The organism is Cyclobacterium sp. 1_MG-2023 (assembly GCF_030546805.1).
Taxonomy (GTDB): Bacteria; Bacteroidota; Bacteroidia; order Cytophagales; family Cyclobacteriaceae; genus Cyclobacterium.
This window is the reverse complement of the sequence record NZ_JAUOPC010000007.1, coordinates 115,344-170,120: the sequence shown is the minus strand read 5'-3', so window position 1 is coordinate 170,120 and position 54,777 is coordinate 115,344. Positions and strand designations below refer to the sequence as shown.

Genomic DNA, 54,777 nt, shown 5'->3' with positions numbered 1-54,777 from the left:
GACTTAAGCGTGAGTTTAAAGTTGAGATCAACCAAGGTGCTCCTCAGGTGGCTTACAAAGAAGCTCTTTTTGCAAGTGTTGAACACAAAGAAGTGTACAAGAAGCAGACGGGTGGTAAAGGTAAATTTGCAGACATTGTGTTTGAACTCGGACCAAAAGAAGCAGATGAAGAAACCGGAGAGATCAAGCCTGGATTGGATTTTGTGAATGGTATCGTTGGGGGGGTAATTCCTAGAGAATTTATTCCTTCTATTCAGAAGGGCTTTGCGGAGTCTATGAAAAATGGACCATTGGCAGGATATCCTGTTGAAGCGATGAAAGTAAGGTTGTTTCATGGTTCTTTCCATGATGTGGATTCAGATGCAGTGTCATTTGAAATGGCAGCAAGATTAGGTTTCAAAGAAGCAGCCAAAAAATGTAAGCCTCAATTATTGGAGCCGATCATGGCTGTAGAAGTAGTTACTCCTGAAGAGTATACAGGACCTGTTACAGGTGACTTAAACCGTAGAAGAGGTTTGATGAAAGGAATGGATACTAAGGGTGTTTCTTCTGTGATCAAGTCATCCGTTCCATTGTCAGAATTGTTTGGCTATGTAACAGATTTGAGAACCATTTCATCCGGTAGGGCATCTGCCTCACTTACTTTCTCACATTATGACCCTGTTCCTAACAATATTGCCGAGGCTATTATTGCTAAAGTAAAAGGGGAGAAGGCTTAAAATAATCGAACATGAATCAAAAAATCAGAATAAAATTAAAGTCATACGATCATAGCCTGGTGGACAAGTCATCAGAGAAAATCGTGAAAGCTGTAAAATCTACAGGTGCAGTGGTTGTGGGTCCAATTCCACTTCCAACGAAGAAAGAGAAATTTACTGTTTTGAAATCTCCACACGTTAATAAAAAGGCGAGAGAGCAATTTCAGTTGTGTACTTATAAGAGATTGGTTGATATCTACTCTAATAGTTCTAAAACAGTAGATGCATTGATGAAAATTGAACTTCCTAGTGGAGTTGATGTTGAAATCAAGGTGTGATCTTCCTAATTCAAACGAGTAAAAACCTATACCGGAAACGGTATAGGTTTTTTTTTGAGCAAATTTTTTGTTTTGTTTTTTTCAGGACTTGAAATTTTCAACTGTTCAAAGCGCTTTACTAAGCTAATTGTTTGAAAATATTCATGTTGCAGTTTGATACCTGAAATTAAATTGCTAACTTTGCAATCCTTTAAAGGGGACAGGTGTGTATACACTTGTGAATCATTGTATATCATATATCCAAAGATGTCTGGAATAATAGGTAAGAAAATCGGAATGACTAGTATTTTTAGTGCCGATGGACGAAATGTCGCATGCACGTTAATAGAAGCTGGTCCTTGCGTAGTTACGCAAGTAAAAAATGTAGAAACAGACGGGTACAACGCTGTACAGTTGTCTTATGGTGAGCGTAAGGAAAAAAATACGCCCAAGCCATTAATCGGCCATTTTAAAAAGGCCGGTACGACTCCAAAGCAGAAAGTTGTTGAGTTTAGGGATTTCAGAGTGGAATTCGAAGGTCAGGTTGACATGGGTAAAACTGTGGTATCTGACAAGATCTTTGTTGAGGGCGATTTTATTGATGCCATAGGAACATCTAAAGGAAAAGGTTTCCAGGGTGTTGTTAAGCGTCATGGTTTTGCTGGTGTTGGTGGGGCTACTCACGGTCAGCATAACAGACAACGTCATCCAGGTTCTATCGGTGCTTGCTCTTGGCCCTCAAGGGTTTTTAAAGGCATGAGAATGGCAGGAAGAACCGGTGGTAACAGGGTCAAAGTACTTAACTTAAAAGTACTTAAAATATATCCTGAAAAGAACTTGCTATTAGTTAGTGGTTCTATACCGGGAGCCAAAAATTCTTTTGTGATTCTAGAGAAGTAATAAGATGGAATTAGCAATATTAAAACAAACCGGTGAAGATACCGGAAGGAAGATCACGCTCTCTGAAGATATTTTCGCTGTAGAGCCGAATGATCATGCCATATACTTGGATGTTAAACAGTATTTGGCCAATAGAAGACAAGGAACGCATAAATCTAAGGAAAGAGCTGAAATTGCAGGTTCTACCAAAAAGATTAAAAAGCAAAAAGGTACGGGTAGTGCTCGAGCAGGGTCTATCAAATCTCCAATTTTCAGAGGAGGAGGAAGAGTTTTTGGGCCAAAGCCAAGAGACTATTCTTTTAAGTTAAATAAAAAATTGAAGCAGGTTGCCAGAAAATCTGCCTTGACTTACAAAGCCAAAGAAAACGGCTTGGTAATTTTAGAAGATTTGGTTTTTGATGCACCTAAGACCAAAGATTATATCAATCTATTGGCTAAGTTATCTTTATCTGATAAAAAGACTTTGTTAGTAGTTGGTGAAAATAATCCAAATGTTTATTTGTCTTCGAGGAATGTACAAAAAGCTAAAGTAAGGATATTCAGTGAGTTGAACACTTACGAACTTCTTGATGCTGATAGTTTAGTTCTTTGCGAAGGTGCAGTAAGTAAGTTAGAAACCCTTTTATCGAAGTAAAATCATGGATATATTAAAAAGACCTTTAATTACAGAAAAGATCTCAGCCATGAACGAACGTGGGGTATATGGTTTTGTGGTTGAAAAAACTGCAAAAAAGCCTCAAATAAAAGATGCTGTAGAGAAAATGTACGGTGTCAAGGTGGTTGAAGTACGCACCATGCGCTATGCTGCAAAGAAAAAGACGAGGTACACCAAAGCAAAGATTGTTTCTGGTTATACCAACACTTTCAAAAAGGCAATGGTACAGGTAGCAGAAGGAGAAATCATTGATTTTTACGGAGAAATTTAATTGAATCAGAGCAATGGCAGTTAAAAAATTAAAACCTGTAACTCCTGGTACCCGTTTTAGAGTGGCGCCTTCATTTGATGAAATCACCACATCTAAGCCGGAGAAAAGCCTTTTGGCACCTTTGAAGAAAAGCGGTGGCAGGAATCATAGTGGTAAAATGACCTCCAGATATTTGGGAGGTGGACATAAAAAAAGACTTAGGATTGTCGATTTCAAAAGAAATAAAGAAGGCATTCCTGCAGTAGTGAAGACAATAGAATACGATCCAAACAGAACGGCAAGGATAGCTTTGTTGTTTTACAAGGATGGTTCTAAAGCCTATATGATTGCTCCTGAGGGGCTTGAAGTTGGGCAGACAGTAATCACTGGAGAAGGTGCAAGTCCTGAAGTAGGCAATACATTGTATTTGAAAGATATTCCTTTAGGTACTATCATTCATAACATTGAGCTTAAACCTGGTAAAGGTGGAGCCATGGCTAGAAGTGCCGGCGGATATGCCCAACTTTTGGCTAGGGAAGGAAAATACGTTACCCTAAAATTGCCTTCTGGCGAAATGAGAGTGGTTTTGGGTTCATGTAAAGCTACAATTGGTACTGTTTCCAATGGTGACCATATGAACGTAGTACTAGGAAAAGCCGGTCGTAAGAGATGGCTAGGAAGAAGACCTCGCACTAGAGGTGTGGCGATGAACCCTGTCGATCACCCAATGGGTGGTGGTGAAGGCCGTTCTTCAGGTGGTCACCCACGATCTAGAACAGGCTTATTGTCTAAAGGCAAGAAGACTCGTTCGCCTAAAAAGTACTCCAATAAATTTATCATTAGCAGAAGAACTAAGTAAACATGGCACGTTCGTTAAAAAAAGGCCCATATATAGAGCACCATTTGTTAAAAAAAGTGGATGTCATGAACGAATCTGGGAAGAAATCTGTGATCAAGACCTGGTCCAGGAGGTCAATGATTTCTCCGGATTTTGTAGGACTAACCTTTGCAGTGCATAATGGAAACAAGTTTATCCCTGTATTTGTGACTGACAATATGGTTGGACATAAACTAGGTGAATTTGCACCTACTAGGAATTTCCGTGGACACATTGCCAAAAAAGATAAAGGAAAGAGATAATCATGGAAGCTATAGCAAAATTAAACAATGTTCCTACCTCTCCCAGAAAGATGCGTCTGGTTGCGGATCTAGTAAGGGGAAAAAAAGTTGGTCAGGCATTAAGCATCTTGAAATTTACGCCTAATCACGGATCTATCAGGCTTGAAAAATTATTGTTATCCGCTATTGCCAACTGGCAAGCGAAAAACCCTGATGAAAAGCTTGAAGATGCCGATTTGTATATAAAGACCATCTCTGTAGATGGAGGTAGGATGTTAAAAAGGCTTAGACCTGCACCTCAGGGTAGAGCTCATAGAATCCGTAAAAGATCAAATCATGTAACGCTAGTAGTAGACTCCGTAGAAGGAGATGTTACCGCTGATATTGTTGAATCAAATGAAAAAGTAAACTAAAATATGGGACAAAAAGTTAACCCAATTGGTTTAAGGCTTGGTATCATTAAGGGGTGGGACTCTAATTGGTATGGAGGACGCGATTTCGCTGATAAGCTTTATGAAGACCAGAATATCAGAAAGTACGTCTTTGCCAGAATACCCAAAGGAGGTATTTCCAAGGTAATTATTGAAAGGACTCTAAAGAGGATTACCCTAACCATACAAACTGCCCGTCCAGGTGTAGTAATTGGTAAAGGAGGATCTGAGGTAGACAAGCTTAAGGAAGAACTTAAGAAAATTACAGATAAAGATATTCAAATCAACATATTTGAAATCAAACGTCCTGAATTAGATGCTAAGTTAGTAGGTGAGTCGATTGCCCAGCAATTGGAAGCCAGGATTTCTTTTAGGAGAGCGATGAAGCAATCCATTGCTGCTACCATGAGAGTAGGAGCTGAAGGAATCAAAGTAAAACTTTCCGGAAGATTAGGTGGTGCTGAAATGGCCAGATCTGAAATGTACAAAGAAGGTAGAATTCCTTTGCACACTATTCGTGCAGATGTGGATTATGCGCTTTCTGAAGCACAAACTGTCTATGGTAAAATAGGTATCAAAGTTTGGATTTTCAAAGGTGAAGTATACGGTAAAAGAGACTTGTCTCCAAACGCCGGGCTAAGCAATGATTCCAAAGGAAATGCTCCTTCTGGCAACAGAAGAAGAAGAGAAGGTGGGCCTAAGAGAAGAAAAAGAAACAACTAAAAATCCTTAACTGAGCAATCATGTTACAGCCAAGAAGAACGAAATTTAGAAAAATGCATAAAGGGAGGATCAAAGGAATTGCCCAAAGAGGTCATACTTTGGCCTTTGGTAATTTTGGCATCAAATCCCTTGAGCCTGGATGGATCACTTCGAGACAAATAGAAGCTGCCCGTATTGCAATGACAAGAGCAATGAAAAGGGAAGGACAAGTTTGGATCCGAATATTTCCAGATAAACCGATCACTAAAAAGCCTGCAGAGGTAAGGATGGGTAAAGGTAAAGGAGCTCCTGAGTACTGGGTAGCAGTTATCAAGCCGGGAACAATCCTTTTTGAAGCTACTGGTGTTTCTGTGGAAGTTGCACAGGAAGCCCTTAGATTAGCACAACAAAAGCTTCCTGTAAGTACAAAATTTATCGTACGTAGAGATTACGTTGGATCATAAGCTGATGAAAAATTCTGAAATCAACGCTCTAAATGAGAGCGAAATAAAATCCCGCATTGAAGCGGAGAGGGAGAACTTGACAAAATTACGTTTTGCTCATGCCATATCCCCTATAGAGAATCCAAATAGAATAAGAGAATCAAGGCGTTTGGTTGCTAGGTTGAATACATTTTTACGAGCCAAACAACTAGCTAAATAAGAAACAAAATGGCTACTACAGATAGAAACCTTCGTAAAGAAAGAATAGGAAAGGTAGTTAGCAACAAAATGGATAAGTCCATAACCGTAGCGGTAGAGCGTAGAGTAAAACACCCTATTTACGGTAAATTTGTTGGTAAAACTACCAAATTCATGGCTCATGACGAAAACAATGATTGTAAGCAAGGAGACTTGGTGAAAATCAGTGAGACTCGTCCGCTGAGTAAGAGCAAACGTTGGAGATTGGTTGAAATAATAGAAAGGGCATTATAAATCATGATACAGCAAGAATCCAGATTAAGTGTAGCGGATAATTCAGGTGCGAAAGAAGTACTTGTAATCCGTGTTTTGGGAGGTACCAAAAGAAGGTATGCCTCTATTGGAGATAAGGTTGTAGTCACTGTGAAATCAGCCCTATCATCCAGTAATATGAAAAAAGGTACCGTTTCTAAAGCGGTAATTGTAAGGACTAAAAAAGAAGTCCGCAGAAAAGATGGTTCGTATATTCGATTTGAAGACAATGCGGCTGTGCTTTTAAATAACAATGACGAACCTAGAGGAACCCGTATTTTCGGCCCAGTTGCCAGGGAACTTAGGGAAAAGCAGTTTATGAAAATTGTATCGTTAGCCCCTGAAGTATTGTAATCATGGAAAGAAAATTTAATAAACAACCCAAATTGCATATCAAAACCGGAGATACCGTATTGGTAATCGCAGGAGATGATAAAGGCAACAAAGGTAAGATCCTTTCTGTTGACCGAGCCAAAAGAAGAGCAATCGTAGAAGGTTTGAATATGGTAACCAAACATATCAAACCAACCACAAACTCTCCTCAAGGCGGTATAGAAAAGAAAGAGGCGCCCATCCATATCAGTAACCTTAAGTTAGTAGATCCTAAAAGTGGAGAAGCTACTAGAATAGGTAGAAAAAAGGATGAGGACGGAAAATTAGTAAGGTACTCTAAGAAAACCGGGGAGGTGATCAATGGCTAAACCTAGATTAAAAGAAAAATTCGATAGCGAAATCAAGTCTGAATTGAAAGATAAATTTCAATTTCAGAGTGTGATGGAAGTTCCTAAGTTGACCAAAATTGTATTGAACAAAGGTATTGGTGCAGCTGTAGCAGACAAAAAACTCGTAGATCAAGGTGTTGAAGAACTTACTTTGATTACCGGTCAGAGAGCTGTTGCAACCAAAGCAAAAAATTCTATCTCTAACTTTAAGTTGAGAGATGGAATGCCTATCGGTGCAAAAGTGACACTTAGAGGATATAAAATGTATGAATTCCTTGATCGTTTGGTAAGTATCGCACTTCCAAGGGTTAGGGACTTTAAAGGCATTTCTGACAAAGGTTTTGATGGAAGAGGAAATTATACTTTGGGCGTAACAGAACAAATTATTTTCCCTGAAATCAGTATTGAGAAAGTCAACAGGATTTCTGGTATGGACATCACTTTGGTGACTACCGCAAAAACTGATGAAGAGGCACATGCATTGTTGAAGTCTCTGGGAATGCCATTCGTAAATAACAATAAAGAAGCATAATCATGGCAAGAGAATCGATAAAAGCCCGCGAAAGAAAAAGAGAACGCATGGTGGCCAAGTATGCCCAAAAGCGCGCGGAACTTAAAGCAGCAGGTGACTACGAAGCATTGGATAAACTTCCAAAAAATGCTTCACCAGTAAGACTTCACAATCGTTGCAAACTTACCGGCCGTCCGAAAGGATATATGAGAAAATTTGGAATCAATCGGGTTACTTTTAGAGAAATGGCTTCTGCTGGTAAAATTCCGGGTGTAACCAAGTCTAGCTGGTAAAAATTATATAATAGTTTTTATTCTTAATTTCATTGTGTAACTTTGCAGGCCCGTTAGGGTTTTGTAGTTAGACTAATACAAATATGACTGATCCAATAGCTGATTATCTAACCAGGTTGAGGAATGCCATTAAGGCAACTCACCGGATAGTAGAAATACCTGCTTCTAACATGAAAAAAGAACTTACTAAAGTTCTTCATGACAAAGGGTACATTCAGAATTATAAATTTGTTGAAGATGGACCACAGGGAACTATCAAAATAGCCCTGAAGTACAATCCTCAAACAAAAGTTAATTCCATTGTAAACCTTACAAGAGTAAGTAAGCCAGGTTTAAGAAAATATGTAGATAAAGAATCTCTTCCTAGAGTAATCAATGGTTTGGGAATTGCAATTCTTTCTACCTCAAAAGGAGTGATGACTGACAAAGAAGCCCGAGTTGAAGGAATTGGTGGCGAAGTGCTTTGTTACGTTTATTAATAAATTGATATGTCTAGAATAGGTAAAAAACCGATAAATCTACCTGCGGGTGTGACTGTAGACGTTGCTGATCATAATCAGGTAACTGTTAAAGGTCCCAAAGGTACGCTGACTCAGGATGTTCATCCTGATTTTGCAGTAGGAAATGAAGAAGGTAACTTGGTCATTAAAAGACCAACGGACTCTAAACGCCATAAATCATTGCATGGACTTTATCGTTCATTGCTAAACAATATGGTGATAGGTGTAAGCGAAGGTTACAAAAAAGAATTGGAACTGGTAGGTGTGGGTTATAAAGCCACAAATCAAGGTCAAGTTCTTGAGCTTTCTCTGGGATATTCACATAACATCTTTTTGATGGTCCCTGAAGAAGTTGCTGTCAAAACAGAAACCCCTAAAGGTAAAAACCCTTTGGTTACTTTAGAGAGTATCGACAAAGAATTAATTGGTCAGGTAGCTGCTAAAATAAGATCACTACGTAAAGTTGAACCTTTCAAAGGTAAAGGTGTAAGGTTTGTAGGAGAAATTATTAGACGTAAAGCTGGTAAAACTGCCGCTAAAAAATAATTAGAAGATGGCTTTCAAGAAAAAAACTAGAAGACTGAGAATTAAGAGAGGTATCCGAAGAAAAATTTCAGGTACTGATGCCAGGCCAAGACTTTCTGTGTTCAAAAGTAACACAGGAATATACGCACAATTGATTGACGATTTGAAAGGTCAAACTCTTGCAGCAGCTTCATCCAAAGAATTGGGTGCTAAAAAGAATGTAAATGTATCTGTTTCTAAAGAAGTTGGTAAAAAATTAGCTGAGAAAGCTGTTTCCAATGGGTTGAACGAAGTTGTTTTTGACAGAAGTGGATATCTTTATCATGGAAATGTAAAAGCTTTGGCAGAAGGTGCCAGAGAAGGAGGCCTTAAATTTTAATCATTATGTCCCAAGTAAGTAAAAGACCCATCAGGGCTACAGATACAGAATTAACCGAAAAAGTTGTTGCCATCAATCGTGTAGCAAAGGTTGTGAAAGGTGGACGTAGATTCTCCTTTTCTGCAATCGTTGTTGTTGGTGATGGTAATGGAGTCGTTGGTTATGGCTTAGGTAAAGCCAATGAGGTAACAGATGCCATAACCAAAGGTATAGAAGATGCTAAGAAGAATTTGATTAAAGTTCCATTGCTTAAAGGTACTATCCCACACGAACAGTTGGGTAAGTATGGTGGCGGATTGGTTTTGATTAAACCTGCTGCCCCTGGTACTGGAGTATTGGCCGGTGGTTCTATGCGTGCCGTATTGGAAAGTGCTGGATATACAGACATTCTTGCCAAATCTAAAGGTTCTTCCAACCCACACAATGTGGTAAAAGCGACAATTGAAGCGCTTATGAAATTGAGAGATGCTATTGCTGTTTCTCAACAGAGAAGGGTAAAAATTTCTAAAGTTTTTAACGGTTAGGAAAATGGCAAAACTACAAATCACTCAAATACGGAGTACAATCAATAGACCAAAATCTCAAAAAGCTACCATTACTGCTTTGGGATTAGGCAAGATCAACAAAACTGTAGAGAAAGAAAATACTCCACAGTTACAAGGTATGATCCAAAAAATTAGCCATCTAGTTAAGGTACAAGAAGTTTAAAATTGACCGGCTTTGAAGTTGTTCAATTTTTAAACCAATCGAAAATCTAAGTAAAATGAAATTACATACATTAAAACCAGCGGAAGGCTCCACAAAAACCAGAAAAAGGATCGGTAGAGGTCAAGGATCTGGAAGAGGAGGTACGTCCACTAAAGGTCATAAAGGTGCGAAATCCAGATCTGGTTACAAAACCAAACTAGGTTTTGAAGGTGGTCAAATGCCTCTTCAACGTAGGGTGCCAAAATTTGGATTTACCAATCACAATAGGGTTGCCTATCAAGCCGTAAATCTTGATACTATCGAAGAATTAGCTGCTAAGCTTAATATTGATAGTATAGATTTTGATGTTTTACATGAAAATGGCTTAGTTTCCAAAAAAGATCTTGTAAAAGTCCTAGGAAGAGGCGAACTTACTTCGAAATTAAATGTAAGTGCCCACAGTTTCTCTGCTAGTGCCATAGCGGCGATTGAAAAAGTTGGAGGATCTGTAAATAAGATTTAATACATGAAAAAGTTTATTACAACAGTAAAGAACATCTTTTCGATTGAGGATTTAAGAATCAGAATCTTAAATACAATTGGTTTGCTAATTGTTTTTAGAATTGGATCCTTTGTCGTCTTACCAGGTGTTGATCCAAGTCGCCTTGGAGAGGCTGCCTCTGGTATATTCGGATTGATTGATACCTTTTTAGGTGGTTCTTTCAGTAGGGCGTCCATTTTTGGCTTGGGTATCATGCCCTATATATCTGCTTCAATTGTTTTGCAATTGTTGACTGTTGGCGTACCTTATTTTCAAAAATTACAAAAAGAAGGTGAATCCGGTAGGAAGCGAATCAATCAAATCACCAGAGTGCTAACCATTTTAATAACCTTGGCTCAAGGCGTTGGCTATATTACTGCTACGATTCCTGACGAAGCCATTGTTATTAACAAGACCCTTTTCATGACATCTGCCCTTGTCTTATTGACTGCCGGAACCATGTTCTGTATGTGGATAGGTGAGAAGATTACTGAAAAAGGAATTGGTAATGGGATTTCCATGTTGATCATGATTGGTATTATTTCTGCGCTGCCTGGAGCTATTATTTCTGAGAGTTTATCTAAAGGTGGCGGAGGTATTTTATTATTGCTTCTTGAAGCTGTCATTCTATTCTTTGTTGTTGTAGGTGTTGTAGCGCTTACGGAAGCAGTAAGAAGAATTCCAGTGCAATATGCCAAGCAAGTAGTTGGGGGTAAAGTTTATGGTGGACAACGTCAGTACATACCTATTAAGGTAAATGCTTCTGGTGTAATGCCAATTATTTTCGCCCAATCATTGATGTTCTTGCCTGCTTTGATTGCTCAAATATGGGCTGAAGACAGTGATATTGCATCTTACATTGGTACTACCTTTAGTGATTTCACCTCTTGGCAATACAATCTTGTCTTTGCTGTAATGATTGTTCTTTTCACGTTTTTCTATACTGCCATTACCGTTAACCCGGAACAAATTGCAGAAGATATGAAAAGAAACGGCGGCTTTGTTCCCGGAATCAAACCTGGTGGACCAACAGCCGATTTCATTGACAATATAATTTCTAGGATTACTTTACCAGGATCTATATTGCTAGCCCTTGTAGCCATTATGCCGGCTTTCGCCATCATAGCAGGAGTTAGTAGTGAGTTTGCTCAATTTTATGGAGGTACCTCATTGTTGATTATGGTAGGAGTTATCTTGGATACACTTCGACAGATAGAAAGTTACTTGTTGATGAGACATTACGAAGGCATGATGAAAAGTGGAAACATGAAAAATGATCCTTCAAGTTATGCAGTGGCTTAAATATGATACAGTTTAAGTCTGAAGAAGAAATTGAAATAATAAAAGAAAGTGCGCTGATTTTAGGAAAAGCGCACGGTGAAGTAGCCAAACATGTGAAAGAAGGGGTAAAGACCTCTTTTTTAGATAAAATTGCTGAAGAATATATCCGGGACAATAAGGCCATTCCTTCCTTTAAAGGATACAATGGTTTCCCGGCTTCACTTTGTATTTCTGTGAACGAAGTTGTTGTTCACGGATTTCCAAGTCAATATCAATTGAAAGATGGCGATATAATCTCAATAGATTGTGGAGTCTTTCACCAAGGTTTTCATAGCGATTCCGCTTATACTTACCCTGTTGGTGAAGTTTCTCCCAAAACGATTGCACTTTTAAAAGCTACAAAGGAATCCCTTTATTTAGGGATAGAAAAAGCGGTTTTTGGTAACCGTGTTGGTGATATCGGTAATGCAATACAAAAATTTGTAGAAGCAAAAGGATATACTGTTGTTAGAGAATTAGTAGGTCATGGAGTTGGTAAGCAGCTGCACGAATCTCCTGAAGTTCCCAATTGGGGGAAAAGAGGGAGTGGGGCCAAGCTTAAAGGAGGGATGGTTATAGCAATAGAGCCAATGGTTAACCTGGGTACTCGTAATGTGGTTCAAGAAAGAGATGGCTGGACCATCAGGACTGCTGATAGAAAGCCTTCTGCGCATTATGAACACACCGTTGCGATACTAGAGGATAGAACTGAAATCTTGACAACACATCGTTTTATAGAAGAGAATTATAAATTTTAATTATGGCTAAACAAGCATCTATTGAACAGGACGGTACCATCGTTGAAGCATTGTCTAATGCAATGTTTAAGGTGGAACTTGAGAATGGTCACCAATTGATTGCACATATTTCCGGAAAGATGCGGATGAATTACATCAAAATTTTACCCGGGGATAAGGTTAAGTTAGAAATGTCCCCTTATGATCTTACCAAAGGTAGAATTGTCTATCGATACAAGTAAGGTAGTAGGGAGCGATTAATGAGTATCAAATAGGAAAATTAGTATTGATATGAAAGTTAAAGCATCTATTAAGAAAAGAAGTGCTGACTGCAAAGTGATCCGAAGAAAAGGAAAGCTTTATGTCATCAACAAAAAAAATCCGAAGTTTAAACAAAGACAAGGTTAAATACTATGGCTAGAATTGCAGGTGTCGATATACCGGACAATAAACGTGGTGTAATAGGCCTTACCTATATTTTTGGTATCGGCAGAAGTACGGCTAAAGCCATACTAGATAAAGCAGGTATTTCTTTAGACAAGAAAGCCGGAGAGTGGACAGATGATGAATCTACTGCTATCAGGAACATCATTTCTGAAGAATTCAAGACTGAAGGTGTACTTAAATCTGAAGTACAGTTGAGTATCAAGAGGTTGATGGATATTGGTTGTTACAGAGGTTTGCGACATAGAAAGGGGCTTCCCGTTCGTGGTCAAAAAACCAAAAACAACGCCAGAACCAGAAAAGGTAAGAGAAAAACTGTTGCCAACAAGAAGAAAGCGACTAAATAAATCCTGACATAGATTATGGCTCAGAAAAGAAACGAAAAGACAAAGGCTAAGAAGCGGGTTGTTAAAGTTGAAGCTGTGGGACAGGCCCATATCAAAGCTTCTTTCAACAATATCATTATTTCCATCACCAACAACTCAGGACAAGTGATTTCTTGGGCTTCTGCTGGTAAGATGGGATTCAGGGGTTCTAAAAAGAACACTCCTTATGCTGCTCAAATGGCTGCTCAAAACTGTGGGCAGGTTGCGTATGACCTCGGTCTGAGAAAGATCGAAGTATTTGTTAAAGGTCCTGGAGCAGGTAGAGAATCTGCGATCAGAACCCTACAAAATGTAGGATTGGATGTAACTACCATCACTGATGTTACCCCACTACCTCATAACGGTTGTCGTCCTCCAAAACGCAGAAGAGTTTAATTTAAAGAAAATATAGCATGGCTAGATATAGAGGTCCAAAAGCAAAAATTGCCAGAAAATTTGGCGAGCCCATTGAAGGGCAAAGCAAAGTGCTTCAAAAGAAAAATTATCCTCCGGGAATGCATGGCAGAGGAAGACGTAAGAAACAGTCTGAATTCGCCATTCAATTGATGGAGAAACAAAAGGCCAAATACATCTACGGTGTATTGGAAAGACAATTTGCTAAAATGTTTGATACCGCTTCCAGGAAAAAGGGAGTTACCGGTGAAAACTTATTGCAATTGTTGGAAGGTCGTTTGGATAACTCGGTTTATAGACTTGGAATTGCTCCTACCAGAAGAGGAGCACGTCAGTTGGTATCACACAAGCATATTCTTGTAAATGGTACTGTTGTAAATATTCCTTCATTCCAACTGAAGCCAGGTGATGTTGTTGCAGTTAGAGAGAAATCTAAATCTTTGGAAGCAATAACAGAAAGTTTAAGAGGCAAAGGAACAACCAGATTCAGTTGGTTGGAATGGGATAATGCATCCCTAAGTGGTAAGTTTGTAAGTGTTCCCTTAAGAGAAGATATTCCTGAGAACATCAAAGAACAACTTATCGTTGAATTGTACTCTAAGTAATCATTTACATTCCTATAAAAAGAATAAAAGATATGTCCATATTAGCATTTCAAATGCCAGAGAAAGTGGTAATGGAAAAAGCAGACGATTTTCACGGACTGTTTACCTTTAAGCCACTTGAAAAAGGGTACGGGGTTACCATCGGAAATGCCCTCAGAAGGATTCTTTTGTCTTCACTGGAAGGATATGCTATTACAGCCGTTAAATTACCCGGTGTAGTACATGAATTCTCCAGTATTGAGGGAGTGGTTGAAGACGTTACAGATATTATCCTTAACCTTAAGCAGGTTAGATTTAAAAAGATCCATGATGCCATTGATAATAAAATTACAGTGGAAGTAAAAAATCAGGATGTTTTTACAGCAGGTGATATTGCCAAATACACAACCTCTTTTGAAGTTTTGAATCCTGATTTGGTCATATGTCACTTGGATAAATCAAAAAACCTTGAAATAGAACTTACCATCGATAAAGGTAGAGGATACCTTCCAGCAGAAGAATCCAAGCCTAAAGAACAGATTTATGGTACTATTTCTGTAGATGCTGTTTTTACACCTATTAAGAATGTAAAATACAGGATCGAAAATACCAGGGTGGAGCAAAAGACTGACTATGAGCAATTGATCATGGAAGTTAGCACTGACGGATCTATACATCCTGAAAAAGCCCTACAAGAATCTGCCAAGATATTGATTCAACACTTCATGTTGTTTTCTGATCAAACAATGGTTATTGATGCTCCTGGAAGTGGTGCAATTGAACCTATTGATGAAGAATACCTTCACATGAGGAAACTGCTTAAAACTTCTTTGAGCGATTTGGATCTTTCTGTCAGAGCTTACAACTGTTTGAAAGCTGCTGATGTGAAGAGTCTGGGAGATCTGGCCAAACTTGAAATTTCTGACATGATGAAATTCAGGAACTTTGGTAAGAAATCTTTGGCAGAATTGGAACAACTAATCCAGGAAAAAGGCTTGACCTTCGGTATGGATCTGTCTAAGTATAAACTTGATGAAGAATAATTAAAAATGAGACACGGTAAGAAATTTAACCATTTGGGTAGAACCGCCTCACATAGAAAGGCCATGCTTTCGAATATGGCCAAGTCTCTTTTGGAACACAAGCGTATCAGTACCACCCTTGCCAAAGCCAAAGAGTTGAGGAAATATATCGAACCTTTGATCACTAAGGCCAAAGAAGATACTACTCACAATAGAAGGATAACATTTAGTTATCTTAGAAATAAGGAAGCCATCAAACTTCTTTTCGGAGAAGTAGTAGAAAAAGTGGGTAACCGTCCCGGTGGATACACAAGGATTATCAAAACTGGTTTTAGATTAGGTGATAACGCTGAAATGTGTATCATTGAATTGGTGGATTTCAACGAATTAATGTTGAAAGAAGACAAACCTGTTAAGAAAGCAAGTAGAAGAAGTAGAAGAGGTTCCGGAAAAGGAACTACAGAAGCTGCGACGACTACTGAAGCTAATGAAAGCCCTGAAGTTGAAAAAGCACCTGAAGCAGATGCTTCAGCGGATGTTTCGGACGAAACGACTGAAAGTAAGGATGAAGATAAAAAAGCAGAGTAATTTAATCTATGCTATTCTTTCTTTAATATTTAATAGGGATTGGACTTTTTGTTCAGTCCCTTTTTTTATATCCTTTTCGCAGAAAGCTTTCTACAAATTAGAAAATTCTTAAATTTGCATAGCAAAATTTGATATGAAAAAGAAAAAAGCAATACTTCTTTTAGCTGATGGTACTGTATTTACTGGAAGCCTTGTTGGTAGCCATGGCACCAACGGAGGTGAAATCTGTTTCAATACAGGAATGACCGGCTATCAAGAGATTTATACTGACCCATCCTATACCGGGCAAATTATTGTCAATACCACACCTCATATTGGAAATTATGGTGTGATTGATGAAGAAACAGAATCTGAAGCGCCTTTGATCGCAGGAATTGTGGTCAATGACTTCTCTAATGTTTACAGTAGGTTAGATGCTAAATCCTCTCTTCAAGAATACCTTGAAAGTCACAATATTACAGGTATTGCTGATGTAGATACACGGAAGTTGGTTAGACATATTCGATCTAAAGGAGCAATGAATGCCATCATTAGTTCTGAATATGAAGATGTTGAAAGCCTAAAAGCCGAATTGGCCAAAGTGCCGGATATGAATGGGCTTGAACTTTCTTCTACCGTCTCTACCAAAAGCCCTTACTTTATAGGGGATCCTGATTCGTCCATTAAAGTCGCTTGTGTAGATTATGGTATCAAACGTAATATTTTGCGTTGCCTTGTAGATAGAGGTGTCTATTGTCAGGTTTATCCTGCCAAAACCAGTTTGCAGGAAATGGAAAAATGGAATCCGGATGCTTACTTCCTTTCCAATGGACCTGGAGATCCTGCTGTAATGGAATATGCTGTAGATACTACCAAAGAAATCTTAACTTTGGGCAAACCTCTCTTTGGCATTTGTCTTGGACATCAGATTCTGGCAAGGGCTTGTGGAGTAGGAACTTACAAAATGCATCATGGCCACCGTGGCCTTAACCATCCAATCAAAAATATTTTGACAGGTAAAAGCGAAATTACCTCTCAGAATCATGGTTTTGTGGTGAATAAAGATGATATTGATAACAATAAAGAATTGGAAATAACCCATTACCACCTAAATGATGGTACGGTTGCCGGTATTAAACTTACCAATAAACCAGCTTTTTCTGTTCAATATCACCCGGAGAGTTCTCCTGGACCACATGATTCAAGGTATTTATTTGATCAATTTATTTCACAAATTCAGAAATAATTCATTAACCTTTATATTGATATGACATTAATTCAATCGATCCACGCAAGACAAATTTTAGACTCCCGTGGTAACCCTACTGTAGAAGTAGATGTTTTTACTGAAAACGGTGCTTTTGGAAGAGCAGCTGTACCTAGTGGCGCTTCAACAGGTGTTCACGAAGCTGTAGAGCTTAGAGACAATGACAAGGATGTTTATATGGGCAAAGGTGTGCTAAAAGCCGTTGCTAATGTAAATGACGTTATTGCTCCAGAACTTATCGGATTTGATATTTTTGAGCAAAATCAAATTGACGACATTATGTTGAGCCTGGATGGGACCAACAACAAGTCAAAGCTTGGCGCTAACGCTATCTTGGGTGTTTCCCTAGCTGTTGCTAAGGCTGCAGCCATGGAGTCCGGACAGCCTCTTTACAGATACATTGGTGGAGTGAATGCAAATACACTTCCTGTGCCAATGATGAACATCCTTAATGGAGGTTCTCATGCTGATAACGCCATCGATTTTCAAGAATTTATGGTAATGCCAGCCGGTGCCTCTTCTTTCTCTGAATCTTTGAGAATGGGAACCCAGATTTTCCATAATCTTAAAGCTGTATTGAAAGCCAAAGGTTTGAGTACAAACGTTGGTGATGAGGGTGGATTTGCCCCTAACTTACGCTCAAATGTGGAAGCTGTAGAAGTGGTACTTCAAGCCATTGAAAAAGCAGGTTTTAGACCAGGTGAAGATGTTTTTATTGCCATGGATGCTGCTTCTTCTGAATTTTACGATGAAGAAAAAGGACTTTATGTATTCAAGAAATCTACCGGTGATGAGTTGACCTCTTCTCAAATGGCGGATTACTGGAAGGATTGGGTAAGCAAATACCCTATCAAGTCTATTGAAGATGGAATGCAAGAAGATGATTGGGAAGGTTGGAAATTAATGACTGATTATGTCGGTGACAAAATTCAGATCGTTGGTGATGACTTGTTTGTAACCAATGTGGAAAGATTGCAAAAAGGAATTGATGAAAACATTGCCAATGCACTGTTGGTGAAAGTAAATCAAATCGGCTCTTTGACAGAAACCATCAATGCAGTGGATCTTTGTCATAGAAATAAATACAAATCTGTGATGTCTCACCGTTCCGGTGAAACTGAAGATTCTACCATTGCAGACCTTGCTGTGGCATTGAATACCGGACAAATCAAAACCGGTTCTGCTTCTAGGTCTGATAGAATGGCCAAGTACAATCAATTGTTAAGAATTGAGGAGCAGTTAGGGGAATCAGCTTACTTCCCTGGGTTGAAGTTTTAAATCTTTGCCAGAAATAAATAATTAACCTTTTCAGGAATTCCTGAAAAGGTTTTTTTTTGCTCTAATTTTAATTCAATTGAAAGCGCCAAATAAACATTAATCAAGAAATCTTAGTCTCCTGCTGCATTCTTAGGGAAAGGCATCAGGAAGGGTATTGGCAGATCTAAGTATGGATTCTCCGTTATTTTCGAGTACCTTGAAGACAGGATTGTATTTCTTTTGATATATTTGTACAAACATTGAAGCAGATTATGGCCAAATATTTAAAGTATACCAAAAACTTCTACTTCGTTTTTACCGTTTTATTCATTACTTGGATGGTTTTTATTGATAGCAATGATATCATCAGCCATTTCAAACTTCGTTCAAAATTAAATGAACTTGAGAAGCAAAAGGAATTTTATCAAGAACGGAAGGAGAAAATCCAAATTGAACGAGAGGAATTGCTAAGCAATTTTGACTTGCTTGAGAAATTTGCTCGTGAACGCTATTTGATGAAAAGAAAAACGGAAGACTTGTATGTCATTATGGAAGAATAAATTGGTGCTATCCGCTTTTTTAGCGGTATTTTTTGCTTGTTGCCTTAATAGTGAGGTTCATGCGCAGCGTGTTATCTACGAAGAAGATAACCCACCTTTGTCAGAAAGACTGTATTTTGGAGGAAACTTTAGCCTGCAGCTTGGTAGAATTACCTATATAGACATTTCCCCTTTGGCCGGAGCCATGATTACTGAAAAGTATTCTGCAGGTATAGGTGCCACCTATCAGTATTACAACAACAAAAACTACATAGATGGTGTTTCCCATGTTTATGGTGGACGGGTGTTTAACCGTTACAATATCTTTCGACAGGTATTTCTACATGCTGAATACGAATCATTGAATTTGGAAGTGCCTTATATAGGCGAAAACAATGATGTAACTTATTATAGAGAGTGGGTACCTGCTTTATTTGGAGGGGCAGGTTATTTTGTTCCTTTCGGAGATAGAGGTGGAATGAATATCATGGCCTTGTATAATTTCAGTTATGATAACAAAAGGTCAAATTATAATGAACCATATGTTTTCCGTGTCGGTTTTGTATTCTAAAGTAGAAATGTAGTATGGACCCATTCTTAAGCCGATTACAAAAGGCACACAGCCTATGTCCGGGTTGTCCTTCTCCCAAGGTCATCAATCGTTTTTTTGGTGAAGTTTTAGGACTCATGTTTCCTGAACATGCAAATGAGGTATTAAAAGATAAGGATAGCTTGCAGGCAAAATTCTCTGAGTTAAGATTGCAGCTTGGAAATATCCTTAAAAAGAACGTGGCACTTCATCAGTCTGATGGAGAAGCTTTGGCTATTGAATTTTTCGATAAACTTGAGAATGAGGTTTATGATAAATTACACGAAGACCTGGATGCCATGTTTAAAGGAGACCCGGCAGCTAAGTCAAAAACTGAAATTATTCGCTGTTATCCGGGGTTTTATGCGATTTCCGCCTATAGGGTAGCGCATTTACTGCATCGTTTGGGGGTTGGCTTAATACCTCGTATGATAACGGAACATGCGCATAGCAAGACAGGCGTGGATATACATCCCGGCGCAAGTATTGGAAGGTTTTTCTGCATTGACCACGCCACAGGGATAGTAATAGGCGAAACAACAATTGTCGGGGACAGGGTTAAAATTTATCAAGGTGTTACGCTTGGGGCCTTGAGTGTGAAAAAAGAAGATGCGGATAAGAAAAGACATCCTACCATTGAGAATGATGTGGTGATCTATGCCGGAGCTACCATTTTGGGAGGTGATACCGTAATTGGTAAAGGCAGTGTGGTTGGTGGAAATGTTTGGCTGACGAAAAGCATCCCTGCAAAAAGTAAAATTTATTATCAAACCAAAATACTTGATGACGCCTCCAATCTCACAGATTTTTATGTGTTGAAAAGTGAAGCCTGATAATCACAACTATGAAGCTATTTGAATTAATAGGGAATACCCCTTTAATTGAACTTGAAAATATCCCTGTAAATCCTAAGGTTAAAATTTATTGCAAGCTGGAAGGGCAAAACCCCGGAGGTTCAGTAAAAGACCGTGCAGCCTATCATATGATTCGGTCAGCACTGGACCGAGGTGAGATCGCAAAGGGAGACAAATTGGTTGAAGCAACCTCAGGGAATACGGGAATTGCTTTGGCTATGGTTGCCAACTTATTGGGTGTTGAGATGACATTGATAATGCCCGACAATGCTACCAGGGAACGGGTGTTGTCCATGGAAGCTTATGGCGCAAAAGTCATTTTAACCCCTGCGGAAAAGTCCATTGAGTACTCCAGAACCTTGGCCGAAGAAATGGCTAAGGACCAAGGCTATTTTATGCTCAATCAATTCGCTAACCCTGATAATTATTTGGCGCATTACCATACCACCGGGCCGGAGATCTATGAGGCAACTAATGGAGAAATAACTCATTTTGTTTCAGCAATGGGAACCACAGGTACCATTATGGGAGTGTCCAGGTATTTGAAAGAACAAAATTCAGCCATCCAAATAGTGGGCACCCAGCCTACTGAAGGTTCTAGTATTCCCGGAATTAGAAGGTGGTCTCCTGAGTTTTTACCCAAAATATTTGAACCCGAAAGGGTAGATCACGTCATTGATGTGAGCCAAGAACAAGCCACGCAAATGACAAGAAGAATGGCCAAAGAAGAAGGTATCTTAGGTGGTATGAGTAGTGGTGGTGCTTTACATGCCGCTATTGAGCTTGCCAAGACTTTAACCTCCGGAACTATAGTTTGCATAACATGCGACCGTGGTGATAGGTACTTAAGTACTGACTTGTTTGGGTAGGGGAGCCTTATTTATCGGTTAGGCCTATCAATCTTTCGTCCCGTAAACTTATGTTTCCGGGATTTTTTTATTTTAGTAAGCTGTAAAACACAGATAAAGACCAGCCTTTAAGAAAGGAATGCCATTGATAAGCAGATTCTTTGTCTACCGGAATAAAATCATTTGATGAAAAGTTAATTTCCTCTTATCTTTTAGCCATGGAAGATTTTCTTAAGATAAAGAAGGCTTGTGAACAAAATACAGCCTTAAGCGTAGCCATTTTGGACAGATTTCTTTTGTCCTATGCTACAGAAAAAGATAAGCTAGGAAAAGAGGCAGATCAAAAGCTACAGGCCTATCGGCACATCACGGATAAATTTGGCAGACAATGGTATGATATGCTTAAATCCCAATACATTATCCATCGGTTGATGAAAAACGGGGGGCTCATTACCAAATACCTCAAACATTCTGCCATTAGTAATCTTGAGAAAGAACAGTTTGATTGGATGGTTTTTCAATCTGCCAATCCTTGGAGATTTAGCTTTGCTGAAATTAAAGAGCAGCCTGAAAAACATTTTTACCGAATGGAAGATGTCTTTACAGGTGAAAATTATTTATTGTATTCACCTTCTATAAAAGATATTATAGACAGGGATGGAGAAAAAGAATTATGGTTTAACCTGATAGGCTTCAATGGTTCTTGCTGGCAAACTTATGGCCCCCTATCAGGCTATGCAAGCTTTAGTCCTGATGATATTTATTTTTACGCAACCGAGGTCAATCCAATGATTGAGGATGAAGGTGCACTTATGGAGGATGTACAAAAAAATCCGGTGCCTTATATGATGTTGTTTGCAGGGTCTACCCAACCGGCTGTAGTGCATGAGGGAGAGTCTTTGGTGATGGTGATTACCGAAGAAAAGGCTTCCATCCCACAGGTACAAGAAATGGAAGGGGACTTTAATATTTCTTATACCGGTGGCGTTTATAGACTTGGCTTGCAGGATTGGGAAATGTCACCCCATTTTGCAGTAGCTTATTATAATGAGAAAGAAGAGACCATACAGGCGACGGCTTTAACTGAGAAAGGATTTGAGGCAATCATTGACGCTTTAAATAAATTTGGATTAGCCATGGATAAAATAGCAGATATTTATTTGCGACCCTCCATGCAAAATACAGCCCAGGAAATTTTAAGGAAGGAAATAGAATTAATGCCCCTTGAACTTCTATTTGAACCTGAAGCTGAGGAAGAATCCAATCAAGAACTGAAAAAGCTGGATGAGTTAGCTAGATTGGCTGTTACAGCCATAACTTCTGAAAAGGAACCTGATTTGGAGGCTTTGGCTGAAGAAGTGGGCATAGACCTTGAAAGCAATCGTTTTGTCGTAGAGAAAATAATCAACGACTTAATAGAAAAGGTGAAAAAATAACAGATTGGAAATCAGGCCAGAAGCAGGATGGATTTATTTTGTCCCTCCTGCTTCTGACTTGGTTTTTTATTTTGAGCGTAGGGTTGTACCATTCGGGAAACTGTTTTCCGGATATTTTGGTGTGGAGATATGCTCAGAAAATAAATTATAGCTGTTTTCCTGCTTCTGTAAGTCAAAAGCGTCATATAGCTCATCCAAAACTGTATAGGCACGATATTGAAGTAAATCCCCATCAATGGTAATCACCTGGTACAATTGGGTGTTCACACCTGCTCTGTCCATCCAGCGTTTTTCAGGAACAATACCATACATTTTAGGGCCGGCCACTGAGACAACATATACAGGCCCCACTTGTCCTTCCGGTACTTCGATGGTTTTGGTTTGATGAGCTCCTCTGGCATATACATGATCATGACCTTTAAGTACTAGATCCACCTTATGTCTTTCTAAGATAGGCTGCCAGGCTTCACGGAGTTCCGGATAATTGCCGTGCCTGCCATCTCTGGCAGTGAAAAAAGGATGATGGAATGAAACTACAGTCCATTTTTGTGGATTATCTGTCAAAATTTTTTCGAGATAATCACTTTGAATTTGTAGATCTTTAGGTGATTTTAATGCGGCTAAACTGTTCAACACAACCAGTCTCATGTTCTTATAGTCCATATAATAAACACTTTCTTCCAGGCCCTCCGGACCATTTAGCGGAAGTTCAAACTGAGGCCGCCAATACATGGATATTTTCTCTTTATCCGGATTGCTAGGATAAGTATCGTATTCATGATTTCCTATGACAGGAACTATGGATTTCATCGTTCGAATATGGCCTAAAGATTCAAACCATTCTACCCATTGACTATCTTGATGCCCATCATTAATTAAATCTCCGGCAAATAACATAAACCCTGCCTTGGGTGCTTTGGCATAGGCGGCCCTAACGGTTCTGCTTCCCCAAGCCAATACCTCATTTTGGATGTCCCCTAAATAAATAAAGGAGTAAGAATCCTCTGTTTTATCAGCTGTAGTAAACTGATTCCATTCGCTCATTTCATTGCCAGCTTCTCCAACCCTATACCGGTAAATACCTCCTGGTTTGAGCCCCTCGAAGGTAACCGAGTAATAGAAATAGGTATTGCCCTCAAGGCTTTTGATCTCTTGCATTTCGGCTTGGTAGCTTTGGTCACGGTTCGTTATTTTACCGGCAGCACTTGCTAAGGATAACTGGGCGATTGGGTGCTCAAGCCTTGAACTCGTTCTCCAAGTTACACTTTGTGACTGAGAAGGATCATTCTTCCAAGTCAATACAATGTGTTCAGGTTTAGCTGTCTGTGCAGGAGCTAGGTAAAGGGTTGAAAAAAAGAAACTTAAAGTAAAAAGGGGGGCAAGCAAAAAAGGTGTTTTCATTTTTTTAAAATTGCATCTACTGTATCTGATCATAGATTAAGCAGGAGGTAAATTAAAACATTGGTTCTTAGAGATACTTTTTAAAGCTCAATTTATACTACGTATTTAGTAAAATAATGGATTGTTCTTTACCATTGGGTTAATTATATAAGCGCATACCCAAGGCCATGATTTGAGTTTTTTGCTTTAAAAACCATCTTTTTCAGAGAATCTGTTAGTTATTTGGTCTTTTTGACTTAAAAAGAATAATATTTATTCAGTCAATTCTTATATTACAACTTAAACCTAAATTTCCATTCCAATGAATAATAGAAGAGCGTTTTTAATTAAATCCCTTTTTGGTACTGCAGGAATTGCTTTGGCATCAACATCCTTGATCAAAGGTGCTCCTGCAATAATTAAAAACTATAATAAACCTGATTCGAAAATAAATGGTGTACAGATCGGATGTATTACTTATTCTTTCCGGTCACTGCCGGACCAAAGTGCTGAAGCAACCCTCAAATATGTTACAGACAGCGGAATCAGTGCCATAGAGTTGATGGGTGGCCCTGCGGAATCCTTTGCCGGCATTCCTGAGTCTACTATGGATAGAGGCAGATTCAACAACTTGCGTCGAAAGAAAAGAGATGGAGGCCAGTTGTCTGCAGATGAAAACAAGGAGTTTATGGAGTTGCAAAAAGAGGCGGAAGACCATGCTGCAAGTGTGGCCGCTTGGCGTGCGAAAACTGATTTCAAAAAATTCGAGAAATTCAGAAAAATGTATAAGGATGCAGGTGTCAGTATTTATGCGTTTAAACCCGGAGCTTTTGGGATGAACAATACAGATGCTGAAATTGCTTACGGTATGAAAGCAGCAAGGGCTTTGGGTGCTAGCCATGTTACCTTAGAACATCCTGCAAATGATGCGCGGACATTGAAGTTAGGGAAAATGGGGGAAAAGAATAAAATGTCAGTGGGTTACCATGGGCATACCCAACAAACCCCTACCTTTTGGGACACTGCCTTGGAGCAAAGTCCCAGAAATGCACTGAACCTCGATGCCGGCCACTATATTGCTGCTGGTTACAAGGATATTTTTGAACTACTTCAGAAAAAGCACAAGCGCATTTTAAGCATGCATACCAAGGACCGACAAACCCCGGCAAACGGAAAAGGTAACCTGCCTTGGGGTGAGGGTGACACGCCTATTGTGGAGTTGCTAAGTGAAATACAAAGTAAAAAATACAAATTCCCGGCTACTATTGAACTTGAATATAAAATTCCGGAAGGTTCTGATGCTGTTAAAGAAGTTCAGAACTGTCTTGAATATTGTAGAAGGTCGCTGGCCTAAATAGAATAAGTATAGAGAGGATTTACAGATGTTAAGTAAATCCTCTCCTAATCTTATTTCATTCGATTTAGAATAAATCGGAGCTTTGATTGATTGCAATTAAAACCCCTTAATTATGAAACTTGGTGCGTTCTCAGTAAGTCTAGCTGTTAAAAACTTAAAAGCTTCCAAAGAATTTTATGAGAAGCTGGGCTTCAGCCACTTTGCTGGATCCTTAGAACATCATTACCTGATCATGAAAAATAGTGACACCTTAATAGGTCTATTTGAAGGAATGTTTGAAGAAAATATCTTGACATTTAACCCTGGTTGGGATGCCGATGCCAATGTGATTGAAGGTTACCAAGATGTTAGAGAAATTCAACAAAATTTAAAAACCCAAGGCCTAGAATTTGAAAGGGAAGCCGATGAAAATGGTAAAGGCCCTGATAATTTTGTTATTAAAGATCCGGATGGAAATATTATCCTTGTTGACCAACATGTAGGTTAATTGGGCAAAGCTCGGAATATTTCCCTAGGCTTTTAACTGCGAATTTGATTCTTGTAGTTTGTTCGTCATGGTATTCAGCAATGCTGACATTCTTTCTGAAAGGGCTTTAGGAGAGATAACAGTGACAATATCCCCTATAGAAATAATCCACCGGACAAAAAACTCGATAGAATCAACCATAAAAGTGAGTTGGACTTTATTGTCTATCTTTTCTTGCAATACGAAACCTTGATTGTATTTGTGGTTGTCAATATACTTCACATGGGAGGGATCCATCTGAATGATTACTTTTTTTAATTGATTTCCCTCCTCCATCTTTTTTAGGTAGGACTTTAAAGAGGGGTGGTTTGTGGTGAAATGTTCCTCGGTAATATTTATTTTCTGTATGCGATCGACCCTAAAAGTTCTATAGTCCTTTCTGAGTTTACAAAATGCAATAAGGTACCAGTTCCCCAATGAAAAGTACATGCCTATAGGTTCAACTGATCGGCTCGTATTCTCTTCTTTTATAAAGGAGATGTAATCAAATTGTAAAACCTTATTCGTTGCTAGGGCAGACATGATGCGCTGAATGGCTTTTTCATTTTTTGAAGGGCTAGCCAATTCACGTTTATAATATATTACTTGTTCATCCAATTGATCAATGGCTGATTTTTGCTGGTCTTTCAGTACAGATTTAATTTTGATCAGTGCGGATTGGAAGTGTTGGCTAATTTCCCGATCACTGAATTTTTCGATTATTTTTTCTGCCAGTATTAAAGAAAAGGCCTCTTTTTCATCAAACATTACCGGTGGTAACCGATAACCTTCTACCAAAGTGTACCCTTTCCCAGCTTCACCTGTTATTGGAACACCTGCCTCCTCAAGTGCCCGTATATCTCGGTATACGGTCCGTAGACTTATTTCAAACCTATTGGCAATTTCTTCCGCAGAGATATGTCTTTTGCTCTGCAGTTGGGTCAAAATGGCTGTAAGTCGATTTAATCTGTTCATGGGAGGCTATATCGAATAAAACTAATGATATTTTCTTTGATAAAAAATATTTCTTCAAGGCCTTAATTTTCATAAAACTGCTGACATAGGGTTGTCACTAGCTGTAGGTAAGTTTGTTTCAAGATTAATTATTCACTTAAAATAAACATCAAGATGGAAACGAAAGCACAGCAAATGATCATTTCACAAGAGCAATTATTGAAACACTGGCAGGGGCATCGTGGGCTCACCCGCAGGGTAATTGTAACTTTTCCCGAGGAGCAACTTTTTAATTTTACAGTTGGAGAAATGAGGCCGTTTGGAGAAATGGTCCAAGAGCTATTAGGTATTGCTGGCCCAGGTATCAAGGGCTTGGTAACGCGTGAATGGGAGCCTCTTAAAGAAGCGTTTGCAGTGGAAAACAGCAAAGAAAGATTGTTGGAGCTTTGGGACCAAGCTACCGTCGAAATAGAAGAATGGTTTCCAAAGCTTACAAGGGATGATTTTCAAGAAACTGTTTTGGCTTTTGGACAGTATGAGAATAAAATTTATTGCACTTTGATGTATTTTATAGACAATGAGATACATCACAGGGGACAAGGCTATGTTTATCTTAGGGCGTTGGGCTTGGAGCCTCCCTATTTTTGGGAGCACTAATATTGGTGTTTTTTTAAAATAGCTGATAGTAGAGACCAACTTTTAAATAAAAACCCCCTAAGTATAGTTTACTTAGGGGGTTTTTGATACAATTATGTTACGTTTTTACGCATTAATCCAGTTTGATACCTCTTCCTTGCTGGGGTTGGGTACATCGAGTTTTAGTTTTTTCTTTTTTCCGCAAACATCATTGAAGAGCTTGTTAGGATTTAACCCTTTCAACTGCTCAATGGTATGGATGTTTAATTCTCTGATAGCCGGAATAAGACCGGGGTTTATTCCCAATTCAATAAAGTCTTCATCAGATGCTATTTTTACTTTTTTCTCCGGCTTCATTTGAGGGAAAAACAGAACTTCTTGAATGGTACTTTGATCTGTAAGCATCATGCAAAGTCGGTCTATTCCGATACCCAGGCCGGATGTTGGGGGCATGCCGTATTCTAGGGCGCGAAGAAAATCTTCGTCCATGGCCATGGCCTCATCATCTCCTCTTTGTGCCAATTTGAGTTGGTCTTCAAATCGCTCTCTTTGGTCTATGGGGTCATTCAATTCGGTATAAGCATTGGCAATCTCTTTACCATTGACAAATAATTCGAACCTTTCCACAAGACCCGGTTTGCTTCTATGCTTTTTAGCTAGCGGTGTCATTTCGATCGGGTAGTCGGTAATATAGGTAGGCTGGATCAGGTGTTCTTCAACCTTCTCTCCAAAGATTTCATCGATCAACTTGCCTTTACCCATGCTATCATCTACCTCTATGCCCATTTCGCTACACAGCGCTCTGAGTTCTTTCTCATTCATTTGGCTTACATCTATTCCGGTGTATTCCTGAATAGATTCAAACATAGACAATCTTTTATAAGGCCCTTCAAACTCTATCACATTGTCCCCAACTTTTGCTTTTGTAGTGCCCAATACACGGTTTGCAATTTTAGCAATTAAGTCTTCGACCATTTCCATCATCCAGATGTAGTCCTTATAGGCCACATAAATTTCCATGGATGTAAATTCCGGATTGTGGGTTCTGTCCATGCCCTCATTTCGGAACATTTTGCCGATTTCATAAACGCCTTCAAAACCGCCTACAATCAGTCGCTTTAGGTACAGCTCATTGGCTATTCTAAGGAATAAAGGAGTGTCAAGCGCATTGTGATGGGTTTCAAAAGGTTTGGCAGCAGCTCCTCCATGCACCTGTTGTAAAATAGGAGTCTCAACTTCCATCCAACCATGATCATCAAAATAATTTCTCATGGTGGAAATAATTTTGGACCTTGTAACGAAAGTTTCTTTTACCTCTGGGTTAACAATAAGGTCTACATAACGTTGCCTGTACCTAAGTTCAGGATCTGTAAAGCCATCAAATACATTGCCTTCGTCGTCCCGTTTTACCACAGGTAGGGGTTTTACTGATTTGGAAAGCAAGGTAAATTCTTGAACGTGTAAAGAAATTTCCCCGGTCTGAGTCGTGAAAATAAAGCCTTTGAGGCCTATGAAATCACCTATTCCCAAAAGTTTCTTAAACACTTTATTGTAGAGGGTTTTGTCTTCATCCGGGCAAAGGTCATCTCTTCTAACGTAAATTTGAAGCCGACCTGTACTGTCTTGAATTTCCGCAAAACTGGCAGAACCCATGATTCTCCTGGTCATTAGCCTTCCGGCAATAGTAATTCCCTTATAATCGTTTTTACGATTGTTGTAATTTTGGTGTATATCTGCTGCCGTGGCATTGATCGGAAAGGAGAGTGCCGGATAGGGATCAATTCCCAAATTCAGTAATGCCTCCCGGTCTTTTCTTCTTTCTATCTCCTGTTCGTTCAGTAATTGCATGGGTAAATATTTGTTATGCTATTTTTAGATTTTTTCTTCTCAAGATTTCATTTTCTACCATTGTCTGTTCTTTAAGGACTTGGTCGGAAATTCCTGAATTTTCTTTTATCCTTCTACCAAGGTAAGGAAGTACCTCCTTTACCGGCCCATAGGGTACATACTTGACCACATTAAAACCAGCATTGGCCAAGTTGAAACTTATATGATCGCTCATTCCATACAGCTGGGAGAAGTAAAACCTCCTGTCTTCCCTTTTCAAACCATGCAGCTCCATAAGCTCTGTCAGTATGATATTGCTCAGTTCATTATGGGAACCATTGACAAGGTATATTCTCTGTTTATTATTGATGCAAAATTGCAAGGCCTTATTAAAAGCATCATCTGTTGCTTCTTTTATGGCATGGATGGGGTCAGGATAGCCTTCTTTTTTTGCACGGTTCCTTTCCTTTTCCATATATGCTCCCCTTACAAGTTTTACTCCAAGGTAAAAACTATTGGCAACTGATTCATGGTGAGCATCTTTTAACCTTCTGCTCATGACCTTTCTGTACATCTGGAAGGTGTTGTAGATGATCGCCTCTTCCTTATTGTAAAGTTTCATGGCTTCAAGTATCCAGTTGTCGGTAACCGCTTGAAACCAGCTTTCTTCACCATCCACCATTAACTTTACACCAGAATTGGCAGCTGCTTCACAGAGCTTAAATACCCTTTGCTTGGCCAATTCAAATCTTTTTTTCTCTTCCGGTAAAAGCACTTCCTTGTTTTGAACCTTCGTCAAAATCGAAGTAGGAGCTATGCCCGAAACTTTGAACACGGCAAAGGGTATCAAAACATTACCCTTGGCCTTATGGATCGAATTTAGAATTTCTTCCATTGTAGCTTCCAGAATGTGCTCGTCTTCTTTCCCTTCAACTGAATAATCCAACACAGAACTTACCCTGTAGTTGCCTAGTTTTTCTACAGTTTTTCGTGAAGTTTCAAAACTTTCTCCTCCACAAAATTGCTCGAAAATGGTTCGTTTTAGCGGTGCTTTTATAGGTAAACCAAGGTTAAAAGAGATTTTGGTAAAGAAAATCCCTAACCTTACTATAAAAGGGTATCTCATCAATCTATAGAGCATTCGCATTCTCTTCAGATCCTTGATGCTGAGGTGAGCAAAAGCTATTTTTAGATTGTCAAAAGAAAATCCAAGTTTTATTCCCATTTTCAGTGCGCAAAGATATCAAAAAAACAACTAATGACAGGGTTTAAAGTTTGATTTATCGACAAACTAAAGCTTTCCCTCCTAGATTTTTATTTTAGAATGCCTAATTTTAAAAATATTCCAAGTATTTGATGTACACTCAAATATACAATTTTAACATGCTTTTCCGAAAGCCACTTGTGGGAATGGTTCAATCATTCTTAAAAATTAACCTTTATGTGTAAAATAAATTTGATAAATTCTTCATCAAGCAGGCTTATGTTTAGGCTTCTTTTTCTTGCCTTTTATTTCGCGGTAGAATTTTCAATGGCTCAAACTGAGAAAGTTATTCTGGATACAGATATGGGTTCCGACTGTGATGATGTTGGGGCCATGGCGCTGTTGCATCATTTTGCTGATCAGGGTAAAGTGGAAATCCTTGGGGTTATTTATAGCTCCGGAAAAATCCCTTTTGGGGTGGGGGTAATTGATGCGATCAATGTCTATTACGGAAGAAACCGTATACCTGTAGGAGCCAGTCACGATTTGTGCTTTGGAGATCCTAAGGATAAAATGCAGGCTGAAAAGCTAGCCAAGGATACTATAGCCTATAAAAATACATTGATTCATAATCATGATGCTTACGAACAAACCATATTGAATAGGAAATTGCTTGCTGAAGCTCCCAATAATTCCGTCACCTATATTACCATTGGCCATACCAAGGCTCTGTATGAATTGTTAAGGTCTATTCCGGATAGTATATCCCCTATGAATGGTTTTGATTTGGTAAGTGAAAAAATTAAACGTTGGGTGGCTTTAGGGGCATTGGGCGCCTCAAATAAGAAGGGAGAGGGAGTGAAAGATTGGAATTTTTACAAGAACAAAACGGCCGTCTACACAGATTATTTAATAGACCATTTTCCAAGACCAACTTACTTTGTGGATGCTGGGGCTAAAGTTTTTACGGGGGAGTCATTGGACACTTTAAATGCCAATAATATTGTAAGGACAGCCTATAGGGATTGGCTCTGGAATGTGGAGAAGAAAACATTACTAGATCAGAGGCCCAGCTGGGACCTTGCTACAGTATATTATGCTGTAATGGGGCAGGATAAGTATTTCGAAGAATTGGCACCCGGGGCGCTGACATTTGATTTGGAGGAGGGGAGTCGCTGGGTAACCAATGAAGTTAACCCGCTCCACCATTTTATTATACAAAAGCAAGGAAGTGACAAGGCCTTTGCTGAAACCTTAAATACCTCCATTGCTAACCAACCGCTAAATAATAAACTCAAATGAACCCAAGGTTTAACTTATTAATAGGGCTTTTATTCTGGCTTTTCCCACCTTTTATTTATGCGCAAAATGCTGCTGTCCTAGCTGAGGATCAATTTCAGTTTCTTGAAGAACTTACTGCCTCAGTGCTGGAAGCCTCTCGCATTTACCCCAAACAATTCATTTCTGAAGAATTTGGTGCAAATAATACCGGAGGGGTATTGATCAGGCCCGGGGGAAGAAATGCCTACCCCAGCTTCTGGATCAGAGATTATGCCATGGCCTTAGAAACAGGAATGATTCCAGCTGCAGAACAAAAGCACATGTTGATACTCACTGCATCAACTCAAGCCGGCAATACATGGATCACCAAAGGTGGGAGTATGGTGCCGGTGGGAGCGGTTGCAGATCATATCAGAATAGATGATGGTCAGCCAATTTATTTTCCGGGAACCTACAGTTTTAATGATCAGGGAACAGAAAAATGGGGGACATTGCCTCCCTATGGAGATCAGTTTTTGTTTGTACATATGGCATACACCTATATTAAAAAGGTTGGGGACCTATCTATCCTTTGCGAAAAAATAAATGGGCTTTCTTTAATTGACAGATTGGCCTTGTCTTTTCAGGTTCCTCCAGCTGGACCGAAAGACCATTTGGTCTTTGCTTCTGAGAAATTTAGAGGTGTTGATTTTGGTTTTAGAGATGCAATTCAAATGACAGGAAAGTTATTGTTTCCCTCTTTACTTAAGTACAGAGCAGCAAAAGAGCTTGCTGAACTTTATTCATTGATAGAAGATCCAAAAGAAAGTTTCAGGTACCAACAATTGGCCGAAAGGATTAAGGAAGTAATCCCAACAGAATTTAATGATGATAGTGGCTTTTTAAAAGCCTCTACTCGACAAAGTTCTCAACCCGATGTTTGGGGAACTTCCCTGGCCGTTTATTTAGGTGTTTTAGATGGTGAAAGTCTTGCTCATGCAAGCGAGGTGTTGGCTGCTGCTTATGAAAAAGGTACCATTAGCTATCGGGGCAATATTAGACACGTGCCTCTGGATCATGATTTTGATGAAACACATGTATGGGAAAAGTCCCTTGCGGCAAAAAACACCTATCAAAATGGTGCATTTTGGGGGACACCCACCGGTTGGGTAGCATTCGCAATACATTTTAATAACCCTCATTTAGCACAGAAATTAGCCTTGGAATACCTGAATGAGCTTAAAGCAAATGATTTCCGAAAAGGAGAATCTTTTGGTGCTCCTTATGAATGTTTTGATAAGAGTGGAGGAACTCAAAATCCGGTTTACCTTACTTCTGTTGCATGCCCACTTGCGGCATTCAGGAGGATGGCAGGTAAGTGACCATTGAATAATGCTTTAATAAAGTGAGATTTCGATAATTATAAGGGCTTGACAGTAAGGGCCAATAGATTTTATTAGCCTATTTTATTACTCCTTTGTTTTAGTTATAAGTATGTGTAATACAGTTGTTTGTGTGCCTGTATGGTTTGCGGAAGGGCTATCCAATCTTTATGAATACGAGAATAAAAATTAAAAAAGTCATTAACTATTTGATTTTTAAAGGTGGAAGGGTTACATTTGACGCATGAAAAATTTCGCAGCTACGTATTTTAGCTTCTTTTACTTTTACTTTCGTCCCCAAGGTCGAATCGGAGCTGCGTATTGTCTTGATAAAAAATAAAAAAAGATAAAAAACATAGAAGCCCGATTCGAAAGAGTCGGGCTTTTTTATTTTAATATTAAACCGAAGAATAAGGAAATGGAAAATCACTTACAAACAAAAGACTGGGGTTTAGGCCTTGACAATGAGCACCTGATTATTGCAGGACCATGTAGTGCCGAAACTCCTGAGCAGATCGAGAAGGTTTGCCAAGACATGATCGCCGCCAATGTTATTCCTGATGTATTCAGGGCAGGTATTTGGAAGCCAAGAACTAGGCCGGGAAGTTTCGAAGGTATCGGAGAAGATGGATTGAAGTGGATGGAAATCGTACGTGAAAAATTGAATATTCCAATCACCACAGAGGTAGGGAATGCCGCTCACGTAGAATTGGCCCTAAAGCATGATGTAGACATTCTTTGGATAGGAGCTAGAACTACTGTAAACCCATTTGCAGTTCAGGAAATTGCTGACGCCCTTAAAGGTGTGGATATTCCTGTGATGGTTAAAAACCCAATGAATCCTGATCTAGAACTTTGGAGAGGTGCTTTGGAAAGACTTCAGGCGGTAGGCGTGAATAAGCTAGCTGCGATCCACAGAGGATTCAGTGATGCTTATGACAAGAAATTCCGTAACAAGCCTAACTGGTCTATGCCTATTCACTTGAAAAGGTTGTGGAAGGGTATGCAAGTAATCAACGATCCTAGTCACATTGTAGGTAATAGAAAAGGAATTCTCGAAACATCTCAACGTGCGATTAATTTCGGTTTAGATGGTTTAATGATTGAAACACATCATGATCCTGATAATGCATGGAGTGATGCCAAACAACAAGTAACTCCTCAGCAACTTAGGGATATTTTGGATCAAATTGATTTCAAACATCCTGTAGAAAATGAGCATCCTTCAGAAAAACTACAAGACTTAAGAAACGCCGTTGATCATCTAGATGACCAATTGTTGGATCTTTTGGCTGAGAGATTTGCTATTATTGATCAAATTGGTTCACACAAGCGCGAGAATAATTTAACTGTTTTTCAGGCAGATCGCTGGAAGCAAGTAATGGAATCCAGAACCAAGAATGGTGTGGATAAAAACCTTAGCGAAAAATTCATGAAAGAATTGCTTTATTGCATTCATGAAGAGTCTGTAAAGCGTCAAGAAAAAAAATTGAGAGAAGACGTTTCTGAGAAAAAATCAGTTTGATGCTTAAGCCCGTTTTTATTCTTAAATAAAATCTGAAAGGATTTCCAAAACATCTCTTTGTCCTGATTGTAGGAAAGGACAAGTGAGTTGTCTCTAAAAAGTGTATTATCCTTTTGGAGCATTTGGAATTGATTATCAGAGCTTGGATGTCAAGACTTAAAAAAGCTTGATCATTCGGTTTATTTTTAAGGGATAAAAACGGGTTTAATTTTTACCTTTACAAAAAAACAGATTTTGGAAACAATAATATTTTCTTCCCGAATAGCGCAGGATTTGACCCGATTCCTAGAATCAAAAAAGTACTCCAAACTTGGGGTCATCATGGACAGCAATACGGTCAAACACTGCTACCCTTTGGTTTCTAGCCATCTTCCGGAGCATACAAGCTTTACTTTTGAAGCAGGAGAGGTGAATAAAACCCTAGATACTTGTGTAAAGATTTGGGATTGGATGACGGAAAATAGCTTTGACCGTAAAACCCTTATTCTGAATATTGGAGGAGGAGTGACAGGGGATATGGGGGGCTTTTGTGCCAGCACCTATAAGAGAGGGATACGCTTTATTAATTTACCAACCACCCTATTGTCTCAAGTGGATGCCAGTGTTGGAGGGAAATTAGGCGTTGATTTCAAAGGCTTCAAAAACCATATTGGTGTTTTCAATCAACCTGAAGGTGTTTTGATAGGAGAAGAGTTTTTGGCTACCCTTCCTGAACCTGAGCTGCGTTCCGGATATGCAGAGGTTATCAAACATGGCCTGATCAGAAATGAAAACTATTTCAATAGCCTAAAAACCGAAAATTGGCAGGCACAAGCTTGGAAGGATATCATCTCAGTATCTGTAGGGATTAAAAGAGACGTTGTTGAAAAAGATCCGAAAGAAGATGGTTTAAGAAAAATATTAAATTTCGGACATACCATTGGGCATGCCGTAGAATCCTACTATTTGGACACTCCATTTCATTTGTTGCATGGGGAGGCCATAGCCATTGGCATGATCGCAGAAGCTTACCTTTCCCATAAATTTTTACGATTGCCTAAGGAAGAACTCGCAATCATACAGGAAAATATTTTGTCAGTATTTGGGAAAATACAAATTGATAAACAAGGTTTTGATACCATCATTGACCTGTGTTTTCAAGACAAGAAAAACGAGGGGAATGTGTTGAATTTTTCTCTGCTCAAAAGAATTGGAGAATGTGATTTCAATATAGTAGTAGGGAGAGAGGCAGTAGCAGAGGCCTTGGATTATTACAATCAATTATCCAATTGATTGGTGGATTTTTCCCCACCGTTGTGCTAAACCTTTAAATTTCAAGCTTTATAAAGTTCATGAATACTATTGTACTGCCTAAAAAAGAAGCATTTGGTCAAATCCAAATCCCATTACCATCCTCAAAAAGTGAAAGCAACAGGGTTCTAATCATTGATGCTCTTACAAAAGGAGAAAATAAACTGTCAAACCTTGCAGAGGCCAGAGATACGCAAACCATGATCCGACTGCTTCAAGATGATCCGGATACACTGGATGTCTTGGATGCGGGAACTACTATGCGGTTCTTGACAGCATATGCAGCCTTAAATAACAAGAAGAAGGTTATGACGGGTACTCCACGTATGTGTGAGCGGCCCATTGGGATTTTGGTTGATGCTTTGAGAGAACTCGGTGCCAATATAAAATACCTCAAAAAAGAGGGGTATCCCCCATTGTCAATAGAGGGCTTTTCAGGTCAAAAAACCAATGAAATAGAAATTAGAGGGGATGTTAGTAGTCAGTATATTTCTGCTTTGCTGATGAATGCCCCCTTATTGCCTCAGGGTTTGATTCTAAACCTTACAGGTAAAATTGGTTCAAGAACTTATATCACCATGACCTTAGCCCTTATGAAGGCCTTTGGTGTCGATTATAATTTTGAAGGAAGCCGCATTGAAATAAAACCTGGTGCTTATCTTCCTACCACCTTTGCTGTTGAAAGTGATTGGTCAGGTGCCAGCTATTGGTTTAGCTTATTGGCCTGTGCCGATGAAGGTGAGCTTTTTCTTAAGGGACTTAAGGCCGAAAGTTTGCAGGGTGATGCCATGATTGTGGAGATAATGGACAAGTTAGGCGTACAAAGTGAATTTCAAAAAACAGGCATATCGCTTAAGAAAAAAGTGGTTCTTGGATTGCCAAGCTTTGATTTTACGCATTGCCCGGACTTGGCGCAGACAGTAGCTGTCACTTGTGCTCTTATAGGACAAACATCTGAATTTTCGGGGCTTGAAAGCCTGAGGATTAAAGAAACGGACCGTATTGATGCCTTGCAAAAAGAATTGGCGAAAATCGGAGCTTTGTTGGAAGAACGTAAAGCGGGTGTTTTCACTCTTGTGCCTGCCTCAGAAATACCGGCAAAGGTAAAGGTGGCTACCTATGATGACCATCGGATGGCCATGGCATTTATGCCTTTAATTACGAGGACTGAACTGGAAATTGAGGATCCTGAAGTGGTCAATAAATCTTATCCAAGTTTCTGGAAACATTGTGCTTTATTGGGGATTCAGCCAAGGCTCAGCAATGAATAGCATATAGTAAGTGTTGCTGTTGACAATACGGGTTATATTGGCTGGTCTAAATATGGCCTAGTATTTTTGATCAGTCCATTTTATATCTAAATTTTGAGAACGAAAATGAAAATAGCAATACAGGGCGTTTTAGGCTCTTTTCACCACCAAGTTGCCCAGCAATATTTTGGAGAAGATATCGAAGTATTTGGTTTCAATACGTTTGAGGAGGTAGCAAAAAGTGTAGAGTCTGATGCTGTAGATGTGGCCGTGATGGCAATAGAGAATTCAATCGCAGGTGCCATATTGCCCAATTATGACATCATTGACCGCCATGAACTATATGTTGCTGATGAATATTATTTACCCATCTCTCATAATTTAATGGCCCTGCCGGGGCAGCAACTTGCTGATATTACGGAGGCCAGGTCACATCCAATGGCCTTGCTGCAGTGCAAGAATTTTTTCGCTAAGCACCCGGGTATTAAACCTATTGATGATGTAGATACTGCCTATATTGCAAAGATCATTTCTGAACAGAAAATAAAAGGCTTGGCTGCAGTGGCAAGTGTAAAAGCGGCAGAGTTTTATGGCTTAGAATTGTTGGCTGAAGATATTCAGACCATAAAAAATAATTTCACTAGGTTTATTATCTTGCAAAAAGACAAGCCTCAGCATGAAAATACACCTACAAAGGCAAGCTTAAAAATCACCATAAAAAACCAAAAAGGAGGCCTTGCCAAACTGCTTACTGTATTGAGTGACAATGACCTTGATTTGACAAAAATACAATCCATACCGGTGATGAGTAAGCCATGGGAATATTCCTTTTTTATCGATACGCTTATTGCTGATGAAGCTAAGTTTAATAAAGCCATAGAGACAATTTCCGCTAATTATGGGGCAGTGAAAATTTTCGGAACTTATCAAAGTAGAAAATAATGAAAGGATTTTCGGACAGACTCGGAGAGGTTCAGGAATACTATTTCTCCAAAAAACTTAAAGAGGTTCAAAAACTCAGAGAAAGTGGGAAGCCCATTATTAATATGGGGATAGGTAGCCCCGATCTTCCCCCGGATAAAAGTGTCATTGAAGCCTTAAAACAGACTGCAGATAATTCTTCGGGGCATGGGTATCAGTCTTATCAAGGAACTCCGGAATTAAGAAATGCGATGGCTGCCTTTTATGATAGAAATTATCAAGTGTCGCTAGATCCTGTCTCTGAAGTTTTGCCCTTAATGGGGTCGAAAGAAGGGATTATGCATATTTCTATGGCTTTCCTAAATGAAGGTGATGAGGTGCTGGTTCCCAACCCGGGATACCCTACCTATACTTCAGTAACCAAATTACTCAATGCCATTCCTGTTTTTTATTCTCTGAATGAAGCAGACAATTGGGCACCTGACTGGGAAGCATTAGAGAAAATGGATCTTGCAAAAGTGAAGTTGATGTGGGTGAATTATCCCCATATGCCTACAGGTGCCAATGGCAATGAAGCTTTGTTTGGGAAGTTGATTGATTTTGCTAAAAGTCATGATATACTTTTGGTACACGACAACCCCTATAGCTTTATTTTAAATGATACCCCACAGAGTTTATTGGCAATTCCAGAGGCAAAGGATTATGCTTTGGAGTTAAACTCCTTGAGCAAAACCTTTAATATACCAGGATGGAGAGTAGGGATGCTTGCGGGTAGAAAAGATTACTTGGAAGCGGTTTTAAGAGTGAAGAGCAATATGGATTCAGGAATGTTCTTGGGTTTACAGGCCGGGGCTGTTGCTGCCCTAAATCTTGATCCATCCTGGATCAATACCATGAATGCCATATATGCCCGCAGAAAAGCATTGGTATTAGAAATGGCAGCCTTATTGCATCTTCAAGTTGATGAAGAAGCTGTAGGTATGTTTGTATGGGGTAAAGTGCCTGATGGTAAAGAAGCAACAGAAATAGTGGATCAATTGCTTTATGATTATGATATTTTTATTACCCCGGGTTTAATATTTGGAAGCAATGGGGCTTCCTATGTGCGGTTTTCTTTGTGCATAGATGAAGACAAAATTAAAGAAGCCATTGCAAGGTTAAAAAAACACAAAACGCTATGAAAAAAGTACATATCATAGGATTGGGATTGTTGGGAGGTTCTTTTGCCTTGGCAACAAAAAAAGCAAAACCTGAAATGGAGATCACAGGTTTTGATAGTGATGAGCGAAATATAGCAATTGCCTTGGAAATGGGGCTTATTTCTAAATCTCTTCCTGTTCCCGATCAGGATACAGATTTGGTGATTTTGGCAACTCCGGTAGATACTTTATTTGACCTTTTGGACAAAACCTTAGGTCAGGTTGCTGCGCATACCCTTGTGATGGATTTTGGATCTACAAAAGACCAACTGTGCCAACAAATGAGTGCGCACCCAAAAAGAGCTCAATACCTGGCAGTGCATCCAATTGCAGGTACCGAAAATTCCGGCCCCAAAGCTGCAAAGGAAGACCTTTTTGATGGGAATGTGATGATCATTTGTGAAATGGAAAAGACAGATGTACACCTAAAGGGAATGGCCTATGATATTTTTGATGCCCTAAACCTCCGGTTGCGCTTTATGGATCCGAAAGACCATGATCTTCATTTGGCATTTGTTTCCCACCTTTCTCATGCAACCTCCTTCGTTTTGGGGAAAACAGTGATTGATAAAACCGCAGATGAAAGAAATATTCTGGACATGGCCGGCAGTGGCTTTGCCTCCACTGTTAGGCTTGCGAAAAGCTCTCCGGAAATGTGGGGCCCTATTTTTTTAGAAAACAAAACCAATGTGCTAGAAGCCCTCAATAGTTATATAGATCACCTGACAGCATTCAGAGACAAGATAGCAGCAGATGATATTCAGGGTTTAAAAGAAGAGATGTTAGCCGCAAATAAAATTAGAAATATTCTGAATTTCACAGAATAAGCCGAAAGAATTGGATTAATTGCTTATTAATTGTGGTTTTGTTGTAAATTGGTACATATGCATTTGACCATAAATTCTGAATTCGCGACATTAAAGGAGGTAATTGTCCATAGACCGGGGCGAGAAATTGATCGTTTGACACCTTATAACAAACACTTGTTATTGTTTGAGGATGTTCCCTATTTGGAGGAAATGCAAAGGGAGCATGATGTTTTTACCAAACTTATCCGAGAGAAATGCGGGGCAAAGGTTTATTATTTCGATACCTTATTAGGAGATATACTTTCCGATGACAAGTTAAGAAATGAACTGATAAGGGAAGCCTTGGCGGTTTCCAGACTGGAGCATCTTACGGATGAATTACTCGGCGTACTCAACAAGGATCAATGTGTGCAAGCATTGATTGCCGGTATTAAAGTTCATGAGGTAAGGGGAAGTGTAAGTTCCCATGCTTTGGCAGATTTATTGGACCTTGCTTTTTTAATACCGCCCTGTCCCAATTTATATTTCCAACGTGATACAGCAGCCATTTTGCCGGGAGGTATTGTTTTCTCAAGCATGCGTTTGATAGAGCGCCAAAGAGAGGCCAATATGGTGCGTAAGATTTTTGAAAATCATTCCCTGTTTAAAAACAAAATTCATCAGATTTATCCCGGAACTTCAAATAACCATAACCATTCGATTGAAGGTGGTGATGTAATCATCCTTTCAGATAAGGCCGCAGCCATAGGCTGTTCAGAGAGAACAGATGAAAAAGCCGTATACCATGTGGCCAAAAGTCTGATTACTGATGGGCCAATTGAAAGGGTGTATGAGGTTCATCTCCCCAAAAAGAGAAATTTTATGCATTTGGATACCGTTTTTACCATCTTAGATAAAAATAGGGTGCTAACCTATCCGGATGCACTCCAAGCAGTTCAACACATTTCTGTTTACACCAGAAAAGAGAATGATAGTGAGGTTATAAATATAAAGCGGACGGTTCTAAAAAGTACCTTACGAGAGGTGCTCAAAAAGGAAATTGACAATTTGGAAATAATAGGTACCGACAAGGTAAATCAAGAATATGCCTTGAGGGAACAGTGGTTTGATGGAGCGAATGTTTTTACCATTGGGCCGGGGCAGGTCATTTCTTACAACCGAAACAAGCACACCAATCAGGCGCTGAGAGATTTTGGAATAGAAGTGTGTGAAATGCCTTCTTCAGAGCTTTCCAGAGGTCTTGGTGGACCTAGGTGTATGAGTTTACCTATTGCAAGGTCTGAGGATTAATTAAGACTTTATAAACCTATTGATTGCTAAAAACTGTCAAAGAAAGACCGTCTTCTAGACACCTTTAAGTCACGTAAAATATTTGATTTCACTCGAATGTCTATATTATAAGAAGTAAACCTTCCAAAAGGAACCCAGTTGACATTCATTTGCCAGCAATGCAAATCTCTGGCCATGCCAATCATGGTTTGGGTGATTTCTGCTGTAGAAAGATCGTAGCCACTGCTAAAATTTATTTTCCATTTGTCTGAAAGGCTGATGTCTCCGGATATATTTATGGCTTGAGTAACATTTTTAGTGCCCGTGGCTGCTTTGCTGTAACTCAAGTTATAACTATAAGTCATGTTCCAGGGGATGGACCAATCGATATACTGACTTGGGTCATTCGCAATCCTATTGATTTCATTTTCTACAAAATCATTCATTTGCCCACCCTGGTTTAAGAAATCATTGGTGAGATCATCCCTAACTTCTCCGGGGGATTTTTCGGTTTTACTTGGATTGAAACTCCCATTAATATTTAGAGATGCCCTTCTTATTGTGCCCAAACCTTGTCCGTTTTTCCATGCAAATTGATTTATTCTTGCAGTGGTTGCTTCCTCACCATTGGTATAGGTGCCTGTGGCATAAGGATCAAGGGTTGTGCTTAAGTTTACAGAGAGTTTTTTATCAAATAATGAAGTTCTGGTACTGAAACTAATGGGAGCCAGGTTAAAAGAATCCGCAGCAAAATTGTAATTGGTGGAAATATTAAGGGATTGCAGTAAAGGTACTTTTTTAGTAGTAGCTTCTGCTGTGTCACTTTCAGTTTTTACTTTTGCCTCCAGAACATTTCTAATACTTACGTTTAGCGATTTTGATTCACCCAAAGGAGCACCCCCATATATAAACCCTGAATACCTTGAAAGGCGTCGCAAGGTTCCGCTAGCATCTGTTTGGACTTCCTGATAATACCCGTATTTTGGGTCAGAAAAATCAGGGGTGCTAGAGAATCCAAACGAAGGTTGCATATGGTGTCTAATGGCTTCAATTTTAGATCCTTTCTTAAAGGTATAGAAACCATAAATATTCGTCGAAAGATTAAAAGAACTGTTGTAATAATTTACTCGGTTAAAACCATTTTCCAGAATCTGATCGAGCCGTTCTTCCTGAGGGTTATAGTAATAATTTATTCTCTCCAAGTACCAAAGTTCTGTAAAGTTCATTGAGGCGGTACCTGTAAAGAACCGAAAAAGGCTAAAATTAGAAGAAATAGGCACCGTGTTTCTAAATCCATTGTCAGCATTTCTCAGCAGTTCAGGTAAATTGGCAAAGGAAAATGGGATTACATCCGGCGTGGAGGTTTCTCCTAGTTCTTCGAGCTCCTGCTGAAGGCCCGGATCTACACCCAATTCTGTGGTGATCTCATTATTGATAGAGTTTTGGGCATTGAAATTCCAAGAAACATTTAAGGTTTTGAGAGGTTCAAACTTTATGTTTTTAAAAGGGTTTTGCCGGTTCATGTTAATTGCTATGTCCGGTAGGAGTAGGTTTACCTCGTCAGTTACCTGATTTTGAGAATGCCTTAAGTTTGCGGACATGCTAAAGGGCGTTCCTGTAAAGGTTTTGCTATAGGAGATATTTGAAGAAAAGTCAGACTGCTGGTTTTGTACAAAGTTACCCTGATTTAGGATATTGTCATTGTATGATTTGGTTCCGAAGTTAGCGGAAGCAGAAAATCTGGAATTGCCTCGAGTTTCCGGGGTGTGGTTCCATCTAAACCAAAATGCATTGTACTCTAAGGGTACTTCTGCGGTTTCAGGACTTTTAAATTTCTGATAATCAATATTTAACCCTCCCTTGTATCGGTACCTTTTGTTGTATACTGAGGCCGTTTTTAACCCATAACCTCCCTTAGAATAGACCTCGCCGGTCACCCTTGTATGAACATAATCATTGAAAGCAAAGTAATATCCAAAGTCCCTTAAAAAGAAACCTCTCAACTGCTCTTCACCATAGGAAGGGAAGATTATCCCGGAAGCTTTTTCTTCCGGAGTGTCGGGGATCACACCAAAAGGTAGCCCTAGAGGGGTGGGTATATTGTTAAAATATAAATTAAAAGGACCGGAAATGATGTGTTTGCCTCGTACAGATTTTATTTTAGAAGAAGAGATGTGCCAGTGAGGCTCCACCAAATCGCAAGTGGTATAGAAACCCTTGCTGAGATAAACGGAGCCCTCATTGTCTTTTTTCACAATGGCTCCCCTTAGAAGCCCCTCATCTTGTTGGGTCACTACATCCGATATAATGGCTTTTTGACTTTTGAAGTTATAGCGCATCTCTTTGCGGATTTCGTATACACTATTGCCTTCTTTAAACATGGGTGTACCTTGAATTACCCCCACACTATCTTTAAGCCCGGAAGCGTAGAGCTCATTCTTTTTCCAATCTATTGCAATATAATCAGCATCTAAACGAATATTTCCATACTCAAACCATGCACCTTTGTACAGAAACACTTTATTTTGTGCAAAGTCTGAGACAATACTGTCTTCGGCGTAATAATTGATGGTGGTTTGAATGTCGCCTTTTGGTTTATTTAGTGTAGAATCTAAATCAGAAGGGCTGATGTTAAGAATGCTGTCTGGAAGAACAGGTAATAGGGTGTCAAGCCTGACTTCGGGATTCCCTAGCGTGTCAGGAGATGAGAGTTCTAGTTCAGAAGTTCTTTCATTGCCGGGTTCTTGGGCCCACAACGTATGCCCAAAGAAGGTGAGCATACAGAGGAAAAGAAAAACGTTCTTTATTATCTGCACCAATAATTTCTGTTTGCTATAAAAATCATTAAATTTTCGGTAAAGTTAAGGTTATTAACGTTTATGAAACGAACCAAAGTGAAAAATATTCTTTTAATTTCATCGCTATTAGTAGCTATTGTTTTAGTAGGGTTTATTCCTTCTGATGAAAAGGAAACAGAGTTTAAGTTAAGAAGGATTGTAATTGATGCCGGTCATGGTGGCAAGGATCCGGGAACACTCGGGAAAATGTCTAAAGAAAAAGATGTGGCACTTGCAATTGCCCTAAAGGTTGGAGGCTATATTAATGAGCTACTTCCGGATGTAGAAGTGATCTATACACGGAAGACAGATGTTTTTATTGAGCTTAAGGAACGGGCAAATATTGCCAATAGAAACAGGGCTGATTTATTCGTGTCCATCCATTGCAATGCCATCAACTCAACCAGAGCCTTTGGTACCGAAACCTATGTAATGGGGAATAAAAATTTCAATGCAAATTTTGAAATTGTTAAAAGAGAAAATGCCGTAATTTTACTTGAGGATGATTATCAGGAAAATTATGAGGGTTTTGATCCTAAGTCTCCGGAATCCTATATCATGTTTAATTTGATGCAGAAAGCCTTTTTTGCCAATAGCCTTTCTTTGGCAGGCAAAATTGAAAATGATTTTTCAAAACGAGTAAACAGGCATTCCCGGGGAGTTAAACAAGCTCCATTCTATGTGCTATGGACCACCAGTATGCCTAGTGTTTTGATTGAAACAGGCTTTTTGTCAAATCCATCAGAGGAAAAATACCTTAACAGTAAGAGTGGGCAGACCTTTGTGGCTTCGGGTATATTTAGAGCAATAAAAGCCTATAAGGAGGAATTGGAGGCCATTTGATTGGGGGTGCGTAATAAAATTCATTGAATATACTACTATAATTGGAGGTCACATGTATTATATTGCCGAAATTTGGTAAATTTGGTTAGTAGAATTTGTGAGTGAAAGTTGTGATGAATATTCAAATGACAGATAAAGAATTAAACGCTCTTGTATCTTTATTGGATGATGGTGATCAGGAAATAAAGGAACATGTTAGGGATAAAATCCTCTCTCTGGGTAATCAAATCATTCCTTTTCTTGAGAATAAGTGGGAAGGCTCATTCAATCCAGAATTGCAAAAAGAAATAGAGGAGATTGTTCATGATATGCAGTTGAACCTGCTCAAAGAACGGTTGAGCAATTGGAAGGATTCTCAAGAAAGAGAATTACTTGAAGGCTTATGGATTGTCAATACTTATTTGTACCCCGATTTAGAGTTTGATCAATTGAATGCTTTGATGCAGCAAATTTATTTTGATGTTTGGACAAATTTCAAAAATGAATTGTCCGTCTACGATAAAATAAAATTGATTAACAATGTCATGTTCAATGACTTGAAGTTTTCTGCCAACACCAAAAATTTTCATAGCCCGGCCAATAGCATGCTTAAAACAGTGCTGGAAACCAAAAAAGGTAATCCCATTAGCCTTTGCTCTGTTTACTTATTGGTGGCCAAAAAACTTGGGCTCCCTGTTTATGGGGTTAATTTACCCAATCTATTTGTGTTGACTTATCAGTCTGGCAAGTTTAATTTTTATATCAATGCATTCAATAAGGGCCTTATATTTACCAAACAGGATATCAATAACTATCTTGACCACTTAAAGCTGGACCCAAAACCTGAATATTATGAACCCTGTGAAAACATTGAAATTATCAGAAGGGTGATCCGTAACCTTATATTTTCTTTCGAAAAAATTGGGGATTTAGATAAATCAAAAGAAGTTAATCAATTGCTGAAAATTGTGAACCAGCCGTAAGGTTAAAACTTAATGTTGCAACCAACAGCTCTGGTTACAGTGGGGCTTGGGCGGTCTCTATTAAGGATATCATCCAAGGCAGCCGAAAGATGATGTACAGTAACACTTTGCATTGCTTGCGCATTGTTGTCAATAGCGCCTCTATATGCAATACTATATCCCGTAGGTCCAGAGGTGATAATCACTACTTCTGGTATTTTTTTTACCGCTGTCATTTTAGTGAAAACTTGTTGATCATCCATTAAGAAGGGAAGCTTATTGTCCTTGGCAAAGGGGAGGGAGCTTAGTTTTTCCGGCGTTTCACTATCTTGCCCGGCATGTGGATTTACCAAAGCGAAGGTGATGTTTGACGAAGTGTATTTTTCTTTCAATGCTTTTATCCTGGTATTATAAAGTTTAGAATAGGGGCATTTAAGGGTATAAAAAATAAAAACCTGAGCAGTAGCTGATTTGTTTTTATCAAGGGTATATTCTTGATTGGTAATAGCGTCTACCATCTTAATATTGGAAACCTTCTGGCCAAATATGGCAGTGGTCCAAAATATACTCAATGCAAAAAACCCTAAAAAAATCTTCATCTCTAGTTGTTTTATAACAAATATAGAAAAAATCACCAAACGGTATAAGTAAGAATCATGTCGTTTTCAGAATAAGACATAACTTGATAATGATGATCTGAAAAATCAGAGCCATAAATCTTGCCTTTTATGATTTTATCATCGGCTGTAAAAGGCTCCAAAATAATATTTTGACGCAGGCTAATTCCCTTTTTTCCTTGACATTTATAGATGCTTTCCTTTACCGACCAAGCCAAAGTGTACAAGAAAGGGTCAGCTCCTAAAAAGGCTATTTCAGAAGGATCCAGGTATTTTGGCCCTAGAGGAACCGTTTTATTTCTAACCCGTTCTAAATCTATACCTACAGACATCTCCCTATGGAATATTGCAGCAGCATAATCTCCATGGTGCGTGAGGGATACATGGCCTGAGTTATCCATTGCATGGGATTTCCCATGATTGTCTTTATAAAATCCGGGATAGGGTAGGGATAAACTATCTAGTGTTTTTTTGATGGCCAGTCTGGCAGCCTTCCATTCTTTTCTTTTTTGTGGATGTCCTATATTTGCAAGTGAAAGCTTTTCCCTAAAACTTAAAAAGTCCATGGGCGTGTTCTCGGAGGATTTAATATTGTTGATGGCAAAAGCAGATAAAGGACTAATTTTTTCTATTTTTGTTAACATAGCAACTTAAAGGCAACTGTATAGTAATTAGGTTCTGCAATATATGTCAAATATTCAAGTAAGTAAACTTAACACATTACGAGGGCACAACCATTCTGTCTTTGCTCTGGCCAATGGTTGCCAGCCAAACCTTATTTACACAGGGTCAGGAGATGGGATGGTTGTTGAATGGAACCTATCTGAACTGGGAGACGGACTTTTATTGGCCAAGCTGCCGAGCTCTGTTTATGCCTTAGAAGTAGACCAACAAAGAAACATCTTATTTATTGGCCAAAATAATGAGGGGATTCATGCCATTGACTTGGAGAGCAAAAAAGAGATCTGGTCATTGAAAATCACCTCCCATGCGATTTTTGATATCAAAGTGCTTGACAAATTATTATTCGTAGCTACGGGAGACGGGGTCTTGGTAGTGATTGATATTGAAGAACGTTCCCCGGTGCGGCACATTAAGATTAGCGATCAATCTTTACGGGTTTTGGCAGTTTCTCCGGACAAAAAACAAATAGCAGTGGGTGCAAGTGATCACCTGGTAAAGGTTTTTGAAACGAAAGATTGGTCACCGTTAGCAAGAATGCAAGGGCATTTGAATTCCGTTTTTGCCTTGGCCTATAGCCCGGATGGTAAAACAATTGTAAGTGGAGGTAGGGACGCCACACTTAAATTTTGGGATACTGAAAAATTTGAAATACAACAAAATATTGCTGCACATATGTATGCAATCAATTATCTTTCATTTCGGGAAGATGGCAAGTATTTTGTGACTTGCAGCATGGACAAGTCCATTAAGGTATGGGATCCGGAAGAGTTTAAGCTATTAAAGGTAATAGATAAAGCCAGGTATGTGGGGCATGGGACTTCTATTAATAAAGTTTTGTGGACCAAGAATGATGATCAAGTAGTTGCGATCAGTGATGATCATACTGTTTCTGTTTGGGAAATAAATATTGGTCAATAACTTCCGGTCACCATAGATCGGCTAAATGACGAAAAAATGAAAATTACACCATTGGATATCCGTCAGAAGACCTTCGAAAAAAATTTCAGGGGCTATGATAAAGATGAAGTTTCAACCTTCTTGAGTTATTTGTCTCAAGAATGGGAAAAGCTTGTAGAAGAGAAGAATGCGCTCGAGATTAAATATGAGCATGCAGAAAAAGAAGCCTCTAAGCTAAGGGAGGTGGAGCAGTCACTTTTTAAAACATTGAAAACAGCTGAGGATACCGGAGCGAGCATCATAGAGCAAGCCAACAAAACAGCAGAATTAATCCTTAAGGAGGCTCAAATGAATGCAGATGCCCTCCATGCCGAATCAAGAGGCAAGGCACGAAATATGATTGATCAGGCAGAGTCACAATCTAAAAACATTATCGAAGACCTTAAAGAGGATGTTAATGTTTTGGTAGAAAATTATGAGAAACTACTGGATCAGAGAGATTACCTCCTTAAAAACTTGAAACGGACGGCTGCAGAAACCTTGGAAAATGTAAAGGCAGCCCAAGATGGTTTTACAAAAATAGATTCCGGGATTCATACCCGATTGGTCAAGGAACTTCAAAGAAAAGAAAAAAGCTACGATGCACCTGAAAAGGAAGAGTCCAAGCCCAGTCTTACGGCCAATACCTATACTTGGGAACAACCGGAAAATCAAGATGCAGTAGAACAAAATAGCATCACTGAAGCCAATGAAGAAAAGCAGCAAGAGGCTTCTGAAATCAATGCCGTTCCGGAGCAGGTGAAAGAACAAGAAAATAAGGAAGCGGACAAGAAAAAAACGCCTGAAGACAAAGGGGATAAACAAGACCAGAACGGTTCATTTTTTGATCAATTTGAATAATGGGAAAAGTATCACTTGAAGGAATAGAGTTTCATGCTTTCCATGGCGTTTTTTCAGAAGAAAAAAAATTAGGAAATCGATTTACAGTTGACTTGCATGTGCATACTGATTTTCAGCAAGCCATGTATTCAGATGATCTTAATTATACAGTGGATTATTTCAAACTTTACCAGATAGCCAAAGCCCATATGCAGGTTCCGGTAAAATTGCTCGAACACCTTGGTCATTTAATGATTGAAGACATCCTCAAAGCTTATCCTGACAGTAGGGAAGTTCAAGTAATTATAAAAAAGCACAATCCAGCCCTTGGAGGTGTGGTGAATTTTTCCGTGGTAGAAGTAGCCTACCCAAGAGATTACAAATAATCTGCCCATACTGATGTACACCAAGCATGAATTAAGTACAACCAGACAAGAGTTTTGGACAACATTTGGACACTATATGAAACCTGTTCCCAATGCGGAGGGACGAAAAATTAATTGGAAAAATTACAAAACAGGGGTGAAGCACATGTATTTTAGGATGAAAGCAGAACGGGATTTTGCATCTATTTCCATTGAAGTACAGCATCCAGACAGTGAGATTCGTAGTTTACTGTTTGATCAACTGTTGACTTTTAAAGGCATTTTTCAGCAGGAAGTAAATGAAGAATGGGAATGGGAAGCAGATTGTCCCAACGATTGGGGTGAAAATTTAGGTAAAGTAGAAAAGAAACTAAAGGGTGTTAATGTGATGGAAAGGGAAGACTGGCCAAAAATCATTTCTTTCTTAAAACCAAGAATTATAGCCATAGATGCCTTTTGGGCCAATATGAAATACGGCTTTGAGGGCTTAACCTAAGCTAATAAGGGGAAATTCTACCTGCAAAGCGCGATGTCTTATTCGGTGTCGTGTCTCTTGGGTAGTTCAGGATTGGTGAATACAAAACCTCTGGCTTCGTTGCTTTCATGGAAATCCACCTGCATACCCATTAAAAACATCACATGTTTTTTTTCAATCAAGACTGTTAAACCTTCTATGTCAAAGCTTTGGTCTTCGTCTTTTTTTAAGTCAAATCCCAATGCATAAGATACTCCCCCACAACCACCACCTTTTACGCCTACTCTTAAAGCATATTCCAGAGGGATATTCTTTGTGGATATTATGGTTTTAATCTCTTCAAGAGCCTTTGGCGTAATATTTATTGGTGTCAACATGAGAACTTAAGGGCAGAGAATGATAATTGGTTCCAAAATTAAAACAGAAAAACAATTGGTGCATAGTAAAACATGACATTATTTTAGATATTGCTAATTAAAACCCTTGACAATGGATTACCTCTTTGAACTATTAAAAATAATTGTTCCTGCCGGCCTGGCAATATATGGCATGTTTATCATTACGGTATCATTTTTGAAGAAGGAAAGGGAGATAAAGTGGTTGGATATAAAATCCAAAAATTCAGAGCAAATTATCCCTTTGCGTATTCAGGCCGCTGAACGTCTCTGTCTTCTAATGGAGCGGATTTCACCCAATAATCTGGTGAGGCGGGTGAATGGTCCGGAGATGCATTCAGGAGAGTTGCATAGCCTTTTGATTCAGGAAATCAGGAGTGAATTCAATCACAATTTATCTCAACAAGTGTATTTCACGGATGATACTTGGGAAACCTTAAGGTCTGCAGTAGAGCAAACCATTTCCCTTATAAACAATGCTTACCAACAAGTGGGTGGGGAGGAAAGGAGTATTGAATTGTCAAAGAAAATATTTCAACTCGCAATGGAAGTGGAGCAGGATAGTATAGGGGTTGCTTTAAGGAAAATCAAAGATGAAATACGGGTTTACTATTGATTCAAAAATTTAACTTTACGAATACTTATGGATAGTTATTCTTCAGGTCAAAACCTCTTTGACAAGGTCAAAGCCATCTACCTAAACAGGGCAGAGCATATAGCAGGTACAGAGAAAAAATTAAAAGCTTTACTTATAAAAGTCAACCAGAAATGGCAGGAGCTTTCTCAAAACCCAACCTTTGCTCAAGTCAAATTTCAGATTGAGATTTTTATTAGAATGATAAAGGCTCATTTGAGCAAAAAATATGCAGGTTTATCCAACAGGTCTTTGGGACTAATAGTCTTAGGTCTGTTTTATTTTGCCTTGCCCACTGACTTGGTGCCGGATTTTATTCCTTTTGTGGGCTACGTAGATGATATTACGGTATTATTAGCTGTTTTTAAAAGCATTCAATCTGATATAGAGAAGTTTTTAGATTGGGAAAAAAACCAAGATCTATGAGCCGAATAGCATTTGTGTCCGGAGCCTCAGGGCTGATAGGTATTCAGTTATTGCATCAACTTTTTAAAAATGAGTCTTTTGATTGGGTGGTATCCTTTGGAAGGAGAGAGCTGGCACTAAAACATCAAAAGCTGGTTCAGGTGAAGGTAGATTTTGGTCAGTTGGATAAAGTAGATCTGCTAGATGAGTTAAGAAGTCAAAATATGGGAGGGGAAAAACAGTCCCTAATCAAAGGATTGTCAGAAAACTCAGTTACTATCAGTGCTTTTAGTGCCTTAGGCACGACCATCAAAAAAGCAGGTTCCAAAGAAAGCTTTTACCGGATTGATCATGATTTTGTGGTTGAATTTGCTAGGTTTTCTTTAAAGAATAGCGCGAAAAGATTTTTTTATGTCAGTGCTTTAGGGGCTGATGCCCAGTCATCCATTTTCTATAATAAAGTCAAAGGAGAGGTTGAAAATGACCTCAAAAGAATGGACTTTGATTATGTGGGGATTTTCCAGCCTTCCCTATTATTAGGGGAGAGGAAAGAAAGCAGACCGGGGGAAGAGATCGGCAAAGTACTAATGAAATTTGTTGCTTTTTTAGGGCTATTTAAGAAATATAAGCCTATTTATGACCATCAGGTTGCTAAAGCCATGGTTCAAAAAGCTTTGAATTTAAAGATCACCGGGAATGAGACCATCCCCTCTTCCGAAATGCATAAAATGACACAATGATTGTAGTTTTACAAAGAGTAAAAGAAGCTTCAGTAAGTATATCAGGAAAAGAAAAAGCTGCGATTGGAGCAGGAATCTTGGTCCTTCTTGGGATTGAATCGGCAGACAATGATGAGGACATTTCTTGGGTAGGTAGAAAAATAGTAAATATGAGGATATTTGCTGATGATAAAGGGGTGATGAATAAAAGTGTGCTAGAAACCGGAGGGGAAGTTTTGGTGGTAAGTCAATTTACACTTCATGCAAGTACCAAAAAAGGTAACAGACCCTCTTATATAAAGGCCGCCAGGCCCGAAATAGCCATTCCACTTTATGAAGAATTTGTGCAAGAAATATCCGGTCTTTTGCGTAAACCTGTACCTACCGGAGAATTTGGTGCAGACATGCAGATTGCTTTAGTAAATGACGGTCCGGTTACCATTATTTTAGATTCTAAAAATAAAGTTTAATTCACAGCGCCTGATTTACGGAAGGAGTTTAACTACAAGAAAAACCATTCTGACCAATGTGCCCACATCAGGTTTAAAGGCTATTCTATGAAAAACGAAGAGGTTTTCTTTAAAATAAATAATGCGACAGTACAGTCGTTTGGAAAGACGGTATTTAAAGGGCTAAACTTTACTGTTCAAAACGGTGAGTCTTGGGCCATTATTGGGCAGTCCGGAAAAGAGCGCACCTTGTTTTTGGAGACCATCTTAGGAAGAACAAGTTTGGTGGATGGAAGCATTTCTTGGCCATTTGCTAGTGAGTACCAAGAAAAGCAACGCAAGCTTGGCTTGATTAACAGTTATAGAGATTTGATTGCCTTGGTTTCTCAGAAATACACTTTTCGCAATAAATCCAGTCAGCAAAATTTTTATTACCAGCAAAGGTTCAATAGTGCTGAATCAGAAGACACGGCCACTGTAGATGCGTTTTTGAGAGGTATTGAAAATAGGAAAGAAGGAGTTTGGGATATTGCTAAAGTTGTCCAACTATTTGGCCTAGAAAAATTGAGAAACAAATCATTAATCAAACTGTCCAATGGTGAAACCAGAAAGTTGGCCATGGCAGAAGCATTGATGAAAAACCCAAAACTTTTGTTAATTGACATGCCCTTGGTAGGTTTAGATGTGCAAACCAGAGAGAGTTTTGAGGGTATACTCAAGGCCATTCAAGAATCCGGGATTCAGCTTATCATGACTTCATCTGCCAATGAAGTCCCCATATCTGTTGATAAAATAGCTTGGATTGGTGGAGGAAGGTTATCGATCGTTGATGACAGGGATAGTCTCATTCCATTAGAAAACGAGACAAGTGCTTCATTTAACCTTAAACCTGAGGTTTTTGAAGGTTTATTGGAGAAGAATGTCTCTGCCAATGCAGCCCGAGTGATCATAGCTATGAATAATGTCACCATCAAGTATGGAGATAAAAAATTGCTTGACAATGTGTCTTGGAAAGTTTTGTCAGGAGAGAAATGGCTTATAAAAGGACATAATGGCGCAGGGAAATCAACCCTTATCAGTTTGGTGTTAGGAGAAAACCCCCAGGCCTATGCCAATGATATTGTGCTTTTTGATAAAAAAAGAGGGACCGGTGAAAGCATTTGGGATATCAAACGTCCCATAGGCTTTGTGTCTGCAGAATTGGCCAGGTACTTTCCTGTAAACCAAACTTGTAAAAAAGTGGTGGCATCCGGTTTATTTGATACCATGGGTTTGTTTAGAAAACTTAATGAAGAACAGGATGCATTGGTAGATCGGTGGATGGAGGCATTTCAGCTATCCCATTTAAGTGACCTGAGGTTAACGCAAATAAGCCTAGAAGAGCAACGTTTCTGTCTATTGGCAAGGGCGATGATCAAGTCGCCGACATTACTAGTGTTAGATGAAGCTTCTCAGGGAATGGATGAAGAACAAAGAAATAGGTTCAAAGCTACCATAGAATATTTTTGTGATGAATCAGACTTGACCATGTTGTTTATTAGTCATTACAAGGAAGACGTCCCGAAAAATATTGATAAAACAATTGAGTTAGTATTAGGTAAAGTGATACAATAAAAGATTATGACCATAGAAGAGGCACAGCAAAAAGTAGATGACTGGATAAATACAACGGGGGTTCGGTATTTCAGTGAATTGACAAATATGGCCATTTTGACCGAGGAGGTTGGTGAAGTTGCAAGGGTGATTTCCCGAAAATATGGCGAACAATCATTTAAGGAAAGCGATAAAGAGGTGGATTTGGGAGATGAAATGGCCGATGTATTATGGGTCTTGCTTTGTCTAGCCAACCAGACCGGTGTGGACCTTACCCAAGCTTTTGAGAAAAATTTTGAGAAAAAGAATATTCGGGACAAGGACAGGCATAAAAATAATGAAAAGCTAAAATAATAAAGGTCAAGAAATTCGCTCTTTTAAACCGATTTATAGCACTCTAACTTCATCACCTACAGAGATATTTCCTAGGTTTAAAGCGATAAGGTTTTGTCCAAAAAGGATTTTCCCATCGACATTTCTATATTTGGCCAAAGTCCTTAATGGTTCTTTGCCTTTGGCAGCGGTGTCCTGATCGATTGTTGTCATGACACATCTGGCACAAGGCTTGGTAACTTGAAAAATGACTTCACCAATTTGAATTTTATCCCAGGTGTCTTCTTGAAAGGGCGCTGCTCCTGTAAATACAATATTGGGCCGAAACCTACTCATCGGTACCGGGCTGTCAAGGCGTTCATTCAAATCCTCTAAAGAGGCCTGGCCGATAATAAGGAAAGGCATACTGTCTGCAAAGCTGACGTATTCATTGTTTACCTTGTACTTATTTTCAATATACCTTTTGTTATCCAGATCCATTTTTAAAAGCTGGCAACTTATTTTTAGTTGCGTTGAA

General features: G+C 39.0%; 71 protein-coding genes (2 of these 71 running past the window's edge). 62 read left to right on the top strand and 9 right to left on the bottom strand.

The features are described 5' to 3' along the window. The 38 genes from fusA to Q4534_RS12945 form a co-directional block, all read left to right on the top strand. A protein-coding gene (gene fusA, locus Q4534_RS13130; RefSeq protein ID WP_014020619.1) for an elongation factor G crosses the window boundary here: on the top strand, positions 1-719 show its 3' portion. The gene continues 1,429 nt to the left of window position 1, outside the view; the window shows 719 of its 2,148 coding nt (coding positions 1,430-2,148); the start codon falls outside the window, past its left edge; its stop codon occupies positions 717-719. Between the two features lie 11 nt (positions 720-730). Then, the gene (gene rpsJ, locus Q4534_RS13125) at positions 731-1,036 is read left to right on the top strand and encodes a 30S ribosomal protein S10 (RefSeq protein ID WP_014020620.1); all 306 of its coding nucleotides are present in this window, start codon (positions 731-733) and stop codon (positions 1,034-1,036) included. Between the two features lie 246 nt (positions 1,037-1,282). Then, on the top strand, positions 1,283-1,915 hold the full coding sequence (gene rplC, locus Q4534_RS13120; RefSeq protein WP_041934668.1) for a 50S ribosomal protein L3: 633 nt from the start codon (positions 1,283-1,285) through the stop codon (positions 1,913-1,915). A 4-nt stretch (positions 1,916-1,919) separates the two neighbouring features. Then, positions 1,920-2,549: a 50S ribosomal protein L4 gene (rplD, locus tag Q4534_RS13115; protein ID WP_303613615.1), complete on the top strand. Its 630-nt coding sequence runs from the start codon at positions 1,920-1,922 to the stop codon at positions 2,547-2,549. 4 nt (positions 2,550-2,553) lie between these two features. Beyond that, on the top strand, positions 2,554-2,841 hold the full coding sequence (gene rplW / locus Q4534_RS13110; RefSeq protein ID WP_014020623.1) for a 50S ribosomal protein L23: 288 nt from the start codon (positions 2,554-2,556) through the stop codon (positions 2,839-2,841). A gap of 13 nt (positions 2,842-2,854) precedes the next feature. After that, complete coding sequence (gene rplB / locus Q4534_RS13105) at positions 2,855-3,679, top strand: 50S ribosomal protein L2 (protein ID WP_014020624.1); 825 nt, start codon at positions 2,855-2,857, stop codon at positions 3,677-3,679. Between the two features lie 2 nt (positions 3,680-3,681). Next, positions 3,682-3,960, top strand: coding sequence for a 30S ribosomal protein S19 (gene rpsS, locus Q4534_RS13100; protein WP_014020625.1), 279 nt, complete (start codon positions 3,682-3,684; stop codon positions 3,958-3,960). Between the two features lie 2 nt (positions 3,961-3,962). Continuing rightward, a complete protein-coding gene (gene rplV, locus Q4534_RS13095; protein WP_014020626.1) occupies positions 3,963-4,352 on the top strand; it encodes a 50S ribosomal protein L22 in 390 nt (129 codons plus the stop codon). Between the two features lie 3 nt (positions 4,353-4,355). Next, positions 4,356-5,093, top strand: coding sequence for a 30S ribosomal protein S3 (gene rpsC / locus Q4534_RS13090; protein ID WP_014020627.1), 738 nt, complete (start codon positions 4,356-4,358; stop codon positions 5,091-5,093). 20 nt (positions 5,094-5,113) lie between these two features. Continuing rightward, entirely contained in the window at positions 5,114-5,536 is a 423-nt protein-coding gene (gene rplP, locus Q4534_RS13085; RefSeq protein WP_014020628.1) for a 50S ribosomal protein L16, read from the top strand. Positions 5,537-5,540: 4 nt separating this feature from the next. Then, positions 5,541-5,735 (top strand): 50S ribosomal protein L29, encoded by a 195-nt coding sequence (rpmC, locus tag Q4534_RS13080; RefSeq protein ID WP_303613614.1) that lies wholly within the window; start codon positions 5,541-5,543, stop codon positions 5,733-5,735. Positions 5,736-5,743: 8 nt separating this feature from the next. Beyond that, positions 5,744-6,007, top strand: coding sequence for a 30S ribosomal protein S17 (gene rpsQ / locus Q4534_RS13075; RefSeq protein ID WP_303613613.1), 264 nt, complete (start codon positions 5,744-5,746; stop codon positions 6,005-6,007). Positions 6,008-6,010: 3 nt separating this feature from the next. Continuing rightward, positions 6,011-6,379 (top strand): 50S ribosomal protein L14, encoded by a 369-nt coding sequence (gene rplN, locus Q4534_RS13070; protein WP_014020631.1) that lies wholly within the window; start codon positions 6,011-6,013, stop codon positions 6,377-6,379. 2 nt (positions 6,380-6,381) lie between these two features. Continuing rightward, positions 6,382-6,726: a 50S ribosomal protein L24 gene (gene rplX / locus Q4534_RS13065; RefSeq protein ID WP_014020632.1), complete on the top strand. Its 345-nt coding sequence runs from the start codon at positions 6,382-6,384 to the stop codon at positions 6,724-6,726. Then, on the top strand, positions 6,719-7,279 hold the full coding sequence (gene rplE / locus Q4534_RS13060; protein WP_303613612.1) for a 50S ribosomal protein L5: 561 nt from the start codon (positions 6,719-6,721) through the stop codon (positions 7,277-7,279). The genes rplX and rplE overlap by 8 nt, the downstream gene beginning before the upstream one ends. A gap of 2 nt (positions 7,280-7,281) precedes the next feature. Continuing rightward, complete coding sequence (gene rpsN / locus Q4534_RS13055) at positions 7,282-7,551, top strand: 30S ribosomal protein S14 (RefSeq protein WP_303613611.1); 270 nt, start codon at positions 7,282-7,284, stop codon at positions 7,549-7,551. An 83-nt stretch (positions 7,552-7,634) separates the two neighbouring features. Beyond that, a complete protein-coding gene (gene rpsH, locus Q4534_RS13050) occupies positions 7,635-8,030 on the top strand; it encodes a 30S ribosomal protein S8 (protein WP_303613610.1) in 396 nt (131 codons plus the stop codon). Between the two features lie 9 nt (positions 8,031-8,039). After that, entirely contained in the window at positions 8,040-8,597 is a 558-nt protein-coding gene (gene rplF / locus Q4534_RS13045; protein WP_303613609.1) for a 50S ribosomal protein L6, read from the top strand. Positions 8,598-8,604: 7 nt separating this feature from the next. Beyond that, positions 8,605-8,955: a 50S ribosomal protein L18 gene (rplR, locus tag Q4534_RS13040; protein WP_014020637.1), complete on the top strand. Its 351-nt coding sequence runs from the start codon at positions 8,605-8,607 to the stop codon at positions 8,953-8,955. Between the two features lie 5 nt (positions 8,956-8,960). Then, complete coding sequence (gene rpsE / locus Q4534_RS13035; protein ID WP_014020638.1) at positions 8,961-9,479, top strand: 30S ribosomal protein S5; 519 nt, start codon at positions 8,961-8,963, stop codon at positions 9,477-9,479. Positions 9,480-9,483: 4 nt separating this feature from the next. After that, the gene (rpmD, locus tag Q4534_RS13030; RefSeq protein WP_014020639.1) at positions 9,484-9,663 is read left to right on the top strand and encodes a 50S ribosomal protein L30; all 180 of its coding nucleotides are present in this window, start codon (positions 9,484-9,486) and stop codon (positions 9,661-9,663) included. 55 nt (positions 9,664-9,718) lie between these two features. Beyond that, positions 9,719-10,165: a 50S ribosomal protein L15 gene (gene rplO, locus Q4534_RS13025; protein WP_303613608.1), complete on the top strand. Its 447-nt coding sequence runs from the start codon at positions 9,719-9,721 to the stop codon at positions 10,163-10,165. A 3-nt stretch (positions 10,166-10,168) separates the two neighbouring features. Then, entirely contained in the window at positions 10,169-11,485 is a 1,317-nt protein-coding gene (gene secY / locus Q4534_RS13020) for a preprotein translocase subunit SecY (protein WP_303613607.1), read from the top strand. A 2-nt stretch (positions 11,486-11,487) separates the two neighbouring features. Beyond that, entirely contained in the window at positions 11,488-12,261 is a 774-nt protein-coding gene (map, locus tag Q4534_RS13015) for a type I methionyl aminopeptidase (RefSeq protein ID WP_303613606.1), read from the top strand. 2 nt (positions 12,262-12,263) lie between these two features. Continuing rightward, positions 12,264-12,482 carry a translation initiation factor IF-1 gene (gene infA, locus Q4534_RS13010; RefSeq protein WP_014020643.1) on the top strand — a complete coding sequence of 73 codons (219 nt, stop codon included), beginning with the start codon at positions 12,264-12,266 and terminating at the stop codon, positions 12,480-12,482. Between the two features lie 49 nt (positions 12,483-12,531). Further along, positions 12,532-12,648 carry a type B 50S ribosomal protein L36 gene (ykgO, locus tag Q4534_RS13005; RefSeq protein WP_009053196.1) on the top strand — a complete coding sequence of 39 codons (117 nt, stop codon included), beginning with the start codon at positions 12,532-12,534 and terminating at the stop codon, positions 12,646-12,648. Between the two features lie 5 nt (positions 12,649-12,653). Further along, entirely contained in the window at positions 12,654-13,031 is a 378-nt protein-coding gene (gene rpsM / locus Q4534_RS13000; protein WP_014020644.1) for a 30S ribosomal protein S13, read from the top strand. A gap of 15 nt (positions 13,032-13,046) precedes the next feature. Continuing rightward, the gene (gene rpsK / locus Q4534_RS12995; RefSeq protein WP_014020645.1) at positions 13,047-13,445 is read left to right on the top strand and encodes a 30S ribosomal protein S11; all 399 of its coding nucleotides are present in this window, start codon (positions 13,047-13,049) and stop codon (positions 13,443-13,445) included. Between the two features lie 17 nt (positions 13,446-13,462). After that, complete coding sequence (gene rpsD, locus Q4534_RS12990; protein WP_303613605.1) at positions 13,463-14,068, top strand: 30S ribosomal protein S4; 606 nt, start codon at positions 13,463-13,465, stop codon at positions 14,066-14,068. A 32-nt stretch (positions 14,069-14,100) separates the two neighbouring features. Continuing rightward, complete coding sequence (locus Q4534_RS12985) at positions 14,101-15,090, top strand: DNA-directed RNA polymerase subunit alpha (protein WP_303613604.1); 990 nt, start codon at positions 14,101-14,103, stop codon at positions 15,088-15,090. Between the two features lie 6 nt (positions 15,091-15,096). Beyond that, positions 15,097-15,657, top strand: coding sequence for a 50S ribosomal protein L17 (gene rplQ / locus Q4534_RS12980; protein WP_303613603.1), 561 nt, complete (start codon positions 15,097-15,099; stop codon positions 15,655-15,657). Positions 15,658-15,790: 133 nt separating this feature from the next. Then, a complete protein-coding gene (gene carA, locus Q4534_RS12975; protein ID WP_303613602.1) occupies positions 15,791-16,882 on the top strand; it encodes a glutamine-hydrolyzing carbamoyl-phosphate synthase small subunit in 1,092 nt (363 codons plus the stop codon). Positions 16,883-16,903: 21 nt separating this feature from the next. After that, positions 16,904-18,181 (top strand): phosphopyruvate hydratase, encoded by a 1,278-nt coding sequence (gene eno, locus Q4534_RS12970; protein WP_303613601.1) that lies wholly within the window; start codon positions 16,904-16,906, stop codon positions 18,179-18,181. Positions 18,182-18,432: 251 nt separating this feature from the next. Further along, on the top strand, positions 18,433-18,720 hold the full coding sequence (locus Q4534_RS12965; protein WP_303613600.1) for a septum formation initiator family protein: 288 nt from the start codon (positions 18,433-18,435) through the stop codon (positions 18,718-18,720). Next, a complete protein-coding gene (locus tag Q4534_RS12960) occupies positions 18,701-19,270 on the top strand; it encodes a hypothetical protein (protein WP_303613599.1) in 570 nt (189 codons plus the stop codon). The genes Q4534_RS12965 and Q4534_RS12960 overlap by 20 nt, the downstream gene beginning before the upstream one ends. A gap of 14 nt (positions 19,271-19,284) precedes the next feature. Beyond that, complete coding sequence (locus Q4534_RS12955; RefSeq protein ID WP_303613598.1) at positions 19,285-20,121, top strand: serine O-acetyltransferase; 837 nt, start codon at positions 19,285-19,287, stop codon at positions 20,119-20,121. 11 nt (positions 20,122-20,132) lie between these two features. Next, the gene (gene cysM, locus Q4534_RS12950; protein WP_303613597.1) at positions 20,133-21,011 is read left to right on the top strand and encodes a cysteine synthase CysM; all 879 of its coding nucleotides are present in this window, start codon (positions 20,133-20,135) and stop codon (positions 21,009-21,011) included. 197 nt (positions 21,012-21,208) lie between these two features. Continuing rightward, positions 21,209-22,426: a hypothetical protein gene (locus Q4534_RS12945; protein WP_303613596.1), complete on the top strand. Its 1,218-nt coding sequence runs from the start codon at positions 21,209-21,211 to the stop codon at positions 22,424-22,426. A gap of 66 nt (positions 22,427-22,492) precedes the next feature. On the opposite strand, the gene Q4534_RS12940 is transcribed toward Q4534_RS12945, so the two are convergent. Next, positions 22,493-23,827, bottom strand: coding sequence for a metallophosphoesterase family protein (locus Q4534_RS12940; RefSeq protein WP_303613595.1), 1,335 nt, complete (start codon positions 23,825-23,827; stop codon positions 22,493-22,495). Positions 23,828-24,128: 301 nt separating this feature from the next. On the opposite strand from Q4534_RS12940, the gene Q4534_RS12935 reads away from it, so the two are divergent. Together Q4534_RS12935 and Q4534_RS12930 are read left to right on the top strand one after the other, a co-directional pair. Further along, complete coding sequence (locus Q4534_RS12935; RefSeq protein WP_303613594.1) at positions 24,129-25,160, top strand: sugar phosphate isomerase/epimerase; 1,032 nt, start codon at positions 24,129-24,131, stop codon at positions 25,158-25,160. A gap of 115 nt (positions 25,161-25,275) precedes the next feature. Then, entirely contained in the window at positions 25,276-25,650 is a 375-nt protein-coding gene (locus Q4534_RS12930) for a VOC family protein (RefSeq protein WP_303613593.1), read from the top strand. Positions 25,651-25,674: 24 nt separating this feature from the next. Here the strand turns inward: Q4534_RS12930 and Q4534_RS12925 are convergent, their stop codons facing one another. Continuing rightward, entirely contained in the window at positions 25,675-26,643 is a 969-nt protein-coding gene (locus Q4534_RS12925) for a YafY family protein (protein WP_303613592.1), read from the bottom strand. A gap of 153 nt (positions 26,644-26,796) precedes the next feature. Here Q4534_RS12925 and Q4534_RS12920 point away from each other — a divergent pair, with 153 nt between their 5' ends. Beyond that, positions 26,797-27,279 (top strand): DinB family protein, encoded by a 483-nt coding sequence (locus Q4534_RS12920; RefSeq protein ID WP_303613591.1) that lies wholly within the window; start codon positions 26,797-26,799, stop codon positions 27,277-27,279. Positions 27,280-27,384: 105 nt separating this feature from the next. On the opposite strand, the gene lysS is transcribed toward Q4534_RS12920, so the two are convergent. Next, entirely contained in the window at positions 27,385-29,106 is a 1,722-nt protein-coding gene (gene lysS / locus Q4534_RS12915; protein WP_303613590.1) for a lysine--tRNA ligase, read from the bottom strand. A 13-nt stretch (positions 29,107-29,119) separates the two neighbouring features. Beyond that, positions 29,120-30,310, bottom strand: coding sequence for a proline dehydrogenase family protein (locus Q4534_RS12910; RefSeq protein WP_303613589.1), 1,191 nt, complete (start codon positions 30,308-30,310; stop codon positions 29,120-29,122). A gap of 216 nt (positions 30,311-30,526) precedes the next feature. Here Q4534_RS12910 and Q4534_RS12905 point away from each other — a divergent pair, with 216 nt between their 5' ends. From Q4534_RS12905 to Q4534_RS12865, 9 genes are all read left to right on the top strand, one after another. After that, entirely contained in the window at positions 30,527-31,591 is a 1,065-nt protein-coding gene (locus Q4534_RS12905; protein ID WP_303613588.1) for a nucleoside hydrolase, read from the top strand. After that, positions 31,588-32,931 carry a hypothetical protein gene (locus Q4534_RS12900; RefSeq protein ID WP_303613587.1) on the top strand — a complete coding sequence of 448 codons (1,344 nt, stop codon included), beginning with the start codon at positions 31,588-31,590 and terminating at the stop codon, positions 32,929-32,931. The genes Q4534_RS12905 and Q4534_RS12900 overlap by 4 nt, the downstream gene beginning before the upstream one ends. Before the next feature lie 418 nt (positions 32,932-33,349). Then, positions 33,350-34,456, top strand: coding sequence for a chorismate mutase (locus Q4534_RS12895; protein WP_303613586.1), 1,107 nt, complete (start codon positions 33,350-33,352; stop codon positions 34,454-34,456). Positions 34,457-34,690: 234 nt separating this feature from the next. Continuing rightward, on the top strand, positions 34,691-35,728 hold the full coding sequence (aroB, locus tag Q4534_RS12890) for a 3-dehydroquinate synthase (RefSeq protein ID WP_303613585.1): 1,038 nt from the start codon (positions 34,691-34,693) through the stop codon (positions 35,726-35,728). 59 nt (positions 35,729-35,787) lie between these two features. Beyond that, positions 35,788-37,017 carry a 3-phosphoshikimate 1-carboxyvinyltransferase gene (locus tag Q4534_RS12885; protein ID WP_303613584.1) on the top strand — a complete coding sequence of 410 codons (1,230 nt, stop codon included), beginning with the start codon at positions 35,788-35,790 and terminating at the stop codon, positions 37,015-37,017. Positions 37,018-37,122: 105 nt separating this feature from the next. After that, entirely contained in the window at positions 37,123-37,938 is an 816-nt protein-coding gene (locus Q4534_RS12880) for a prephenate dehydratase (RefSeq protein ID WP_303613583.1), read from the top strand. Next, the gene (locus Q4534_RS12875; protein ID WP_303613582.1) at positions 37,938-39,098 is read left to right on the top strand and encodes a pyridoxal phosphate-dependent aminotransferase; all 1,161 of its coding nucleotides are present in this window, start codon (positions 37,938-37,940) and stop codon (positions 39,096-39,098) included. The genes Q4534_RS12880 and Q4534_RS12875 overlap by 1 nt, the downstream gene beginning before the upstream one ends. Continuing rightward, positions 39,095-39,943, top strand: coding sequence for a prephenate dehydrogenase (locus tag Q4534_RS12870; RefSeq protein ID WP_303613581.1), 849 nt, complete (start codon positions 39,095-39,097; stop codon positions 39,941-39,943). Before Q4534_RS12875 ends, Q4534_RS12870 begins: the two co-directional genes overlap by 4 nt. A gap of 57 nt (positions 39,944-40,000) precedes the next feature. After that, positions 40,001-41,215: an arginine deiminase family protein gene (locus Q4534_RS12865; RefSeq protein WP_303613580.1), complete on the top strand. Its 1,215-nt coding sequence runs from the start codon at positions 40,001-40,003 to the stop codon at positions 41,213-41,215. Positions 41,216-41,241: 26 nt separating this feature from the next. Here the strand turns inward: Q4534_RS12865 and Q4534_RS12860 are convergent, their stop codons facing one another. Then, positions 41,242-43,974 carry a putative LPS assembly protein LptD gene (locus Q4534_RS12860; protein WP_303613705.1) on the bottom strand — a complete coding sequence of 911 codons (2,733 nt, stop codon included), beginning with the start codon at positions 43,972-43,974 and terminating at the stop codon, positions 41,242-41,244. Between the two features lie 99 nt (positions 43,975-44,073). Here Q4534_RS12860 and Q4534_RS12855 point away from each other — a divergent pair, with 99 nt between their 5' ends. Together Q4534_RS12855 and Q4534_RS12850 are read left to right on the top strand one after the other, a co-directional pair. Further along, entirely contained in the window at positions 44,074-44,874 is an 801-nt protein-coding gene (locus tag Q4534_RS12855; RefSeq protein ID WP_303613579.1) for an N-acetylmuramoyl-L-alanine amidase, read from the top strand. 113 nt (positions 44,875-44,987) lie between these two features. Continuing rightward, positions 44,988-45,836, top strand: a complete 849-nt coding sequence (locus tag Q4534_RS12850) for a transglutaminase-like domain-containing protein (protein WP_303613704.1) — start codon at positions 44,988-44,990, stop codon at positions 45,834-45,836. A gap of 2 nt (positions 45,837-45,838) precedes the next feature. Here Q4534_RS12850 and Q4534_RS12845 read toward each other — a convergent pair whose 3' ends face one another. Then, entirely contained in the window at positions 45,839-46,414 is a 576-nt protein-coding gene (locus Q4534_RS12845) for a ubiquitin carboxyl-hydrolase (protein WP_303613578.1), read from the bottom strand. A gap of 32 nt (positions 46,415-46,446) precedes the next feature. Beyond that, positions 46,447-47,076: a 4'-phosphopantetheinyl transferase superfamily protein gene (locus Q4534_RS12840; protein WP_303613577.1), complete on the bottom strand. Its 630-nt coding sequence runs from the start codon at positions 47,074-47,076 to the stop codon at positions 46,447-46,449. Positions 47,077-47,119: 43 nt separating this feature from the next. On the opposite strand from Q4534_RS12840, the gene Q4534_RS12835 reads away from it, so the two are divergent. The 4 genes from Q4534_RS12835 to Q4534_RS12820 are packed head-to-tail and all read left to right on the top strand — an operon-like array spanning position 47,120 to position 49,753. Further along, positions 47,120-48,034 (top strand): WD40 repeat domain-containing protein, encoded by a 915-nt coding sequence (locus Q4534_RS12835; RefSeq protein ID WP_303613576.1) that lies wholly within the window; start codon positions 47,120-47,122, stop codon positions 48,032-48,034. Positions 48,035-48,070: 36 nt separating this feature from the next. Further along, positions 48,071-48,913 (top strand): DivIVA domain-containing protein, encoded by an 843-nt coding sequence (locus Q4534_RS12830; protein ID WP_303613575.1) that lies wholly within the window; start codon positions 48,071-48,073, stop codon positions 48,911-48,913. Continuing rightward, entirely contained in the window at positions 48,913-49,278 is a 366-nt protein-coding gene (gene folB / locus Q4534_RS12825) for a dihydroneopterin aldolase (RefSeq protein ID WP_303613574.1), read from the top strand. The genes Q4534_RS12830 and folB overlap by 1 nt, the downstream gene beginning before the upstream one ends. 13 nt (positions 49,279-49,291) lie before the next feature. Continuing rightward, complete coding sequence (locus Q4534_RS12820) at positions 49,292-49,753, top strand: DUF4268 domain-containing protein (RefSeq protein ID WP_303613573.1); 462 nt, start codon at positions 49,292-49,294, stop codon at positions 49,751-49,753. 38 nt (positions 49,754-49,791) lie between these two features. On the opposite strand, the gene Q4534_RS12815 is transcribed toward Q4534_RS12820, so the two are convergent. After that, positions 49,792-50,109 carry an iron-sulfur cluster assembly accessory protein gene (locus Q4534_RS12815; protein ID WP_303613572.1) on the bottom strand — a complete coding sequence of 106 codons (318 nt, stop codon included), beginning with the start codon at positions 50,107-50,109 and terminating at the stop codon, positions 49,792-49,794. Positions 50,110-50,221: 112 nt separating this feature from the next. On the opposite strand from Q4534_RS12815, the gene Q4534_RS12810 reads away from it, so the two are divergent. The 6 genes from Q4534_RS12810 (at position 50,222) to Q4534_RS12785 (ending at position 54,281) form a co-directional block, all read left to right on the top strand. After that, positions 50,222-50,743, top strand: coding sequence for a hypothetical protein (locus tag Q4534_RS12810; RefSeq protein WP_303613571.1), 522 nt, complete (start codon positions 50,222-50,224; stop codon positions 50,741-50,743). Positions 50,744-50,770: 27 nt separating this feature from the next. Further along, entirely contained in the window at positions 50,771-51,187 is a 417-nt protein-coding gene (locus Q4534_RS12805; RefSeq protein WP_303613570.1) for a YkvA family protein, read from the top strand. After that, positions 51,184-51,906: an oxidoreductase gene (locus Q4534_RS12800; protein ID WP_303613569.1), complete on the top strand. Its 723-nt coding sequence runs from the start codon at positions 51,184-51,186 to the stop codon at positions 51,904-51,906. The genes Q4534_RS12805 and Q4534_RS12800 overlap by 4 nt, the downstream gene beginning before the upstream one ends. Then, positions 51,903-52,355 carry a D-aminoacyl-tRNA deacylase gene (gene dtd, locus Q4534_RS12795; RefSeq protein ID WP_303613568.1) on the top strand — a complete coding sequence of 151 codons (453 nt, stop codon included), beginning with the start codon at positions 51,903-51,905 and terminating at the stop codon, positions 52,353-52,355. Before Q4534_RS12800 ends, dtd begins: the two co-directional genes overlap by 4 nt. Positions 52,356-52,442: 87 nt before the next feature. After that, the gene (locus tag Q4534_RS12790) at positions 52,443-53,948 is read left to right on the top strand and encodes an ATP-binding cassette domain-containing protein (protein ID WP_303613567.1); all 1,506 of its coding nucleotides are present in this window, start codon (positions 52,443-52,445) and stop codon (positions 53,946-53,948) included. Positions 53,949-53,954: 6 nt separating this feature from the next. Continuing rightward, entirely contained in the window at positions 53,955-54,281 is a 327-nt protein-coding gene (locus Q4534_RS12785; protein WP_303613566.1) for a nucleotide pyrophosphohydrolase, read from the top strand. A 33-nt stretch (positions 54,282-54,314) separates the two neighbouring features. Here Q4534_RS12785 and Q4534_RS12780 read toward each other — a convergent pair whose 3' ends face one another. Continuing rightward, a protein-coding gene (locus Q4534_RS12780; protein WP_303613565.1) for an MOSC domain-containing protein crosses the window boundary here: on the bottom strand, positions 54,315-54,777 show its 3' portion. 332 nt of this gene lie beyond the right edge of the window; only the last 463 of its 795 coding nucleotides appear in the window; the start codon falls outside the window, past its right edge; it ends in the stop codon at positions 54,315-54,317.

Coding starts and splice junctions, on each gene's coding strand:
- rpsJ (WP_014020620.1), top strand. CDS start 731: ATGAATCAAAAAATCAGAATAAAATTAAAGTCATACGATCATAGCCTG.
- rplC (WP_041934668.1), top strand. CDS start 1,283: ATGTCTGGAATAATAGGTAAGAAAATCGGAATGACTAGTATTTTTAGT.
- rplD (WP_303613615.1), top strand. CDS start 1,920: ATGGAATTAGCAATATTAAAACAAACCGGTGAAGATACCGGAAGGAAG.
- rplW (WP_014020623.1), top strand. CDS start 2,554: ATGGATATATTAAAAAGACCTTTAATTACAGAAAAGATCTCAGCCATG.
- rplB (WP_014020624.1), top strand. CDS start 2,855: ATGGCAGTTAAAAAATTAAAACCTGTAACTCCTGGTACCCGTTTTAGA.
- rpsS (WP_014020625.1), top strand. CDS start 3,682: ATGGCACGTTCGTTAAAAAAAGGCCCATATATAGAGCACCATTTGTTA.
- rplV (WP_014020626.1), top strand. CDS start 3,963: ATGGAAGCTATAGCAAAATTAAACAATGTTCCTACCTCTCCCAGAAAG.
- rpsC (WP_014020627.1), top strand. CDS start 4,356: ATGGGACAAAAAGTTAACCCAATTGGTTTAAGGCTTGGTATCATTAAG.
- rplP (WP_014020628.1), top strand. CDS start 5,114: ATGTTACAGCCAAGAAGAACGAAATTTAGAAAAATGCATAAAGGGAGG.
- rpmC (WP_303613614.1), top strand. CDS start 5,541: ATGAAAAATTCTGAAATCAACGCTCTAAATGAGAGCGAAATAAAATCC.
- rpsQ (WP_303613613.1), top strand. CDS start 5,744: ATGGCTACTACAGATAGAAACCTTCGTAAAGAAAGAATAGGAAAGGTA.
- rplN (WP_014020631.1), top strand. CDS start 6,011: ATGATACAGCAAGAATCCAGATTAAGTGTAGCGGATAATTCAGGTGCG.
- rplX (WP_014020632.1), top strand. CDS start 6,382: ATGGAAAGAAAATTTAATAAACAACCCAAATTGCATATCAAAACCGGA.
- rplE (WP_303613612.1), top strand. CDS start 6,719: ATGGCTAAACCTAGATTAAAAGAAAAATTCGATAGCGAAATCAAGTCT.
- rpsN (WP_303613611.1), top strand. CDS start 7,282: ATGGCAAGAGAATCGATAAAAGCCCGCGAAAGAAAAAGAGAACGCATG.
- rpsH (WP_303613610.1), top strand. CDS start 7,635: ATGACTGATCCAATAGCTGATTATCTAACCAGGTTGAGGAATGCCATT.
- rplF (WP_303613609.1), top strand. CDS start 8,040: ATGTCTAGAATAGGTAAAAAACCGATAAATCTACCTGCGGGTGTGACT.
- rplR (WP_014020637.1), top strand. CDS start 8,605: ATGGCTTTCAAGAAAAAAACTAGAAGACTGAGAATTAAGAGAGGTATC.
- rpsE (WP_014020638.1), top strand. CDS start 8,961: ATGTCCCAAGTAAGTAAAAGACCCATCAGGGCTACAGATACAGAATTA.
- rpmD (WP_014020639.1), top strand. CDS start 9,484: ATGGCAAAACTACAAATCACTCAAATACGGAGTACAATCAATAGACCA.
- rplO (WP_303613608.1), top strand. CDS start 9,719: ATGAAATTACATACATTAAAACCAGCGGAAGGCTCCACAAAAACCAGA.
- secY (WP_303613607.1), top strand. CDS start 10,169: ATGAAAAAGTTTATTACAACAGTAAAGAACATCTTTTCGATTGAGGAT.
- map (WP_303613606.1), top strand. CDS start 11,488: ATGATACAGTTTAAGTCTGAAGAAGAAATTGAAATAATAAAAGAAAGT.
- infA (WP_014020643.1), top strand. CDS start 12,264: ATGGCTAAACAAGCATCTATTGAACAGGACGGTACCATCGTTGAAGCA.
- ykgO (WP_009053196.1), top strand. CDS start 12,532: ATGAAAGTTAAAGCATCTATTAAGAAAAGAAGTGCTGACTGCAAAGTG.
- rpsM (WP_014020644.1), top strand. CDS start 12,654: ATGGCTAGAATTGCAGGTGTCGATATACCGGACAATAAACGTGGTGTA.
- rpsK (WP_014020645.1), top strand. CDS start 13,047: ATGGCTCAGAAAAGAAACGAAAAGACAAAGGCTAAGAAGCGGGTTGTT.
- rpsD (WP_303613605.1), top strand. CDS start 13,463: ATGGCTAGATATAGAGGTCCAAAAGCAAAAATTGCCAGAAAATTTGGC.
- Q4534_RS12985 (WP_303613604.1), top strand. CDS start 14,101: ATGTCCATATTAGCATTTCAAATGCCAGAGAAAGTGGTAATGGAAAAA.
- rplQ (WP_303613603.1), top strand. CDS start 15,097: ATGAGACACGGTAAGAAATTTAACCATTTGGGTAGAACCGCCTCACAT.
- carA (WP_303613602.1), top strand. CDS start 15,791: ATGAAAAAGAAAAAAGCAATACTTCTTTTAGCTGATGGTACTGTATTT.
- eno (WP_303613601.1), top strand. CDS start 16,904: ATGACATTAATTCAATCGATCCACGCAAGACAAATTTTAGACTCCCGT.
- Q4534_RS12965 (WP_303613600.1), top strand. CDS start 18,433: ATGGCCAAATATTTAAAGTATACCAAAAACTTCTACTTCGTTTTTACC.
- Q4534_RS12960 (WP_303613599.1), top strand. CDS start 18,701: ATGTCATTATGGAAGAATAAATTGGTGCTATCCGCTTTTTTAGCGGTA.
- Q4534_RS12955 (WP_303613598.1), top strand. CDS start 19,285: ATGGACCCATTCTTAAGCCGATTACAAAAGGCACACAGCCTATGTCCG.
- cysM (WP_303613597.1), top strand. CDS start 20,133: ATGAAGCTATTTGAATTAATAGGGAATACCCCTTTAATTGAACTTGAA.
- Q4534_RS12945 (WP_303613596.1), top strand. CDS start 21,209: ATGGAAGATTTTCTTAAGATAAAGAAGGCTTGTGAACAAAATACAGCC.
- Q4534_RS12940 (WP_303613595.1), bottom strand. CDS start 23,827: ATGAAAACACCTTTTTTGCTTGCCCCCCTTTTTACTTTAAGTTTCTTT.
- Q4534_RS12935 (WP_303613594.1), top strand. CDS start 24,129: ATGAATAATAGAAGAGCGTTTTTAATTAAATCCCTTTTTGGTACTGCA.
- Q4534_RS12930 (WP_303613593.1), top strand. CDS start 25,276: ATGAAACTTGGTGCGTTCTCAGTAAGTCTAGCTGTTAAAAACTTAAAA.
- Q4534_RS12925 (WP_303613592.1), bottom strand. CDS start 26,643: ATGAACAGATTAAATCGACTTACAGCCATTTTGACCCAACTGCAGAGC.
- Q4534_RS12920 (WP_303613591.1), top strand. CDS start 26,797: ATGGAAACGAAAGCACAGCAAATGATCATTTCACAAGAGCAATTATTG.
- lysS (WP_303613590.1), bottom strand. CDS start 29,106: ATGCAATTACTGAACGAACAGGAGATAGAAAGAAGAAAAGACCGGGAG.
- Q4534_RS12910 (WP_303613589.1), bottom strand. CDS start 30,310: ATGGGAATAAAACTTGGATTTTCTTTTGACAATCTAAAAATAGCTTTT.
- Q4534_RS12905 (WP_303613588.1), top strand. CDS start 30,527: ATGTGTAAAATAAATTTGATAAATTCTTCATCAAGCAGGCTTATGTTT.
- Q4534_RS12900 (WP_303613587.1), top strand. CDS start 31,588: ATGAACCCAAGGTTTAACTTATTAATAGGGCTTTTATTCTGGCTTTTC.
- Q4534_RS12895 (WP_303613586.1), top strand. CDS start 33,350: ATGGAAAATCACTTACAAACAAAAGACTGGGGTTTAGGCCTTGACAAT.
- Q4534_RS12885 (WP_303613584.1), top strand. CDS start 35,788: ATGAATACTATTGTACTGCCTAAAAAAGAAGCATTTGGTCAAATCCAA.
- Q4534_RS12880 (WP_303613583.1), top strand. CDS start 37,123: ATGAAAATAGCAATACAGGGCGTTTTAGGCTCTTTTCACCACCAAGTT.
- Q4534_RS12875 (WP_303613582.1), top strand. CDS start 37,938: ATGAAAGGATTTTCGGACAGACTCGGAGAGGTTCAGGAATACTATTTC.
- Q4534_RS12870 (WP_303613581.1), top strand. CDS start 39,095: ATGAAAAAAGTACATATCATAGGATTGGGATTGTTGGGAGGTTCTTTT.
- Q4534_RS12865 (WP_303613580.1), top strand. CDS start 40,001: ATGCATTTGACCATAAATTCTGAATTCGCGACATTAAAGGAGGTAATT.
- Q4534_RS12860 (WP_303613705.1), bottom strand. CDS start 43,974: ATGCTCACCTTCTTTGGGCATACGTTGTGGGCCCAAGAACCCGGCAAT.
- Q4534_RS12855 (WP_303613579.1), top strand. CDS start 44,074: ATGAAACGAACCAAAGTGAAAAATATTCTTTTAATTTCATCGCTATTA.
- Q4534_RS12850 (WP_303613704.1), top strand. CDS start 44,988: ATGAATATTCAAATGACAGATAAAGAATTAAACGCTCTTGTATCTTTA.
- Q4534_RS12845 (WP_303613578.1), bottom strand. CDS start 46,414: ATGAAGATTTTTTTAGGGTTTTTTGCATTGAGTATATTTTGGACCACT.
- Q4534_RS12840 (WP_303613577.1), bottom strand. CDS start 47,076: ATGTTAACAAAAATAGAAAAAATTAGTCCTTTATCTGCTTTTGCCATC.
- Q4534_RS12835 (WP_303613576.1), top strand. CDS start 47,120: ATGTCAAATATTCAAGTAAGTAAACTTAACACATTACGAGGGCACAAC.
- Q4534_RS12830 (WP_303613575.1), top strand. CDS start 48,071: ATGAAAATTACACCATTGGATATCCGTCAGAAGACCTTCGAAAAAAAT.
- folB (WP_303613574.1), top strand. CDS start 48,913: ATGGGAAAAGTATCACTTGAAGGAATAGAGTTTCATGCTTTCCATGGC.
- Q4534_RS12820 (WP_303613573.1), top strand. CDS start 49,292: ATGTACACCAAGCATGAATTAAGTACAACCAGACAAGAGTTTTGGACA.
- Q4534_RS12815 (WP_303613572.1), bottom strand. CDS start 50,109: ATGTTGACACCAATAAATATTACGCCAAAGGCTCTTGAAGAGATTAAA.
- Q4534_RS12810 (WP_303613571.1), top strand. CDS start 50,222: ATGGATTACCTCTTTGAACTATTAAAAATAATTGTTCCTGCCGGCCTG.
- Q4534_RS12805 (WP_303613570.1), top strand. CDS start 50,771: ATGGATAGTTATTCTTCAGGTCAAAACCTCTTTGACAAGGTCAAAGCC.
- Q4534_RS12800 (WP_303613569.1), top strand. CDS start 51,184: ATGAGCCGAATAGCATTTGTGTCCGGAGCCTCAGGGCTGATAGGTATT.
- dtd (WP_303613568.1), top strand. CDS start 51,903: ATGATTGTAGTTTTACAAAGAGTAAAAGAAGCTTCAGTAAGTATATCA.
- Q4534_RS12790 (WP_303613567.1), top strand. CDS start 52,443: ATGAAAAACGAAGAGGTTTTCTTTAAAATAAATAATGCGACAGTACAG.
- Q4534_RS12785 (WP_303613566.1), top strand. CDS start 53,955: ATGACCATAGAAGAGGCACAGCAAAAAGTAGATGACTGGATAAATACA.